Raw genomic sequence first — 54,703 nt, 5'->3', positions numbered from 1 at the left:
TGCTCGCCTGGAGCTATCGGCAGATGCGGGGGTACGAGGGATTAGGTTATGGCGATATCAAGCTCTTCGCAGCGTTAGGTGCCTGCTGTGGCTGGCAGGCATTACCCTGGATTGCGTTGGGTGCCACCGTTATGGCGCTGACGTCGATCGTGATGCTGCAACTGCGGGGTTTTATTCAGGGGGACAGCCCGCTGCCGTTTGGCCCATTCCTGGCCATTGCGGGCTGGGTAGCGATAGTACTGCAGACCCGATTCACTCTTGTTTGATTTGAGCCTGCAGATAGTTCTGGATGCCCATCTTCTGGATTAACTCAAGTTCCGTTTCAATCCAGTCGATGTGATGTTCCTCATCAGCCAGGATTTCAATCATCATGTCACGGCTGACATAGTCATGCACTTTGTCAGCATAGGAGATAGCTTCACGAAGGTCTTTCGCGCCCTCCAGCTCCAGATTCAGGTCTGAACTCAGCATCTCTTCAACATCTTCACCGATACGGAGCCGTCCCAGATCCTGAAGATTTGGGATCCCTTCAAGGAAAAGAATACGCTCAATATATTTATCGGCATGTTTCATCTCATCGATTGATTCATGGTATTCCACATCATTGAGGCGCGTCAGACCCCAGTTTTTGAACATGCGCGCATGCAGAAAGTACTGATTGATAGCAACCAGTTCATTTCCAAGCAGTTTGTTGAGATGACTGATAACTTTGATATCGCCCTTCATTGTTAACCCTCCGCGTCTGGTTTATTAGAGCGTAGATGCGGTTAAAAAGAAGTCAAAAAAACGCGACAGATATTGTGGGTATTCACGCACCGATCGTCGGTCAGGCTATCTCTTTGTAGAGTGGTGCATGCTGCATCTCTTCATCCATAATTTCACGCGCAGCACGAATACATTTGCCGCATTGCTTGCCGACCGGCACAAGCTGGCGCAGTTGCTGAATAGATTTGGGCTGATAGCGACGCACGACTTCACGAAGGGTTTTATCACTGATGGCATTACACAGGCAGACGTACATTGATTCATCACTCGGGTACATTTTCTGTACACAGTGTAAATGCGAATCGTTTTTATTTCAAACCCACCCTTTGCAGGGTTATGGCGTTTTCAGAGCAAAAAAAAAGAGCACCGAAGTGCTCTTTTTACTGTGTTGCAGTGGCCATTTACACAGCCACAGCAGATATCACAATTAAGCGATAACTTTAGCAACAACACCCGCGCCAACGGTACGGCCGCCTTCGCGGATTGCGAAGCGCAGACCTTCGTCCATTGCGATTGGGTGGATCAGGGTAACAACCATTTTGATGTTGTCGCCTGGCATTACCATTTCAACGCCTTCTGGCAGCTCTACTGAGCCGGTTACGTCAGTTGTACGGAAGTAGAACTGTGGACGATAGCCTTTGAAGAACGGAGTATGGCGACCACCTTCGTCTTTAGACAGAACGTAAACTTCTGACTCGAACTGGGTGTGCGGCTTGATTGAGCCTGGCTTAGCCAGAACCTGGCCACGCTGGATGTCTTCACGCTTGATACCACGCAGCAGAACACCACAGTTTTCGCCTGCCTGACCCTGGTCCAGCAGCTTACGGAACATCTCAACACCGGTACAGGTTGATTTCACAGTATCTTTGATACCAACGATTTCAACTTCGTCGCCGACTTTAACGATGCCGCGCTCAACACGACCGGTAACAACGGTACCACGGCCAGAGATTGAGAATACGTCTTCGATTGGCAGCAGGAACGGCATGTCGATCGCACGCTGTGGCTCTGGGATGTAGTTGTCCAGATGCTCAGCCAGTTCGATGATTTTCGCTTCCCACTCTGGGTTGCCTTCCAGCGCTTTCAGAGCAGAACCACGAACGATTGGAGTGTCGTCGCCTGGGAAGTCATATGCTGACAGCAGGTCACGAACTTCCATCTCTACCAGTTCCAGCAGCTCTTCATCATCAACCATGTCACACTTGTTCAGGAACACGATGATGTAAGGAACGCCAACCTGACGACCCAGCAGGATGTGCTCACGGGTCTGTGGCATTGGGCCATCAGTCGCAGCAACAACCAGGATCGCGCCGTCCATCTGCGCAGCACCGGTGATCATGTTTTTCACATAGTCGGCGTGGCCTGGGCAGTCAACGTGCGCATAGTGGCGAGTCGGGGTTTCATACTCAACGTGTGAAGTGTTGATGGTGATACCACGTGCTTTCTCTTCTGGTGCGTTATCGATCTGATCGAATGCACGAGCCTGGCCGCCGTAAGTTTTAGACAGTACGGTGGTGATAGCTGCAGTCAGGGTGGTTTTACCGTGGTCGACGTGACCGATGGTGCCCACGTTTACGTGCAGTTTGTTACGCTGAAATTGCTCTTTCGCCATGGCGATAATTCCTTACGTTGTGCCTTCACCATCTGGGTGAAGGCATCAGTTCAAATTTAAACCGTAGCTTATTTGCTACGAGCTTCAATAACGGCCTGCGCTACGTTGTTTGGCGCATCGTCATACTTCAGGAACTCCATGGAGTAAGAAGCACGACCTTTGGTCAGAGAACGCAGCTGAGTTGCGTATCCGAACATCTCAGACAACGGAACTTCAGCGTGAATCTGAACGCCAGTAGCGTTAGATTCCTGCCCTTTGAGCATACCACGACGACGGCTAAGGTCACCGATGACATCACCCGTGTTCTCTTCTGGCGTTTCAACTTCAACCTTCATGATAGGCTCAAGCAGAACAGGTGTCGCTTGTTTAAAGCCTTGTTTGAAGGCAAGAGACGCGGCCAGTTTAAACGCCAGTTCTGAGGAGTCGACATCGTGGTAAGAACCGAAATGCAGACGCACGCCCAGATCCACAACCGGGTAACCAGCCAGAGGGCCTGATTTCAGCTGCTCCTGGATACCTTTGTCAACCGCAGGGATGTATTCACCAGGAATCACACCACCTTTGATGTCGTTGACAAATTCGTAGCCTTTCGGGTTCGAACCTGGCTCCAGTGGGTACATGTCGATAACAACATGGCCATACTGACCACGACCACCAGACTGCTTGGCGTGTTTACCTTCAACATCGGTAACTTTGTTGCGAATCGCTTCACGGTAAGCAACCTGTGGTTTACCCACGTTTGCTTCAACGTTGAACTCACGCTTCATACGGTCAACGATGATGTCGAGGTGCAATTCACCCATACCGGCGATGATGGTCTGGTTAGATTCTTCATCAGTCCATACGCGGAATGATGGGTCTTCTTTTGCCAGACGGCCCAGAGCCAGACCCATTTTTTCCTGGTCAGCTTTGGTTTTTGGCTCAACGGCGATAGAGATTACCGGCTCCGGGAACTCCATGCGCTCAAGGATGATGACGTTATCTGGGTCACACAGGGTGTCACCAGTGGTCACATCTTTCAGGCCGATCGCAGCTGCGATATCACCCGCACGAACTTCTTTAATCTCTTCACGCTTGTTAGCGTGCATCTGAACGATACGGCCCAGACGCTCACGGTTTGACTTAACCGGGTTGAACACGGTGTCACCCGTGTTAACAACACCAGAGTAAACGCGGAAGAAGGTTAAGTTACCCACGAACGGGTCGGTAGCGATTTTGAACGCCAGTGCAGCAAACGGCTCGTTGTCATCAGAGTGACGAACAGCCGGCGTGTCTTTACCGTCGTCCAGCATACCGTTGATCGCGGTAACGTCAGTCGGTGCTGGCAGATATTCAACAACTGCATCCAGCATCGCCTGAACACCTTTGTTCTTAAATGCAGAACCACAGGTTACCAGGATAATTTCGTTGTTCAGAACACGCTTACGCAGAGATGTTTTGATCTCTTCTTCAGTCAGTTCTTCACCACCGAAGAATTTCTCCATCAGCTCATCAGAGCCTTCAGCAGCGGCTTCAACCAGCTTCGCATGCCATTCTTCAGCCAGTTCCTGCATATCAGCTGGAATATCTTCGTAGACGAAGGTTACACCCTGGTCTGCGTCGTTCCAGTTGATTGCTTTCATTTTCACCAGGTCAACAACACCGGTGAATTTCTCTTCTGCGCCGATAGCCAGCTGCAGAGGAACTGGAGTTGCGCCCAGACGAACTTCCATCTGTTTAACAACTTTCAGGAAGTTAGCACCCATGCGGTCCATTTTGTTAACGAACGCAATGCGTGGAACTTTATATTTGTTAGCCTGACGCCATACGGTCTCAGACTGTGGCTGAACGCCACCAACTGCACAGTAAACCATTACCGCGCCATCAAGCACACGCATAGAACGTTCAACTTCGATGGTGAAGTCAACGTGTCCTGGGGTGTCGATAATGTTTACGTGGTGTGGTTCAAACTGCTTGGCCATACCAGACCAGTAACAGGTGGTCGCAGCGGAGGTGATGGTAATACCACGTTCCTGTTCCTGCTCCATCCAGTCCATGGTTGCTGCGCCGTCATGTACTTCACCGATTTTGTGGTTTACACCGGTGTAGAACAGAACGCGTTCGGTAGTGGTAGTCTTACCGGCGTCGATGTGCGCACTGATACCGATATTACGGTAGCGGGCAATGGGTGTTTTACGAGCCATTTGATTCCTCTGATTCTCGGACGTTCAAGGTAAGTCGACCCCAGCGGGTTGGCTGATTGAGCGCCCGCTGGTTTAACAACTACGTGGTGATTACCAACGGTAGTGTGCGAACGCCTTGTTGGCTTCTGCCATGCGGTGAACGTCTTCACGTTTCTTAACTGCTGTACCTTTGTTCTCTGCAGCATCAGAAAGTTCGTTCGCCAGGCGAAGAGCCATTGATTTATCACCGCGTTTACGAGCAGCATCTACGATCCAGCGCATTGCCAGAGCATTACGACGAACCGGACGGACTTCTACTGGTACCTGATAAGTAGAACCACCAACGCGACGTGACTTAACTTCGACAGTCGGACGCACGTTTTCCAGAGCTACTTCAAAAGATTCCAGCGCGTTTTTACCTGAACGCTGAGCCAGGGTCTCAAGCGCGGTATAAACGATTGATTCTGCAGTAGATTTTTTACCATCTACCATCAGGATATTTACAAATTTGGCCAGCAGCTCTGATCCGAACTTAGGATCTGGCAGAATTTTACGCTGACCAATGACGCGACGACGTGGCATGGAAATACTCCGTTGTTAATTCAGGATTGTCCAAAACTCTATGAGTTTATTTTGACATTTAATTTAAAACGTTTGGCCTTACTTAACGGAGAACCATTAAGCCTTTGGCTTCTTCACGCCGTACTTGGAGCGAGCCTGCTTACGGTCTTTAACACCTGAGCAGTCAAGCGCGCCACGAACGGTGTGGTAACGCACACCTGGCAGGTCTTTTACACGACCGCCACGGATCAGGATCACGGAGTGTTCCTGCAGGTTATGACCTTCACCACCAATGTAGGAGGTAACTTCAAAACCGTTGGTCAAACGCACACGGCAGACTTTACGCAGTGCGGAGTTTGGTTTCTTAGGAGTGGTGGTGTACACACGAGTACAAACGCCACGTTTTTGCGGGCAAGCTTCCAGCGCCGGCACGTTGCTCTTTGCAACTTTGCGGACGCGTGGTTTGCGAACCAGCTGGTTAACTGTTGCCATTAAATAGCTCCTGGATTTGCTTTTGCTTCGTAAACACGTAATAAATCGCCTCGTAGAATTACGAGGAGGCAGAATTTTAGGGCTGAGTCAAAGGGGTGTCAAGAAATAACCAGGTTTTAGCCGATTACCAGACCATTTGTTGCTGATGCCTGATCGTTAGCGTGACAAACCCAGTATAGTCTACTGACTGCACACGGGTCGAAATTTGTCCAGCGAGACCGCGAGCCTGGACATCTTCGTCCAGCACCCAGAGCGTCGCTTCGCTCTCTGACAGTCGCATCAATGCGTGGCTGCCAGCTAAAGCGGCCAGCACGCCATCCTGCAACAGCAGCAGGTCATCACCCGCACCCGCCATTAAAAGCAGGCTCTCAAGGTCACAGTGTGCCGGTGAGTGCAGTAACGTATGCAGCATTAACGTCTCTTAAAAAGTAAGAATGCGATCGTAGCTGGCCAGCGTCTGTCGCAGTGCCGGCGCGTCCAGTAGCGTAACATCCAGCAACCGGTCAGCGTCAACCTCTAATCCACGCGCTATCAGCGATGTCCGGCAGAGATAGCAGTGTTCAATCTCATATAGTGCCAGCACGCCAAAGGTCGCGGCATAGTGACGGCTCTTAATCGTCTCAGGTTGCTGGTGCAGATTAAGCTGCAGCACGCCATCACCGATAAAAAACAGGCCGATATCCTCACTGAGCGCGCCCGTGGCCAGCGCGGCATCCAGCCCCTCACGTCCTGCGCTGCTGCCGTGCGGCGCCCGGGCAAAGACAAACGCGACCCGATTCATCAGAACTGCACCATGCGTTCACAGCTCAGCGCCGCTTCCGCCAGCGCGCCCAGCCCGCTCAGGGTAAAGCCCGGCTGCAGGTTACTGCCCGCCAGCTGGAGTCGTGCCGCTTCCTGCTGGTCGCTGACGCCACGACGCAGCGCGGCCGCCACACAAATATTCAGTGCCACACCCTGCTCCTGATGCAATGTCTGCCATGCGCGCACCAGATCAAACTCATCACTGGCGGGCGACGTCAGTTGGTTAGCGTTCAGCACCCCTTCGCGATAGAAGAAAACGCTGTCAAGCTGATGGCCTGCCGTCAGCAGTGCGCGGGCAAACAGCCAGGCACTGGTCGCCTGTTGCGTACCGTAAGCCGGGCCGGTGACCAGCAGGGTGTAACGCATTACCGCTCCTGCCCCTGGAAGTCGCCATTTTTAAACTGACGGATGTAGAGATAGACGGTGTGTTTGGAAATATTCAGCCGATCGGCCACCTGGTTGATGGCATCCTTGATGTCGAAGATCCCCTTCTCATACAGGTTCAGCACAATCTGACGATTCTTGGCGTTGTTCGATACATTACGGTCAGCACTCACCTCTTCAATGGTGAACTCCAGCGTCTGCATCACCAGATCGTCTACCGAACTGGCGAAGTTGACGTTGGAGTCAACCTGCTGCATCTCGGGCGGCATAAAGGTCGACATGATCTGTGAGAACGGCACATCAAGGTTCATGTTGATGCAGAGCAAGCCAATGACCCGCTGCTGACGGTTACGAATCGCAATCGTGACCGATTTCATCAGCACGCCGCTTTTGGCACGTGTGAAGTAGGCACGGGAGACATTACTGTCCGCACCATGCATATCATGCAGCATACGCAGGGCTAAATCGGTAATAGGCGAACCGACTTTACGTCCAGTGTGTTCACCATTAGCGATACGCACTGCCGAACACTTAAGATCTTCAAGCGAATGCAGGACAATTTCACAATGCGAACCGATCAACATCGCCAGGCCATCCACGACAGCCTCGTACGATTTCAGAATATCGTAATCACTTTGTTCGAACGGGCGCTGCTCCAGAAGATCGAAGTCGCTCAGTTCACCCGGATTGAATGGATTAGACATTGAAGAGTATCACCCTGAATGGCTGGAGCCTGTCACAGCGGCTTATGGGCAGACTCAATATTGGGATAATTAGGCAGGCATTAGTCTGGCAAATGTCGTCGGCTTATGCCAGAGGTTTGTCGTGAAGCCGAAATGAAACCGCCGCCCGGAGGCGGCGGTCAGCAGATTACTGCGCTTTTTCTGCAGCAGCAGGCGCTGGAGCCTGTGCTTTTTCATCTGCCTTTGGCGCTGGTTTGATATCAAGCAGCTCGACATCAAACACCAGGGTGGAGTTAGCCGGGATGCCCGGAACGCCATTTTTGCCGTAAGCCAGATTTGGTGGGATCACCAGCTTGATCTTGCCGCCTTTCTTCACGTGCTTCAGACCTTCAGTCCAGCCCGGGATGACACCATCCAGACGGAATGAAAGTGGCTCGCCACGGGTATAAGAGTTGTCGAATTCAGTACCGTCAATCAGCGTACCTTTGTAGTTTACCACTACAGTATCGCTGTCTTTAGGTGCGTCGCCGGTACCCTCTTTCTCAACTTTATACAGCAGGCCGCTTTCGGTTTTCTTCACGCCGCTCTCTTTAGCAAATTTGGTTGCGTAAGCTTCGCCCTTTTCAGAGTTCTCTTTCGCATCTTTTTCCATTTTCGCTGAGGCTGCGCCTTTCACGCGGCCTTCAAAGGATTGCAGCGTCTGCTCAATCTCTTCATCAGAGAGTTTGCTCTTGCCACCAAATGCATCCTGAACACCAGCGATCAGCTGCTGCTTATCCAGTTTGATGCCCAGTTTTTCCTGCTCCTTCAGGGAGTTGTCCATGTAGCGACCCAGCGAAGCACCCAGCGCGTAGGCAGACTGCTGGTCTTCATCTTTGAAGGCAGCATTTTTCGGTGCCTGAGGCGCAGACTGTGGCGCGGCGGCTGGTGCAGCCTGTGGCGCCGCAGCGGTATCTGCCGCCATTGCCAGCGGAGCATTCAGCGCAACAGCCATGGTGGTAGCTAACAATGTGACTTTAAACAGTGATTTCATCCATTCTCCAAAACCGAAGCGTCTAACCTCGGGAAACATTGCGGACTTCAGGGTCCACACTATAACTTTACGTGGCAGTGTCGAACACTCCCACAATGTAATTACCCGGTTAACCTCCGACCTTTATAACATCGGGAAGTTTCATCAGAGATGATGCCGCGATGCCTTTTTTCAAGCGCAACGCCTCCGGGCGTGAAAAAAACAGGTGATTCCTGGCATTCAGATCGTAGAATCACGCCCCGAGTCGCACCTTAACAGAGGAACAGGTCATGCAACAATCTGAGTGGGAACAGCGTCTGGAGACGCTGGAGAGCAAACTGGCCTTTCAGGAGATGACTATCGATCAGCTGAACAGCGCGGTCGTTCAGCACGAGCTGGAGATGAATAAGATGCGTGAGCAGATGCGCATTTTAACCGACAAGCTCAAAGCGAATGCGCCATCGATCGTCGCCTCACAATCTGAAGAGACGCCACCACCGCATTACTGATCGCGGGCTATCTGGCCCCGGCTTACCCGGGCAGAACCAGAATACGTGCCAAAAGAAAGGCCACCCGAGGGTGGCCTTGAAAGGTCTGTTGAGACTTAGTGGCTGCAGCCGCAGCCGCCAGTGCCACAACCGCCTTTACCCTGATCATGGTCGTGATCATGGCCGTGATCGTGGTCATGATGATGGCCATCTGCACCGTGAACGTGGCCATGAGCCAGTTCTTCCGGCGTGGCTTCGCGGATAGCAACCACTTCAACGTTGAAGTTCAGGTTCTGACCCGCCAGCATGTGGTTACCATCAACCACGACGTGATCATCTTCCACTTCGGTGATTTCTACCGGTACCGGGCCCTGATCGGTTTCTGCCAGGAAGCGCATGCCAACCTGCAGTTCGTCAACGCCCATGAAGACGTCTTTAGGAACGCGCTGCACCAGGTTATCGTCATATTGACCGTAGGCATCGTTTGCCGGGATATGCACGTCAAACTTGTCGCCGGCAATGTGGTTTTCCAGCGCATTTTCCAGACCAGAAATCAGGGAACCATGACCGTGCAGGTAGTCTAACGGTGCACTCACCGGTGACTCGTCAACTAACACGCCGTCTTCTGTACGTACCTGATAGGCCAGGCTTACCACCAGGTCTTTTGCTACTTTCATGATATCTCCTAACCGTTGAGAGCTGAGATCCCGTCTCATTGGTCTATTCTTTCGTGCAATAACACCAACCAGAAAGGTTCGGGGCTGAGTACAAGAGGGTTTTCACTTTCTCTTGCGACTACAGCGTTAATGGCGACAATTGTAACGGAATTCAATCCCGCTGTAAGTCCAGGCGTAAAAAAAGCTGCGCCATTCCGCTACTCAGGATGAAAAATACCGATAACCTGCTCATTAGTGCGAACCTGATCGCGCGCCTGCTTATCGGCCTCACGCATCTGGTGACCACACTTCACGCACTCCACCACATCGACATTATTTTCACGCCACATTGCCAGCGTGTCCTTCTCCTGGCAGTGCGGGCATGTCGCACCAGCAATAAAACGTTTACGCATTAGCTTCTGCCTGTTTAAAGAGGTTATTCATCATCGTCCCAGCCGTCGATCTGCCGCTTTTCGCGCTGCATTTCGCGCTGGAAGATATCTTCCAGTTCACGCCGCGCTTCACGGACGCGCGAAGCCTGCGCGCTTTCAGAGAGATTGGGCATCAGCTCGCGCAGCATCCGCATATCAAGATGGCGGAAATACTGCTGGGCGCGGTGCGCCTGATGCGGATGCATCCCCAGCGTCATCAGCGTTTTACGTCCCAGCTCCAGCGCACTGGAGAAGGTCTCACGCGAGAACTGCGTGACGCCCGCCTGAAGCAGTTCATGCGCTTCTACACGGCCCCGGGCGCGCGCCTGAATCTGCAACTGCGGAAAATGCTGCTGGCACAGATGTACAATCGTCATCACATCTTCGGGCTCGTTACAGGTGATCACAATCGCCTGAGCGCTGGCCGCACCGGCTGCCCGCAGCAACTCCAGTTCGGTGGCGTCGCCGTAATAGACCTTATAGCCATATTTCCGCATCAGACTGACTGCACTGATGTCGCGCTCAAGCACGGTGATGCGTTTGTTATTCGCCATCAGCAAACGCCCCACCACCTGCCCGAACCGACCAAAGCCCACCACAATCACCTGCGGCTGATCGTCTTCGACAAAGTGTTTCTCTGCCTCGTCATCCGGCTCATTGAAGCGGCGTGCCAGCAGACGATCGATTCCCTTCATCAGCAGCGGCGTAGTCATCATCGACAGGGTCACCGTCACCAGCAGCATTGGCAGTTGATCGCCAGAGAACAGCTTTGCCGAGGAGGCCGCTGAAAAGAGCACAAAGGCGAACTCGCCCCCCTGACTCAGCACGCCAGCAAACTGCTGCCGCTCAGAGCTGCGCAAGCCATAAATGCGCGCCAGCAGATAGAGCACCAGCGTTTTCACCGCCACCAGCGTCACGACACCCAGCAGGATGGTCACAATATGGGTATAGAGCACACCGAGGTTGAGCGCCATGCCAACCGAAATAAAGAACAGGCCCAGCAGTAAACCTTTAAACGGGTCGATGGCGACTTCCAGCTCATGCCGGTACTCGCTCTCTGCCAGCAGGATCCCGGCAATAAAGGTCCCCAGCGCCATCGACAGACCCAGCGCATCCATAAACAGCGCCGAGCCCAGCACCAGCAGCAGCGAAGCGGCGGTAAAGACTTCGCGCACGCCCGACGCAGCGATGTAACGGAAGATAGGCCGCAGCAGATAGCGTCCGCCTACCAGCATGCCGGCAAACGCCAGTACTTTCATGCCGACCTTCATCCAGTCGATATGACCGCTGTCGGTTCCGGCCAGCAGCGGGATCAGCGCCAGGGCTGGGATCACCGCGATATCCTGAAACAGCAACACCGAAAAGCCCAGTTGCCCCGCTTCGCTGCGGTTCATGCCTTTATCCATCATCAGCTGCAGGGCCATGGCGGTCGAGGACATCGCCAGACCAATGCCGCCAATGATCGCCGCCTGCCAGCTAAAGTTGGTCAGCCACAATAAGCCGCCCAGAATCGCCGCTGAGAAGATCACCTGCGCCGCGCCGACGCCAAAAATGGAGCGGCGCAGCGCCCACAGCTTTGCCGGGTTCAGCTCCAGCCCGATAATAAACATCAGGAACACCACGCCGAGCTCAGAGAAGTGCAGAATCTCGTCGACGTCGCTGATAAAGCCTAATCCCCACGGGCCGATAGCGATACCCGCCACCAGATAGCCCAGAACTGCACCAATACCGAGGCGCGCCGCCACCGGTACAATCAATACCGCCGCGACCAGATAAATCACCCCGGCGGTCAGCAGCGTTTGCCCTTCCATCTATACTCCTCCATTCGGCAGCGGTGCCGCCAGCCAGTCGCCATAGGCGCGGGCGTAATTTTTCATTAATTCAGGACTCTGACGACGCGCCCAGTAGACGATCATCGGCGGCATCCAGTGCATACGGCACATCTGCGCGGTCAGCTCAAAAGGACGCATAATGTCATTGAGCGAATAGCGGTTCAGACCCTGATGTCTGAAGGCACTTTCCGGTTCTCCGGTGGTGACGACACTGCGCCAGTACTTTCCTTCCAGCGCATTGCCATCCACGCCATTGGCGAAACCGCGCGACAGAACCCTGTCCAGCCACTCTTTCAGCAGCGCCGGACAGCTATAGGTATAGAGCGGATGCTGAAAAATGATGACATCATGTTCACGCAGCAGCTGTTGTTCATGGTGAATATCGATAAAAAAATCCGGATAGGTTGCGTACAGATCGTGCACGGTAACGTGTTCCAGTGCCTGAGCCGGCTGCAGCAGAATCCGATTGGCGATCGAATCCTGTGATTCCGGATGAGCATAAAGCAGCAAAACCCTGGGTGGCTGCGACATCCTTTCCCTCCAAAGCGTCGTCATTGGTGCGGTTTTCCGCTACCATGCACGACGCAGCAAAATCTCATTATGTTGCCAGTAAATTAACATATTCTGACGATACGGCGCTTACATGATTGTCTTCTCAGCCTTACAAATTCGCCGCGGCATCCGCGTCCTGCTCGACAATGCCACCGCCACCATTAATCCCGGCCAGAAGGTCGGGCTGGTGGGTAAAAACGGCTGTGGAAAATCCACGCTGCTGTCGCTGTTAAAAGGTGAAATCACCAGCGATGCCGGTACCGTCACTTTCCCCACTCACTGGGCGCTGGCCTGGGTGAATCAGGAAACCCCTGCGCTGGATAAAGCCGCGCTGGAGTACGTGATTGATGGCGATCGCCAGTTTCGCCAGCTTGAGGCAGAACTGGCGGACGCCAATCTGCGTGACGATGGCAATGCCATCGCGCTGCTGCATGGCAAGCTGGACGCGGTGCAGGCGTGGAGCATCCATGCGCGCGCCTCAAGCCTGCTGCATGGTCTGGGCTTCAGTCAGGAACAGCTGCAACGCCCGGTCAGCGACTTCTCGGGTGGCTGGCGCATGCGCCTCAACCTGGCACAGGCGCTGATTTGCCGTTCCGATCTGCTGCTGCTGGATGAACCGACCAACCACCTCGATCTCGATGCGGTGATCTGGCTGGAGCGCTGGCTGAAGAGTTATGAAGGCACGCTGATTCTGATTTCGCACGATCGTGATTTCCTCGATCCCGTCATCGACAAAATTATTCATATCGAACAGGAGTCGATGTTCGAATATACCGGCAACTACAGCTCCTTTGAGCGGCAGCGCGTCGCCAAACTGGCTCAGCAGCAGTCGCTGTATGAGAGCCAGCAGGAGAAAGTGGCGCACCTGCACAGCTACATTGATCGCTTCCGTGCCCAGGCCACCAAGGCGAAGCAGGCGCAGAGCCGCATCAAGATGCTGGAGCGCATGGAGATGATTGCGCCCGCCCATGTCGATAACCCATTCAGCTTCACTTTCCGCAAGCCGGAGAACCTGCCTAATCCACTGATGAAGATGGAGAAGGTCACCGCGGGTTATGGCGATCGTATTATTCTCGACGCCATCAAGCTCAACCTGGTCCCCGGCTCGCGCATCGGCCTGCTGGGACGTAACGGTGCCGGTAAATCGACCCTGATTAAGCTGCTGGCGGGTGAGCTGGAGGCGATGGACGGCAAGATGGGTCTGGCGAAAGGGATCAAGCTCGGTTACTTCGCCCAGCATCAGCTGGAGTATCTGCGAGCCGATGAGTCACCGCTGCAGCATCTGTCGCGTATTGCGCCTGAGGTGCTGGAACAGCAGCTGCGCGACTATCTGGGCGGCTTCGATTTCCGCGGCGATAAAGTCACTGAAATCACTGAGCGCTTCTCCGGCGGAGAGAAAGCGCGACTGGTGCTGGCGCTGATTGTCTGGCAGCGCCCTAACCTGCTGCTGCTGGATGAACCCACCAACCACCTCGATCTCGATATGCGCCAGGCGCTGACCGAAGCGTTGATCGACTTCGAAGGTGCGCTGGTCGTGGTATCGCACGACCGACATCTGCTGCGCGCGACCACCGACGATCTCTATCTGGTGCATGATGGCAAAGTGGATGTGTTTGAAGGCGATCTCGAAGATTATCAGAAGTGGCTGAGCGATCTGCAGAAGCAGCAGGCGCAACAGGATGCCGCGCCGAAGCAGGATAACGGCAACAGTGCCCAGGCGCGTAAAGACCAGAAGCGTCGTGATGCTGAACTGCGCACCCAGACGCAGCCGCTGCGCAAAGAGATAGAGAAGCTGGAAAAGCAGATGAGCAAATGGCAGAGCCAGCTGGCCGAAGCCGAAGCTCAGCTCTCAGACAGCGCTATCTATGAACAGAGCCGTAAAGCGGACCTGACCACCGCGCTGCAGCGTCAGGCGGAGAGCAAATCTGCGCTGGAAGAGGTGGAGATGGCGTGGCTGGAAGCGCAGGAACAGCTCGAACAGATTATGGCCTCATAAAAAAATCTCCCCGCGAGCGGGGAGATTCTCTTTTAACGGGGTTTATCGCCCAGCACCGTTGCCCGCTGCATAATGCGCCGGGCAGGATAGTAATCAGCATTGGCATAATGCTGCGTGACCCGATTATCCCAGATAGCCAGATCGTCTGGCTGCCAGCGCCAGCGCACCTGAAACTCCGGTTTGGTGGCGTGCGCAAACAGAAAGCCCAGCACCGCATCACTCTCTTTCTCGCTTAAATCGACGATCCGCGTGGTAAAGCCCTCATTCACAAACAGCGCTTTTTTGCCGCTGACCGGATGGGTGCGGATGACCGGATGCTGCACCGGCGGATGTTTTGCTACCGCCTGCTGCCAGCGCTGATGCTCGTCCTCGGTTTTGCGGTACTTATACTCCTGGAATGACTTTTTGAAATCATGCTCGGCATGGAGACCTGCCAGCAGCTGCTTAAAGGGTTCAGAGAGCGCTTCGTAAGCCGCAATGCCGCTGGTCCAGAGCGTGTCACCCCCCGACTCCGGTAACACCTTCGAGGCCAGCAAGGCGATCGCTGGCGGCGTATCAATAAAGGTGACATCGGTATGCCAGTTGTCATTATCTGGCGGATTATCCTGATGGGTATCCAGCACGATAATCTCCTCGACGCCTTCCGCATGCGGATAGACCGGATGGATGTGCAGATCGCCAAAGCGGATTGCCAGCGCGCGGTGCTGTTCCGGCGTTATTTTCTGGTCACGCAGAAACAGCACCTGATGACGAAGCAGGCCATGATAAAGCTGCTCAAACTGAGCATCACTCAATGGGCGAGACACATCCAGGTTTGAGACCTGCGCGCCAATGTACGGGCCAAGCGGGGTAAAACTGAGACGTTCGTTCATGATTGTTCTCCACTCCAGGGCGTCAGACGGCGCTGCAACGCGCGGAGCCCGAGTTCTAAGCTAAAAGCAATAAAGGCGATTACCGCGATACCCGCCAGCACCACATCGGTGGCGAGGAATTCTCCTGCTGACTGCACCATAAAACCCAGACCCCGCGTGGCGGCAATCAGCTCAGCGGCCACCAGCGTTGACCAGCCAACCCCCAGACCGATGCGCAGACCGGTGAGGATCTCCGGCAACGCGCCTGGCAGAATCACCCAGCGCAGCAGTTGCCAGCGGTTAGCCCCCAGCGAGCGCGCCGCACGCAGTCGGACCTGCTGCGTGTTACGCACACCGGCCAGGGTGGAAAGCGTCACCGGCGCGAAAATCGCCAGATAGATCAGCAGGATTTTCGAGGTCTCACCAATGCCGAACCAGATCACCATCAATGGCAGATAGGCGAGTGGCGGAATCGGGCGATAGAGTTCAATCAGAGGATCGAGCAACCCGCGAGCGACCGGGCTGAGGCCCATCAGGATCCCTACAGGAATACCGATGGCGGCAGCGGCAGTCAGCGCAATCAGCATTCGTGTCAGGCTGGCGGCCAGATGCTGCCACAGCGTGGCATCCATAAAGCCCTGCGCGCTGGCAATCAGCAGCAGCTTGCTTAACACCTGCTGCGGCGACGGCAGGAACAGCGGGGCAATCAGGCCCAGCGCGGTCACGCCCCACCAGAGCAGCAACAGCAGAGAGAGACTCAGCATGCTCAGCGTGAAGGCGGTTGAAAACGGCCAGCGCAAACGACGGCGCACCGGCAGAGACTTGTCATTGATGAGTGCACTCATGCAAACGCCTCCCGCTGATCAAAGACCCGGCTCAGCACATACTCGCGCTGGGCGATAAACTGCGGATCGGATTTGATGCTGCGGCACGACTCTCCCGCGGCAAAGCGCTGACCAAAGCCAGGACGCAGCCGCTCTACGATGCGGCCCGGTCCTGGCGACAGCAGAATCAGTTCGCTGGCCAGGAAAATCGCCTCTTCTATGTCGTGCGTAATCAACAGAATCTGTTTACCGCTGTCGCGCCACAGCGTCAGCAGCAGGGTTTGCATCTGCTCTCGGGTAAAGGCATCCAGTGCGCCGAAAGGCTCATCCAGCAACAGCAGTTGTGGATCGGTAGCCAGCGCGCACGCAATGCCCACCCGCTGACGCTGACCGCCGGACAACTGCCAGATGGCGCGCTTTTCCGCGCCCTCCAGCCCCACCTGCCTGATTAACCGGCGGGCAATCGCGTCGCGATCCGGGCGTGACATCCCCGCCAGCTGCAGGCCAAAGGCGACGTTATCCAGCACATTGCGCCACGGCAGTAATCCTTCATGCTGAAACACCACGCCGCGCTCCGCACCAGGCCCGGTCACCGGCTGGTTATCCAGCGTGATGCTGCCCGACTCCACCGGCAGGAAACCGGCAACCAGATTGAGCAGTGTGGTTTTGCCGCAGCCGGAGGGGCCGAGCACCACCAGCAGTTCATGGCTATCCAGCTGCAGATTGATATCCTGCAACACCGGCTGTCCGGCATAACGGGCATTAAGGTGAGCGATGCGCAGCATAGTGCCTCCTTAAGGTTTAACTAATGGCTCGACGAAACGGGAGGTCACATAGCTGCTGTAGTCGTTATCCGCCTGCGGCACCCGGCCCTGTGCTTTCAGAAACTGCGCGGTATCGACGATCGCTTTATTGACCGGTTTGCCCAGTTGCTCAACCTGCTGCTGCGCCGTGAGGTAGGTATTGCCCTTCACCAGACCGGGCACCTGTGCTTCCGGCACACCGCTGAGGCGAGAGAGTTTGCTGAGGTTATCGGACTGCTTCAGCCAGCTGTCGGGGCTGTTCAGGTAGGCCTGCTGCGCGTCAAGCGCGCTGCGGGCAAAAGCAGTCACGATCTCCGGATGCTGCTGAGCAAAATCTTTGCGTACCACCCAGACATCCAGCGTCGGCGATCCCCAGCTTCCCACTTCCGCAGAGTCGGTTAACACCTTGCCCTCTTTTTCCAGCTCATTAACCGCCGGTGCCCAGACGTAAGCGCCATCAATGTCGCCACGCTGCCAGGCAGCAATAATCGCTGGCGGCTGCAGATTGACCAGCTGTACCTGTGACGGTTTGATGCCCCAGTGTTTCAGCGCAGCCAGCAGGCTGTAGTGGGTGGTAGAGATGAACGGCACCGCGATGCGTTTGCCAATTAAATCTTTGGGCGTAGTGATGTTCTTCTTCACCACCAGCGCTTCAGAGTTGCCCAGCTGAGAGGCGAGTAAAAAGGCTTCAATCGGCAGCTTCTGCGCCGCTGCGACCGCTAACGGGCTGGAACCGATATTGCCAATCTGGACGTCACCGGACGCCATCGCACGTAATACCCCGGCGCCGCTGTCAAACTTGCGCCAGTCAACGCTGGCCCCGCTCTCTTTCGCAAAGCTGTTGTCAGCCTGCGCCACTTTCGCCGGCTCAGCCGAGGTCTGGTAAGCCACGGTGACATTGACCGCATCAGCCCGAAACGCCAGCAGCGCCAGCGCTGCGGCTAAAAAAGTTAAACGTGTTGCTGCCATGATCACTACCCCACCGTTTTTATAGTGGAGGCAGTGTCTCTGCGCGCTATAGTTTCATAAAGGAATTAAAAATTATCCCTAATAGAAATAAGTTCTTAGATCACTATCTGCAAAACAAAGTTAAAAATCGCAAATGCTGAAAATAGCTAAAGTAAGCAAAAATGTCAGGCGCTCACATTGTCCCTGTGCTATTCATATGCGTTCCCAATTATTGCCTGTTAAGGTTTCAGAATCCGATGTCGATCGAGAAAGTCGCTCAGCTGGCTGGCGTCTCCAAAGCCACGGTATCGCGGGTTCTCAACGCGCATCCCGGCGTGAAGCCCGATACGCGTGAGAAAGTTCTGGCGGCAATCTCTGCCTGCGACTATCAGCCCAACTTACTGGCGCGTCAGCTGCGTACGTCGCAAAGCAACATGCTGCTGGTGCTGATCTCGGATATCACCAATCCCTTCTGTTCACGCGTGGTTCAGGGCATCGAGGCCGAAGCGGAACTGCACGGCTATCACATCCTGCTCTGTAACTCCGCTTCGCAGCTCCAGCGTGAAGCCGCTTATCTCTCCCTGCTGACCGGAAAAGTGGTGGATGGCGTGATTACTATGGATGCGGCCTCCGGTTTACAGGATTTGCAGGCGCTCATTGCCGGGGCGCCCTGGGTGCAGTGCTGCGAATTTGATCCGGATATTCCCGCCTCCTCGGTCAGCATTGATCACCTTGAAGCCGCGCGCGACACCGTCCATTACCTTGCCGGTAAAGGGCGTAAACGCATCGGGCTGATCAATGGCGACATGCGTTACCTTTACTCACATCATCGTGAAAAGGGCTACCGGCAGGCGATTGAGGAGCTGGGGTATGCGTGGTCCGGCGTCTCCTACACTTACGAAATCTCCTGTGAGGCGGGCAGTCAGGGGCTAAGGGAGTTGATGGCGCTGCCGGAACCGCCGGATGCGGTGTTTGCGGTTTCAGATGTGCTGGCGGTAGGCGTGGTGCATGCGGCGCTGGAAGCGGGTCTGCGCGTGCCGGAAGATCTGGCGGTGGTCGGGTTTGATGGCGTGTCGTTTACCCGCAGCCTGAATCCGCCGCTGACGACCATCGAGCAGCCGATGAACCAGCTGGGCGCGCGTAGCGTGCAATTGCTGCTGCAGAAGATCCGCAATCCTAATGCGCCAGTCATCCGCGAGGTGCTGCCCTGGACGCGCGTTGAACGCGCATCCAGCTAATTTAGTGCCAGATTAACAGCACACAGGCGGCGGTCAGCAGCCCCATGGCGAGGTTAAAGATTTTCCAGGCGCGACGGCTGCGCAGAATGCGGCCGATCATCGCACCAAATCCCATCCAGATAACACCCGATACCAGATTAACCAGAAACATGCCGATGCTTATCGCCATCACTGAATGGCGATATGCGTCACCGGCCAGGCTGAAACTGGCGACCGCGCCCAGCGCCATCAGCCAGGCCTTGGGATTGATCAACTGCAACAATCCGCCCTGCCAGAAGGGCATCGGCGCATCCGGCGCCTGATCGGTTTCCAGCTTCTCATAACTGGACGTCGCTATCTTCCATGCCAGCCAGAGCAGATAGAGGCTACCGGCGATTTTCAGCACCAGGTGCAGCGAAGGATAGAGCAGGATCAGCCCGCCGACGCCAAAGGCCACCATCAGCAGCATCACCTGCATTCCGATCATGATGCCAATCATCAGCGGAATGGTGCGCATAAAGCCAAAATTAGCGCCCGAGGCGGTGAGTAACATATTATTAGGCCCGGGCGTAATGGCCGCGACCCAAAGAAATCCCAACATTGATAAGAAAAGACTCAGTTCCATGGCAATCGGGTACTCCTTACCCTGCAAGAAAAAACTTATCGAAGCTAACAGTGTGATATGGAACAGACAAGCTTTTACCACATGAAATTTACCGGACCGGAAAACGAGCACTTCACGCCTCCTGAGAGTCTGCGTAATGCGCACCTGCAGACCCTGCTGCCGCGCCTGCTACGTCGTCGTATCACGGGCGCTCCCCACTGGCAGCGTCTCGACCTGCCGGACGGCGACTTCGTCGATCTCGCCTGGAGTGAAGATCCGCAGTTCGCGCAGCATAAACCGCGCGTGGTGCTGTTTCATGGGCTGGAGGGCAGTTTTCACAGCCCCTATATTCATGGACTGATGGCGATCTGCCATGCGCGCGGCTGGCTGGCGGTGGTGATGCATTTTCGCGGCTGCAGCGGCGAACCGAATCGGCTCAACCGCATCTATCACTCCGGCGAAACCGAAGATGCCCGCTTTTTTCTGCACTGGCTGCGCACCCGCTGGGGCCGCGTACCCACCGCGGCGGTGGGTTTCTCGCTGGGCGGTAACATGCTGGGCTGCCTGCTGGGCCAGCAGGGCGCAGCCGCTGAGGTAGACGCGGGTGTCATTGTCTCCGCTCCGCTGCTGCTGGAGCCCTGTAGCGTAAAACTGGAACGCGGCTTCTCACGCGTCTATCAATACTATTTGCTGGCGCAGCTCAAGAAAAATGCCCGCCGTAAACTGCACGCCTGGCCGGATACGCTGCCGGTCAATCTGGCGCAGCTGAAAGCGCTACGGCGACTGCGCGACTTTGATGATGCCATTACCGCCCGCGCCCACGGTTTTCTGGATGCGGCCGATTACTATCATCGTGCCAGCGCCATGCCCTGGCTGAAGCACGCAGAGAAACCGCTGCTGATCATTCACGCCAAAGATGATCCTTTTATGAGTGATGAGGTGATCCCGCACAGCAGCCAATTATCTGCCACTATTACTTATCAACTGACACCACACGGCGGCCATGTAGGTTTTGTTGGTGGGACATTACGCCAGCCTGAAATGTGGCTGGAACAGCGTATCCCCCAGTGGATCGCCCCTTTTCTGGATAACTGATCTCGTGATTATTCCCTGGCAACAGGTCTCACCTGAGACCCTTGAAAATCTGATTGAAACCTTTGTGCTGCGCGAAGGCACGGACTATGGCGAGCAGGAACGCAGCCTGATCGACAAGGTGGCCGATGTGCGACGTCAGCTGGAAACGGGTGAAGTGGTACTGGTGTGGTCGGAACTGCACGAATCGGTCAATATCATGCCGCGCAAAGAATTTCGTGGCTGATGCACCCAACGGCATTTCGTGTTAACAATGCCTATTGCCCGACCTCACAGGGAGCTTTTCTATGTCTGCACGTCATCCCATTATCGCGGTGACTGGTTCCAGCGGCGCAGGGACCACCACCACCAGCGTGGCGTTTCGCAAAATCTTTCAGCAGCTCGATCTTCATGCGGCGGAGCTGGAAGGTGACAGCTTTCACCGCTTTACCCGCCCTGAAATGGATATGGCGATTCGTAAGGCGCGCGATTTAGGACGTCATGTCAGCTACTTCGGCCCGGAAGCCAATGACTTTGGCCTGCTGGAGCAGAGCTTTAAAGAGTATGGTCAGAGCGGACAGGGCCAGTCGCGTAAATATCTGCATACCTATGATGAAGCAGTGCCGTGGAATCAGGTGCCCGGCACCTTTACGCCGTGGCAACCGCTGCCGCAGAACACCGATATTCTCTTCTACGAAGGGCTGCACGGCGGCGTGGTAACGGCGCAGCACAACGTAGCAGAACAGGTTGATCTGCTGGTTGGCGTGGTGCCGATTGTGAACCTGGAGTGGATTCAGAAGCTGGTGCGCGACACCGGCGAGCGCGGCCATTCACGTGAAGCGGTCATGGATTCGGTGGTGCGCTCGATGGAAGATTACATCAACTTCATCACACCACAGTTCTCACGCACTCACCTCAACTTTCAGCGCGTCCCGACGGTCGATACCTCAAACCCGTTCGCTGCCCGCGCTATTCCGTCACTGGATGAGAGCTTTGTGGTGATCCACTTCCAGGCGCTGGAAGATATCGACCTCCCCTACCTGCTGGCGATGCTGCAGGGCTCGTTTATCTCGCACATCAATACGCTGGTGGTGCCTGGCGGCAAAATGGGTCTGGCGATGGAGTTGATCATGGGTCCGCTGGTGAAGCGGCTGATGGAAGGTAAGCGAATAGAGTAAGAGGCCAGCAAAAACCGCTCTGAGAGCAGATGTCTTTCATAAAGATGGTAAAACTGGCTTTCCTGCGGCTAAAGACTTACCGCTGAGCAGGCTTCAGGGAGCATAAACCTTTCGCAAAGACGCAAAACCGCCATCCCTGGCAGGCTCAGCGCGGGCCATCCCTGGCCCGCGATGCTTTGCTACAGGTATATGCTCCCTTCGCTTCACGTCCGGCAACCGCATCCGGTTTCAGGAAGGTCGCTACAGACAACGCCTGGGCAGAAAGAATCTGGCAGCAATAGATAAGTTCAACACGCTGGGAACCGGGTCAGAAGAGGAAAGCGTCCCGCGCCAGGGACGGCGCGGGCCGAGCGGCCAGGGATTGGCTTAAGCGACTTTCCGATCTGACCCGGTTCCCAGCGCAGGCACAGTCTGACAGCAGAGCACGACAGATTTTGCCCGCGACCTTAAAAGATCCCTGCGGGTACTAAAGTTCGATCACTTCATAGCTATGCGTAATGTTGACGCCTTTACCCAGCATGATGGCCACAGAGCAATATTTTTCAGCAGAAAGATCCACAGCGCGTGAGACCGCTTTATCCTGGAGGGCTTTGCCACTCACGATAAAATGCAGGTTGATGTGCGTAAAGATTCGCGGCGCCTCTTCACGACGTTCTGAGGTCAGTTTTACTTCACAATCAGCCACATCGTTTCGGCCTTTTTGCAGAATTGATACCACGTCAATCGCGCTGCATCCGCCCGCCGCCATCAGCACCATCTCCATTGGGCTGGGCGCTTTATCACCCGAATTTCCATCCATCAGTATCTGATGGCCGGATGAGGATTCTCCGAGGAATGTCAGCCCTTCTACCCATTTCACTCTTGCCTGCATGATTTTTGCTCCGGAATACGCTGTTTTGTCGCCAGAGTACGCTTTCGCCTGGTAAACAGCAATCCAGAGAAATCCGCCCGTAGCTGAAGCGAGACAACAGAAGACAGTCGGCAAAAGCTGTGCTACAAACAGTGCTGAAAATATTTTTCGTCACCCGATGACGAAGCCGGGAAGGATGATGCGCACTGCGCCTGATGCGGCCCGAATAATTTCCTGAAATGGAAACGCTTGAAGCTTTCACCGCCTGACAGGGAAAACTGCCCCCTGTATTTTGGGCACGATTACAACAGAGGATAATAGCGAATGGTTCTCGGCAAACCGCAAACAGACCCTACACTCGAATGGTTCCTGTCCCATTGCCATATTCACAAGTATCCATCCAAAAGTACGCTGATTCACCAAGGTGAAAAAGCAGAAACGCTTTACTACATCGTGAAAGGTTCCGTTGCGGTTCTGATTAAAGATGAAGAAGGCAAAGAGATGATTCTTTCCTACCTGAATCAGGGCGATTTTATTGGTGAACTTGGCCTGTTCGAAGAAGGCCAGGAGCGCAGCGCCTGGGTACGTGCGAAAAGCGCGTGCGAAGTGGCGGAAATTTCTTACAAGAAATTCCGTCAGTTGATCCAGGTTAACCCTGACATCCTGATGCGACTCTCATCGCAGATGGCGCGTCGCCTGCAGGTGACGTCTGAAAAAGTGGGTAACCTCGCTTTCCTCGACGTAACCGGACGCATTGCACAGACCCTGCTCAACCTGGCGAAGCAGCCAGATGCCATGACGCATCCCGACGGCATGCAAATTAAAATCACTCGTCAGGAAATTGGCCAGATTGTTGGTTGTTCACGTGAAACCGTGGGCCGTATTTTGAAGATGCTGGAAGATCAGAACCTGATCTCCGCACACGGCAAAACCATCGTCGTTTACGGCACCCGCTAATTCCTGTCACCCACGGCGTGATGGCAACATCACGCCGTTATTGTTTGTGTTGGGCCGATGTGGCGTCGAATTATTTACCATCCTGAAGTTAACTACGCCTTGCGGCAAACGCTGGTGCTCTGTCTGCCGGTGGCGCTGGGCTGGCTGGCTGGCGACCTGCAAAAAGGTCTGCTGTTCTCATTAGTGCCCGCCTGCTGCAACATCGCCGGTCTGGATACCCCGCATAAACGCTTCTTCAAACGCCTGATTGTTGGCGGCAGCCTGTTTGCCCTCGGCAGCTTTCTGATGCAGTGGCTCACCCTGCATGCTATTCCGCTGCCGCTGATTCTGTTTGCCATGCCCTTATTGCTCGGCGTTACCGGGGAGATCAGCCCGCTGCATGGCCGTCTGCTGCCCGGCACCCTGATTGCCGCCATCTTTACCCTGAGCCTGATTGGCCGCATGCCAATCTATGTTCCCCCGCTGCTCTATATCGGCGGCACGCTATGGTACGGGCTCTTTAACTGGTTCTGGTTCTGGCTGTGGAAAGAGCAGCCAATGCGCGAAAGCCTGAGCCTGATCTACCGCGAGCTGGCTAACTACTGCGACGCAAAATATACCCTGCTGACGCAGTTGACCGATCCGGAAAAGGCGCTGCCGCCGCTGCTGGCTCGTCAGCAGAAAGTGGTCGATCTGATTAACACCTGTTATCAGCAGATGCATATGCTGTCGGCAAGCCGCGATCACAGCCATAAACGGCTGACGCGCGCCTTTCAGGTGGCGCTGGATCTGCAGGAACATATCTCGGTCAGCCTGCATCGGCCGGAAGAGGTGCAGAAGCTGGTCGAACAGAGCCACGCCGAAGCGGTGATCCGCTGGAATGCCAAAACCATCTCGGCCCGGTTGCGGGTGCTGGCGGATAACATTCTCTATCACCAGCTACCCGATCGCTTTGCGATGGATAAACAGCTCGGCGCGCTGGAGAAAATCGCCCATCAGCATCCCGACAATCCGGTGGGTAACTTCTGCCTTTACCACTTCAACCGTATTGCGCGGGTTCTGCGCACCCAGAAACCCCTTTATCAGCGCGATCTGATGGCTGACCGCCAGCGCCGTCTGCCGCTGTTACCGGCGCTGCGCAGTTATCTCTCTTTACGTTCATCGGCCCTGCGCACTGCCGGCCGCTTTGCGGTGATGCTGATGCTGGGCAGCGCGCTGGCGCTGTTCTTCAACATCCCCAAACCCTACTGGATCCTGATGACCATCATGTTCGTCAGCCAGAACGGCTACAGCGCTACCCGTGTCCGCATTCAGCACCGGGCGCTGGGCACTTTTGCCGGTCTGGTGATCGCGGCCGCCACGCTGCGCATGGCGGTGCCGGAGTCGCTGGTGCTGCTGATCATGCTGGCGATTACCTTTATCAGCTATCGCTTTACCCGCCAGTTTTATGGCTGGTCGATGATTGGCTTTACGGTCACGGCGGTTTACTCGCTGCAGTTGCTGTCGCTGAATGGCGCGCAGTTTCTGCTGCCGCGACTCATGGATACGCTGATGGGTTGTCTGATCGCCTTTGGCGGGATGCTCTGGCTGTGGCCGCAGTGGCAGAGCGGCTTACTGCGGCAGAACGCCCATGACGCACTGGAAACTTATCAGGATGCGCTGCGGCTGTTGCTGGGTGACGAACAGTCACCAGAGAAACTGGCTTATCAGCGCGTGAAGGTCAATCAGGCACACAATGCGCTGTTTAACTCACTGAATCAGGCGATGCAGGAACCCGCGTTCAACTCCCGCTATCTGAGTGATATGCGGCTTTGGGTCACGCACAGTCAGTTTATCGTCGAGCATATCAACGCCATGACGATTCTGGCGCGTGAGCACACCATGCTCACTGCCTCGCTGGCTGAGCGTTACCTGCAATCCTGTGAAATCGCGCTGCAGCGGTGTCAGCAGCGGCTGGAATATGATGGTGAAAGCTCACAGGTTAACCTGCTGGATGAGCTGGAGAACATCAGTGAGGGACCGATCACGGTGGTGGAGCAGCATGTGCGGCGCATTCTCGATCATCTGAGCGTGATGTACACCATTTCATCGCTGGCGTGGAACCAGCGGCCGCAACATGGCCGCTGGCTGATCAGACGCTTACGTAAAAACTAAGCTAGCCGTTGAGCACGTTGCCGACGGCCGTGGCGAAGCGGCTCATGCCCTCTTCGATGTCGGCAGGCTCAATGATCAGTGACGGGGCAAAACGCATCACGTCAGTGCCGGCAACCAGCACCATCACGCCTTCTGCGGCCGCGGCATTCAGGATGTCGCGTGCTTTACCGGCATGCTGCGGTTTAAGCGCCGCGCCAATCAGCAGACCCTTGCCACGAATATCGCTGAAGAGATCATACTTCGCATCGATGGCCTGCAGCGCCGTGACAAAGTGCTGACGACGTGTCTCAACGCCTGCCAGCACCTCCGGCGTATTGATAATATCTAGCGCGGTTTCGGCGATGGCGCAGGCGAGTGGATTGCCGCCATAGGTGGTGCCATGCACGCCCGGCGCCATGGTCGAGGCGATCTCGTTAGTGGTCAGCATGGCGCTGACCGGGAAACCGCCGCCCAGCGCTTTGGCTGAGGTCAGAATATCGGGCTGGATGCCATAATGCTCATAGGCGAACAGCTTGCCGCTGCGCCCCATGCCGCTCTGCACTTCATCCAGCACCAGCAGCGCCTGATGCTGATCGCAAAGCTCACGCAGTCCCTGCATAAACTCCTGCGTTGCGGGCACGACGCCACCCTCCCCCTGAATCGGTTCAACCACAATGGCGCAGGTGTGATCGTCAATCACCGCTTTTACTGCGTTCAGATCATTGAACGGCACATGAACGATATCCGCCGGTTTAGGCCCGAACCCATCAGAATATTTTGGCTGTCCGCCGACCGTGACGGTAAACAGCGTCCGGCCATGAAAGGCGTTATGAAAGGCGATAATCTTACTTTTGAATGGGCTGTGACGTTTGCAGGCGTAGTAGCGCGCCAGCTTAAAGGCGGCCTCGTTGGCTTCGGCCCCGGAGTTAGCGAAGAAGACCCGCTCGGCAAAGGTCGCCTGAATTAACTTACTGGCAAGACGCAGCGCCGGTTCGTTGGTGAAGACGTTGCTGGTGTGCCACAGCGTCTCGCCCTGACTTTTCAGCGTCTCCACCAGCGCAGGATGGCAGTGTCCAAGTGCGGTGACGGCGATACCACCTGAGAAATCGATATACTCTTTGCCCTGCTGATCCCATACACGACTGCCCTTGCCTTTTACCGGCACGAACTGCGCAGGTGCATAAACAGGCAAAATAACGTTATCGAACGTCTCCCGCGTGACCGCAATTTTTTCCGCTGCCATTGATGACCCCATTTAGATGATTGATGTGCAACTTTGAAATAATAATCACAAAATATGCATAAAAAATCACTCAAAGGCAACTTATTGCTCAAGGAAATTGCGCAGCAGCTGATGTCCCTGCTCGCTGAGAATGCTTTCGGGATGGAACTGCACGCCTTCCAGCGCCAGGGTTTTATGGCGGAATCCCATAATTTCGTCAGGCTCGCCGTCACGCATCGTCCAGGCAGTCACCTCGAAGGCATCTGGCAGGGAGCCGCGCTGTACAATCAGCGAATGGTAGCGGGTCACGGTTAGTGGATTATTCAGAGTGCGGAACACGCCCTGGCCAGTGTGCTGAATCGCAGAGGTTTTGCCGTGCATCACCTGACGCGCACGCACGACCTGCGCGCCATACGCCTGCGCAATTGCCTGATGGCCCAGGCAGACGCCCAGCACCGGCAGCTGACCGGCGAAATGCCGGATCGCCGCCAGCGAAATGCCTGACTCCGACGGCGTACAGGGACCAGGGGAGATCACCAGATGAGTCAGCGGTAACGCCGCCATCTGCTCCAGCGTGATGGCATCATTGCGCACCACCCGAACCTGCGCGCCCAGCTCGCAGAAATATTGATAAAGATTCCAGGTAAAGGAGTCGTAATTGTCGATAAGCAGCAGCATGGCCAGTCCAGAATAATTACCCGCGCCGCTATTCTACGCGGTTAAGCCGCCTCGCTCACCACTTTCGCAAATACCTGCTCCAGCAGAGTCAGGTCTCCGGCCACACCGGCCTGATTCGCCGCTTTCCAGCTTTCAGCGTCAGTCTCTTCCCAGGAGAGCAGATAACCGGCATGCAGCGCCAGCTGTTCAAAGAAAATCCGCTGCGCCCGACCGTTGCCGTGGCGGAAAGGATGCAACATATTGATTTCGCAGTAGTAGTGGGCAACACGCTCAATAAACGCGTCACGTGGCAGGTCAGCAAGGCCCTTCTCCTCTTCCAGCGCGGCCATCAGGGCGTTACCTTCCTTTTCGATATATTCGAAATGACAGAACGGCGTCTCATCGCGCCAGATATCGATAGTGCGCAGTTCACCAGCCCAGCTGTAGACGTCCTGAAACAGCGTACGGTGGATCTGGCGCAGGTAAGGCAGCCCAGGATTACGGGGGCCCAGCTCCAGCGTGGCGGCACGCGCCGCACTAAAACTCAGCTCCGCCTTACGCAGCTGCGCGGCATCGTGAATATCGGGCAGGTTTTTCAGCACATTGTCATGCTGCCACAGGTAGGGATCCTGGCTGACGGCGGTATTAGAGTCCATATTGCCTCCTCAGTGACGCCAGACGTGCGGCCGCATCATCGCTGTTTACGCTGGTTTCATTTGGCGAGAAGCCTTCCAGCCGACAGCTGGCCTGATAGCTGGCGCTACGCCGCTGTCGCCACAGGGTGACCTTCTGTTTTTCGGTGAGTTTGTTCGCCATGCCGCCTCCTGCTCAGGTTTTTGCCCTAAGTATAAGAGCAAATTCTGGCTTTGCCGGATGCGGCAGGCGGTCGCCATCCGCAGATGGCGACGAACGGACTTAAGGCAGGACTTTGGCGGAGAGGATAACTACCGGTTTGGATGGAACATTCTGGTAAGGACCCACATCTTTGGTCGGTACCTGAGAAATTTTTTCAACCACATCCTGACCTTTCACAATCTTACCAAATACGGCATAGCCAAAATCGCGCTGTCCGTGATCGAGGAATGCATTATCCGCGACGTTGAGGAAGAACTGGCTGGTCGCACTGTCTTTATCGGCGGTACGCGCCATGGAAATCGTGCCGCGCAGGTTACGCAGGCCGTTATCCGCTTCATTCTTGATTGGCGCGTTGGTCTGCTTCTGCTGCATGTCCGTAGTGAAGCCCCCACCCTGCACCATAAAACCCGGGATCACGCGGTGAAAAATGGTGTTGTTGTAAAAACCGTTGTTGACGTAATCAACGAAGTTTTTCACAGAAACCGGCGCTTTCTGGTTATTCAGTTCGAGTTCGATATTGCCGGCGGAGGTGGTGAGCAGAACGTGGGTGTCACCTTTTGCAGCCAGCGCCTGGGCGGAAACGGAAGAGAGCGCTAACAGGGTGATGGCCGCTGTTAAAGTACGTTTAAACATGAAAGATTCCTTACCTGGGAGAGCGGGCACAAAAACGTGATTGATTGTAAAGAGACTCTATTCCAGGAGCCAGCGTTTTACCTATATTTACGCTGTGGCAGCAAATGGGGGGAGCAAACGTTAAACCCCGGCAATTACGTGATTAAAATCACACAACACATGAAATATGGATCTCTGGTTTCACTGGTTGTTTATTAAGATCACGGTTCCGTTTACACTTTCTGACACTTTTTGGCACCCGGTTCTCAACAGGTTCAGAACATGACAAACCGTAATCGTATTGGCCTCACCTGGATAAGCTTCTTCTCCTACGCGCTTACCGGCGCGCTGGTGATTGTTACCGGCATGGTAATGGGCGATATCGCAAAAGATTTCCAGATCCCCATATCCAGCATGAGTAATACCTTCACCTTCCTCAACAGCGGCATCCTGGCGGCGGTTTTCCTGAACGCCTGGCTGATGGTGATTGTGCCACTGAAGCGTCAGCTGATTTTCGGCTTCGTCCTGATGGTACTGGCGATAATCGGGTTGATGACCAGCCGCGATCTGACCGTCTTCTCGCTCTGTATGTTTGTGCTGGGCGTGGTCAGCGGCATTACTATGTCGATCGGCACCTTCCTGATCACCCATATGTATGAAGGCCGCCAGCGCGGTTCGCGCCTGCTGTTTACCGACTCCTTCTTCAGCATGGCGGGCACGCTGTTTCCGGTGCTGGCGGGGATTCTGCTTGCGCGTCAGCTGCCGTGGTACTGGGTCTACGTCTGCATCGGCTTTATCTACGTCGCGATCTTCATCATGACGCTGTTTGTCGAGTTCCCGGTGCTGCGTAAGCCCGAAAACAGCCCGACAGTTGAGAAAGAAAAATGGGGTGTGGGCGTGCTGCTGCTGGCAGTGGCGGCGCTCTGCTACATTCTGGGCCAGCTTGGCTTTATCTCCTGGGTGCCGGAATATGCCACCAAAGTCATGGGCATGAATATTAATGATGCCGGACAACTGGTGGGCAGCTTCTGGACCGCGTATATGGTGGGTATGTGGGCCTTCAGCTTCCTGCTGCGCTTCTTCGATCTGCAACGCATTCTGATGGTGCTGGCGGGACTGGCTACCGTGCTGATGTACTGGTTCGTCAGCAGCAGCGATGCCAGCATGCTGAAGTGGATCATTATGGTGTTGGGCTTCAGCTCCAGCGCAATTTACACCACCATCATCACGCTCGGCTCGCTGCAGACCAAAGTAGCGTCACCGAAACTGGTGAACTTTATTCTGACCTGCGGCACCGTTGGCACCATGCTGACCTTCGTGGTGACCGCGCCGATTGTTGAGAAGAGCGGCGTGCACACGGCGCTGGTCACCGCCAACGGCCTCTACGCGGTGGTGTTTGTAATGTGTGTCCTGCTGGGGCTGGTCACTAAACATCGCTCGCACGGTCACGTTACGCATTAATCATTCAGGGCGGCGATTGATCGCCGCCCTGCTGTTTAACGCCGGAAGTCTATCCGCTCCCGCTCCCGCCAGTAAATCTCGCTTTCTGCGGGCTTTGTCTCTGCCACCACAGTGCCGCGACGCAGCGAGTAGCGCACCGGAACCTGTCTTCTTACTGCATCAAAACCACTCTCTGCCGGCAGAATAATCAGGCTGGCATCGTTGCCGGTCTGAATGCCATAGCCTGACAGCTGCAGCGTCTTCGCGCTGTTATGCGTAATCAGATCCAGACCCGCATCAATCTGCTCATAGCCCATCAACTGACAGACGTGTAAGCCCATATGCAGCACCTGCAGCATGCTGGCGGTGCCCAGCGGATACCAGGGATCAAACACATCGTCGTGGCCAAAACAGACGTTAATCTCTGCCTCCAGCATCTCTTTCACTCGCGTAATGCCGCGCCGCTTAGGATAGGTATCAAAGCGGCCCTGCAGGTGAATATTGACCAGCGGATTCGCAACAAAATTAATGCCTGACAGCTTAAGCAGTCGAAACAGTCGTGAGGTATATGCGCCATTGTAAGAGTGCATCGCGGTGGTATGACTGGCCGTCACGCGCGCGCCGTTGCCATCGCGATGCGCCAGCGCCGCCACGGTCTCCACAAAGCGCGACTGTTCATCATCGATCTCATCGCAGTGAACATCGATCAACCGATCGTAGCGGTTAGCCAGCGCAAAGGTTTTATGCAGCGACTCAACGCCATATTCACGGGTGAATTCGTAATGCGGGATCGCGCCGACCACATCCGCGCCCAGCCGCAATGCCTCCTCCAGCAGCGCTTCACCGTTGGGATAAGAGAGAATACCCTCCTGGGGAAAAGCAACAATCTGGATAGTGATCCACGGCGCCATCTCCGCCTTCAACTCCAGCATCGCTTTAAGCGCCGTCAGTGACGGGTCAGAAACGTCAACATGGGTACGGACAAACTGAATGCCGTTGGCAATCTGCCACTTCAGCGTCTGCATCGCCCGCCGCTTAACATCTTCATGACTGAGCATGGCTTTGCGTTCAGCCCAGCGCTCAATGCCTTCAAACAGCGTACCGGACTGGTTCCACGCGGGTTCGCCAGCGGTCTGGGTCGTATCCAGATGAATATGCGGCTCAATAAAAGGCGCGCAGGCTAAGCCACCCTCGCCGTCCAGCGATTCATCCGCCGGTGAAGCGTGCTGCGGCTGGGCTGAGAGCCGGGCAATTTTGCCATCGGCGATGGCGATCTGCCATAACCCATCCCGCCAGGGTAAACGCACGTTATTGATCCACTTAGGTGACATCATTGCCGACTCCTTTTCCGGTTTTGTGTTTTAAAACTAACACGATTCAGGTGACCCGCCGCAAGCCCGAATAATCAGCGGGTTAGCCGCACCAGAAAAAATTATTTTAAATCAACCATATACCTCTTAATGGGTATATGGCGTCGTGGTTGATGTATATCAATAAGTGCCAGAAACGGCGCGCTATTGTAGCCGCAGATATCGCAAATTTGAGGCAAAAATGAGCAAGCACAATGTCGTCGTTATCGGTAACGGCATGGTCGGCCACCGCTTCATAGAAGAATTACTAGAGAAAGCGGAACCTGACCAGTTTTCGCTGACCGTCTTTTGTGAAGAACCCCGTGTCGCCTATGATCGTGTCCACCTGTCCGCCTACTTTTCCCATCACACCGCTGAAGAATTGTCGCTGGTTCGTGAAGGCTATTACGACAAACATCAGGTCAATCTGCTGCTGGGTGAACGCGCCATCACCATTAACCGTGATGAGAAGCTCATCCACTCCAGTACCGGTCGCGCGGTGCATTACGATACGCTGATTTTTGCCACCGGCTCTTATCCGTGGATCCCGCCAATTAACGGTGCCGAAGGCAGCGACTGCTTTGTCTATCGCACCATCGAAGATCTCAACGCCATCGAAGCCTGTTCGCGCCGCAGCAAACGCGGCGCGGTGATTGGCGGCGGCCTGCTGGGGCTGGAAGCGGCGGGCGCACTGAAAAATCTGGGCATTGAAACCCACGTCATTGAATTTGCGCCGGTGCTGATGGCGGAGCAGTTAGATCAGCAAGGCGGTGAGCAGCTACGTCGCAAGATTGAGCAGATGGGCGTGCGGGTCCACACCGGTAAAAACACCCAACAGATTGTGCATCACGAGCACGGCGGCAAAACGCTGCAGTTTGCTGATGGCAGCGCGCTGGAGGTCGATTTCATCGTCTTCTCCACCGGCATTCGCCCGCAGGACAAACTGGCGAAACAGTGTGGATTAGCCCTGGGGCCGCGCTGCGGCATCGCCATTGATGACCAGTGCCGGACCAGCGATCCCACTATCTACGCCATCGGTGAGTGCGCTGCCTGGCAGAATCGCGTCTATGGCCTGGTGGCGCCGGGATACAAAATGGCTCAGGTCGCCAGCGACCATCTGCTGGACCGCGACAATGCGTTTACCGGCGCGGACATGAGCGCCAAACTGAAGCTGCTGGGTGTTGATGTTGGCGGCATTGGCGATGCGCGCGGCACCACGCCAGGCGCTCGCAGCGTGGTCTGGCTGGATGAGAGCAAATCGATCTACAAGCGCCTGATTATCAGCGAAGATCAGAAAACCCTGCTGGGTGCCGTACTGGTGGGCGACACCAGCGACTATGGCAACCTGCTGCAGCTGGTGCTGAATGGTATTCCGCTGCCTGCTAATCCGGAAGCGCTGATTCTGCCAGCCGGCAGCGGGGATAAACCGGCCATCGGCGTCGATTCTCTGCCTGATACTGCACAAATCTGCTCCTGCTTTGACGTCAGTAAAGGCGACATCATTAAGGCGGTTCAGGGTGGCTGTCATACCGTGGCAGCACTGAAAAGCAGCACCCGTGCCGGCACCGGTTGCGGCGGCTGTATCCCACTGATCACCCAGGTTCTCAACAGTGAACTCAGCCGTCAGGGCATTGAGGTCAATAACCATCTTTGCGCCCACTTCGCCTGGTCACGTCAGGAGCTTTATCACCTGATTCAGGTAGAGGAGATTAAAACCTTTGACGAACTGCTGGCCCGCTATGGTCAGGGTTACGGCTGTGAAGTGTGCAAGCCGGTGGTTGGCTCACTGCTCGCCTCCTGCTGGAATGAGTATGTGCTCAAACCCCAGCACGCGCCGTTACAGGACAGCAACGACCTCTACCTTGGCAACATCCAGAAAGATGGCACCTACTCGGTGATCCCACGCTCGCCTGGCGGTGAAATCACGCCCCAGGGACTGAAAGTGATTGGCGAGATAGCCGAGCGCTATCAGCTCTACACCAAAATTACCGGCTCTCAGCGCATCGGTCTGTTTGGCGCGCAGAAAGACGATCTGCCCGCTATCTGGTCACAGCTGATCGACGCCGGATTTGAAACCGGCCAGGCCTACGCCAAGGCGCTGCGGATGGCGAAAACCTGCGTTGGCAGCGCCTGGTGCCGTTATGGCGTGGGTGACAGCCTCGGCTTCGGCGTGATGCTGGAGAACCGCTATAAAGGCATCCGTACGCCGCACAAGATGAAGTTTGGCGTCTCTGGCTGCACCCGTGAATGTGCAGAAGCACAGGGCAAAGATGTCGGCATTATCGCGACGGAAAAAGGGTGGAACCTTTACGTCTGCGGCAACGGCGGCATGAAGCCGCGCCATGGCGATCTGCTGGCGGCCGATCTCGATCAGCAGACGCTGGTTACCTATCTCGACCGTTTCATGATGTTCTATATCCGCACTGCCGACAAACTGCAGCGCACCTCGCTGTGGCTGGAGAGTCTGGAAGGCGGCATCGACTATCTGCGTAAGGTGATTGTGGATGACAAACTTGGCCTCAACGGCCAGATGGAGCAGCAGCTGGCGGCGCTGCGCGCCAGCGTCAACTGTGAATGGAAAGCGACGCTGGAAGATAAGGATCACCTGACGCGCTTTGCCCACTTTATCAACTCGCCGCAGCGCGATCCTGGCGTGCAGCGGGTCGCGGAGCGCGACCAGCACCGCCCGGCACGCGCCGATGAACGTATTGCCGTGACCCTGATTGAGGAGACCGAATCATGAGCCAGTGGAATCCGGTGTGTCCGCTGACGCAGATCCTGCCCGCTACGGGCGTCTGCGCGCTGGTCAAAGGCCAGCAGGTTGCAATCTTCCGTCCCCGCAACGATGAGCAGCTCTATGCCATCAGCAATATCGATCCGTTTGCCGATGCCAGCGTGCTGTCACGCGGCATTATTGCTGAACATCAGGATGCGCTCTGGGTTGCCAGCCCGCTGAAAAAGCAGCATTTCCGTCTTAGCGATGGCTACTGCATGGAGGATGAAACGCGCTCCGTGGCGGCCTGGCCGGTGCGGGTCAATGCCGGACAGGTTGAAGTCTGCCTGTAACTCCCGTCAACAGCCCGCCTCCGCGGGCTTTTTTAAGGACGTCTGATGGACTACTTCCCCTTATTCTGCCGCCTGCAGGGCCGACGCTGCCTGCTGGTCGGCGCAGGTGACGTGGCTGAGCGGAAAGCCCGCCTGCTACTGGAGGCCGGCGCCGAACTACTGGTCGGTGCCCTTGATTTCTCCCCCGCCTTCCGGCAATGGGCGCAGCAGGAAACCATCACGCTGCTGCCAGGGGCGTTTGATCCGCACTGGCTGGCCGGCTGCTGGCTGGTGGTCGCCGCAACCAGCGACGATGCGGTCAATCAGCAGGTGGCTGAAGCCGCCGAAAAACAGCAGATCTTCTGCAATCTGGTGGATGCGCCGCAGCAGGCCAGCGCCATTATGCCGTCGATCATCGATCGTTCCCCGCTGATGGTCGCCGTCTCTTCCGGTGGACGCGCGCCGGTACTGGCGCGCCTGTTGCGGGAGAAGCTGGAGGCGATGCTGCCGCAACACCTTGGCCAGCTGGCTCAGCTGGCAGGCACTCTGCGCGCGCGGGTGAAACAGCAATTCAGCTCTGTCAGTGCCCGCCGCCACTTCTGGGAACGCTTCTTTAACAGCGAGCGGCTGGCCCAGACGCTGGCCAACGGCGACAGTGAACGCGCGGAGCAGATTACCGACCAGCTCTTTAACGCTGACCTTCGCCAACAGGGTGAAGTGGCGCTGGTCGGTGCCGGTCCGGGTGATGCCGGATTACTGACTCTGAAAGGCTTACAGCTGATCCAGCAGGCAGATGTCATCGTCTATGACCGGCTGGTTTCCGATGAGATCCTGAATCTGGTGCGCCGCGATGCCGAGCGCATTTTTGTCGGGAAACGCGCCGGACATCACTGCGTGCCGCAGGATGAGATCAACCAGCTGCTCTGCGAACAGGCGCAGCGGGGAAAACGCGTAGTGCGGCTGAAAGGCGGCGATCCCTTTATCTTTGGTCGCGGCGGTGAAGAGCTGGAAGCGCTGGCGCAGCGGCAGATTCCGTTCAGCGTGGTGCCGGGGATCACCGCCGCATCGGGCTGTGCGGCTTACAGCGGTATTCCCCTGACCCACCGCGATCATGCGCAGAGCGTCAGACTGGTTACCGGACATCTGCAGAAAGAGGCCTCGCTCGCCTGGGAGACGCTGGCGGCGGAACAGCAGACGCTGGTCTTTTATATGGGGCTCACGCAGGCCGGAGAGATTCAGCAGCAGTTGATAAAGCACGGTATGCGCAGCGATATGCCGGTGGCACTGGTGGAAAACGGCACCACTACGCGTCAACGCGTGGTCACCGGGACACTGAGCGAGCTGGAAGCGTTAGCCGGTCAGGTGACCAGTCCCGGCCTGATGATCATCGGCAGCGTGGTAAGTCTGCGTGACAGCCTGCGCTGGTTCTGAGTCCGGCAAATAAAAACGGCGGGCACAATGCCCGCCGTCCTGGTTGTCTGCTCAGCCATTACGGCATCGCGACAAAGCCTACCGCCTGATACACCTTCTTCAGCGTTTCCTGCGCCTGTGCGCGTGCTTTGGCCGCGCCATCACGCATCACCTGCTCCAGCAGTGCTTCATCGTTGCGGAAGCTGTGATAACGCTCCTGCAGCTCAGAGAGCATACCCGACACAGCATCGGCTACTGCGCCTTTCAGGTGGCCATACATCTTGCCTTCGAACTCCTGCTCCAGCTCGGCGATGGTTTTACCGGTCACGCCCGACAGTATATCCAGCAGGTTAGAGACGCCCGCTTTCTCTTTGATGTCGTAGCGCACCACTGGCGGCTCTTCAGAATCGGTGACGGCGCGTTTAATCTTCTTCACGACCGCTTTCGGATCTTCCAGCAGGCCGATCACGTTATTGCGGTTATCGTCAGACTTGGACATCTTCTTCGTCGGTTCCAGCAGCGACATCACGCGCGCGCCAGACTTCGGAATCAACGGCTCTGGTACTTTGAAGATATCGCCATAAATCGCATTGAAGCGATGCGCGATATCGCGGCTCAGCTCCAGATGCTGCTTCTGATCTTCACCCACCGGCACCTGATGGGTCTGATAGAGCAGAATGTCAGCCGCCATCAGCACCGGATAGTCGAACAGACCGGCGTTAATGTTCTCTTCGTAACGCGCTGATTTATCCTTGAACTGCGTCATGCGGCTCAGTTCACCGAAGTAGGCGTAGCAGTTCAGGATCCAGCTCAGCTGCGTGTGCTCTGGCACATGCGACTGAACGAAGATGGTGCTTTTTTGCGGGTCGATACCACAGGCCAGATAGAGCGCCAGCGTGTCCAGCGTCGCTTTACGCAGTGCAACAGGATCCTGACGCACGGTGATCGCGTGCAGATCAACGATGCAATAAATGCAGTGGAAATCATCCTGCATCTGCACCCACTGACGCAGCGCTCCCATATAGTTGCCAATGGTCAGTTCGCCGGACGGCTGTGCGCCGCTGAAAACGATGGGTTTCATACTTATGTCCTGATATTTACAGCCCCAGAGCGGGCAAAAGTTCGTCGAAAGAGTCGAGGGTTAAATCGGGCTGGCTGGTGGCAATCGGCTCGCCATAGTTATAGCCAAAGGTCATGCCGATATTGGGTACGCCCGCCGCCTGCGCCGCCTGGATATCATTGCGTGAGTCGCCGACAAACAGCAACTGATTCGGCAACACACCAAAGGTGCCCAGCACCATAAAAATTGCCGCAGGATGCGGTTTTTTAACCGGCACATCGTCGCCACCGATAATCAGCGAAAACGCATCAGCAATGCCAAGCGACTCCAGCAGCGGTGCCACAAACGGCGTCGGCTTGTTGGTGACTATCGCCATCGGCAGCCCGGCAGCCTTTAATGCGGCCAGCGTCTTCTTTACCTGTGGAAACAGCGTACTGCCCGCATCCACGGTATCGGCATAATGCCGGTCAAACAGTGCCCGCGCATCACGCTGCTCTTCCGGCTGCGGCTCACGGCCCAGCGCGAAGGTCAGCGCGCGGGCCATCATGATATCCGCGCCGTTGCCAATCCAGGTTGAGACACGCTCAAGGCCCGCCTGCGGCAGACGGAGGTCATTCAGCGTGCGGTCAATCGCATCGGCCAGGCCGGGTGCGCTATCCACCAGTGTCCCATCAAGATCAAACGCCAGCGCACGAATATCAGTGAAATGAGCCATTGGCCTTCTCCAGTTCGTTGCGCATATCGTCGATCACTTTTTTATAGTCAGGGTGACCGAAGATCGCGGAACCGGCGACAAACATGTCGGCACCGGCGGCAGCGATCTGGCCAATGTTGTCGATCTTCACGCCGCCATCCACTTCAAGGCGAATGCTGTAACCGCTCTGATCGATACGCCTGCGCGCTTCACGCAGTTTATCCAGTGTGCCAGGAATAAATGACTGACCGCCAAAGCCAGGGTTCACTGACATCAGCAGAATGATATCCAGCTTATCCATGACGTAATCGAGGTAGCTCAGCGGGGTCGCCGGGTTAAACACCAGACCCGCTTTGCAGCCATGCTCTTTGATGATTTGCAGGGTGCGGTCAACGTGTTCGCTGGCTTCGGGATGAAAGGTGATGTAGGTGGCACCCGCTTTGGCGAAATCAGGGATTAGCGCATCTACCGGCTTCACCATCAGATGCACATCGATGGGGGCAGTGATGCCATAGTCGCGCAGTGCTTTCAGCACCATCGGACCCATGGTCAGATTAGGCACGTAGTGGTTGTCCATCACGTCGAAGTGAACCACGTCACCTCCGGCCGCCAGCGCTTTGGCTGTGTCTTCGCCCAGGCGAGCAAAGTCCGCCGAAAGGATTGAAGGGGCCAGCAAATATTGTTTCATCCGATTCTCCCACTGTTGTGCGCCAGCACGCAGGCTGGCGTAATGCGTTGGTCGCGGACGAAACAGACTAGCTATAAAGTGCCAGCAGTTCGTCGACCTTGGTGCGACCCGTTATGCTTCGGCTGATAGAACGCCGGGCTTTGACCACATGTAACTCTGCATCCTGATACCATAAACGCGTCAGTGCAGTGTCGTGGTTAGAAATCAGTACCGGAATCCGGTCCTCCGACGAAGCCAGCTTTGCCGCTAACGTCGCCAGGTTCTCCTGCTCACGCAGGCTGAAGCTGTTGGTGTGATAAGCCGTGAAATTGGCCGTTGCCGACAGCGGCGCATAAGGCGGATCGCAATAGACTACCGAGCCTTTACCGGCATTGGTCAGGGTAACATCGTACGATTCACAGACAAACGTCGCTTTTTGCGCACGCTCGGCAAACCATAACAGTTCTGCTTCCGGAAAGTAGGGTTTGCGATAGCGGCCAAACGGCACGTTGAACTCGCCACGCAGGTTATAGCGACAGAGGCCGTTGTAACAGTGACGGTTCAGATAGAGGAACAACAGCGCGCGCAGGTAGGCGTCGGTGCTGGTGTTAAATTCGGTGCGACGCTGGTAATAACAGATCTCGTTGTTACTTTCCGGCGTAAACAGCAGCTGCGCGTCACGGATGAAATCCGCCGTGCGCGTTTTAACAATGTTATAGAGATTAATCAGGTCACTGTTGATATCAGCCAGATGGTAGCGATCAAATTCAGTGTTCAGAAACACCGAACCCGCGCCAACAAAGGGTTCTACCAGACAGTCGCCTTGCGGCAGATGGCGATGGATCTCTTCTACTAAGGGAAATTTTCCCCCTGCCCATTTCAGGAAAGCGCGATTTTTTTTCATGCTGTCGTGGTTATTACATCTTATTGTGAGGCTGTGGCTGGACCGACAGCAGATCTGCGCTTAAAACGGGGCCAGAAACTGGCCCCACATCCGCTATTGGCTGGCTTCTTTCTTCACCTGGCTTACTGGTTTAACCCACGGGTTCTTCGCACGCACTTCGGCAGGCAGTGAGGCTACCGCGCGTTTGGCATCAGCCGGTGTGGCATAGGAACCACTCACCAGCACGTACCACGACTGACCGTTACGGGTGGTTTTGTAGACGTGATACCCACTCAGATTCTGCTGCTTAGCCCAGGCATTCAGGCTTTCCGCCTTCGATGCACCGCTCAGCTGCAGGGTATAGCTGCCGCCTGGTAATGATTTGCTGGCTGAACTGCTGCCTGCCGCCGCAGTGGCCGGAGCAGAAGGGGCGGGCGTACGTGCTGGCGTGGTATGTGTTTTGCTGTCACGGGTTGCAGGCTTCGAGGCAGTTTTATGCGATGAATCGTGCGCCGGACGTGCAGAAGCATTTGATTTGTTTGGCGTCTGACGGCCTGCTGGGGCCGTAACCGGATTCGCAGCCGTTCCGGCATTGCCGCTGACCGTGGCAGGCGCCGTTGGCAGTGAACTGCCACCCTGCGTGCCCATCGCGGCACTGTCGACCTGCTGCTGCTGATTACTCAGCGCGCTGTTCAGATCGCCCGGCAGCGTGACACGCTGCTGATTTGCTGGCGTCTCAACAGGGGCGGCCTGCGTAGGCGTTGAAGCCACAGGCGGCATTGAGACGTCGCGCTGCGGGTCAGACGCAGCATTACCGCTGGTCGCCGCGTTATTTTCGCTGGTAGCTGGCGTGGTCTGCCCGCCGGTTGGCGTCGTCTGTCCACCTGACATGGAAGAGGAGCCGGCCAGGTCGATATTCTTCTCACTGCCGGAACCGCCGCCAGCGGCAGGCGTGTTGCCCGCAGTCGCAGGTTTTTTCTCATCCGGGCCATTCAGCGCCGAACCAATACCCAGTACCAGTAACAGCAGAACCAGGATCCCGACACCCATCATGATGCGCTGGCGCGAAACCGGTATTTTGGCTGCGGGAGACGACTTACGAGGGCGCGAGGGACGGCGATCGCTGGCGTCAGGTTTTAACTCATCTTCCGGTTTAAACTCATCCATTTTGCCTCCTCCGTAAAGCGGCATTCCGCACTGCGCACCCTGCGCGCCGCGTCACCACTCAACTGCTTAATCTCAGGATTGCTGACAATCATTAATTGCAGCCAGCACCATATCATGTACCACGCCACCACGCACTTCAGAGCGGCCAATCGACAGCGGGAGTACCAGCCGCAATTCGCCCGCCAGAACTTTCTTATCGCGCATCATGTGCGGCAGATACATCTCCGCACTCATCGCCTCCGGCCCATGTACCGGCAAACCGGCACGCAGGAACAGAGCAATAATGCGGTCCGTCTCCTGTGCCTGGAACTGCCCCAGGCGTTCAGCCGTGCGTGCCGCCATCACCATGCCCGCTGCAATCGCTTCACCGTGCAGCCAGTTGCCATAGCCCATGTGTGCTTCAATCGCATGACCAAAAGTATGGCCCAGATTCAGCAACGCCCGCTGACCGTTTTCACGTTCATCGGCGGCCACGACTTCGGCTTTCAGTTCACAGCAGCGACGAATGCAGTACGCCAGCGCCTGTTCATCCAGCGCCAGCAGGGCATCAAGATTCTGCTCCAGCCACTGGAAAAACGCACCGTCGAGGATGATGCCGTACTTAATCACTTCCGCCAGACCCGACGCCAGTTCGCGCGCGGGCAACGTCTGCAGACAGGCAGTATCAATCACCACCGACGCGGGTTGATAAAACGCGCCGATCATGTTTTTGCCCAGCGGATGGTTAACGGCCGTTTTGCCGCCAACCGAAGAGTCGACCTGCGACAGTAAGGTGGTCGGTACCTGAATAAAGCGTACGCCACGCTGATAACTGGCCGCAGCAAAACCGGTAAGATCGCCAATGACGCCGCCGCCTAAGGCGATAAGCGTCGTATCACGACCGTGCGGCTTTTGCAGGAGCGCGGTAAAAACCTGATCCATCACGGCCAGCGTCTTATATTGCTCGCCGTCGGGTAAGATCACCTGATCCACTTTTACACCTGCCGCCGTCAGCAGCGCCGTCAGCTGGTCAAGATAAAGCGGAGCCAGCGTCTGGTTTGTCACCACCATGGCGTTTTCGCCCGCGGTTAGCGGCCAAAAAGAAGCCGGATCGTTAAACAGTCCGGCAGCGATAGTGATGGGGTAACTGCGTTCCCCCAGTGAGACGGTGATCTTCTCCATGATGCCCGATACCTGTTAAGGAGCCTTCGAACGTTGGATCAACTTTTTTCCAACATGTGGATAATCTGATTCGCCACCACTTTCGCACTCTGATCATCTGTGCGAATGGTTACATCGGCGATCTCTTCGTAGAGCGGGTTACGTTCGCCAGCCAGCGCTTCGAGCACTTCACGCGGCGGTGAATCCACCTGCAGCAACGGACGTTTTTTGTCACGTTGGGTGCGCGCCAGTTGCTTCTCGATGGTGGTTTCAAGATAAACCACAACACCGCGGGCGGAGAGACGATTACGCGTTTCCCGGGATTTGACGGAACCACCGCCTGTCGCCAGGACGATGCCTTGCTTCTCGGTCAGTTCGTTAATGATTTTTTCTTCGCGATCGCGAAAGCCAGCTTCGCCTTCGACATCAAAAACCCAGCCCACATCCGCTCCGGTGCGTCGCTCAATTTCCTGATCGGAATCGAAGAACTCCATGTTGAGTTGCTGAGCCAACTGACGGCCAATAGTGCTTTTGCCGGCACCCATCGGCCCAACCAGAAAGATATTGCGTTTCTCTGCCATTTTGTCGGTATTACTAAGAATTCGTTAATGATACCCCGCGTTCAGCATTTGCTGGCGGGACAGGAACTGAGACCTCATGAGCGTTAGCAAGAGTCAGATGAAAAATTATCTCAACACTCAAGGCTGTTTGGCAACCGATTATATTGCCTTCAGCACATCCATTTCTGAATTGGCCTGTGTTCGCGAAACTGTAACGCGCCAGCGCTGCGTCTTTACAACGCTGCGTACAGAGGAGTTTTCTGATCTGTTTGCCGGGATTTACCCAGCATAGACGGTTACACCGTATTGAAAATCGCTAAACCTTGTAAGCTAATTCCTCTCCTGCGTCAACGCAGATGGCCTTAAGGGACGCATTTTCCGTTTTATCCAGCCGTAAGCGCTGCTTCCCTGACCAATCGCGGCGTAATGAAGATCACCAGCTCTCTTTTTTTGCGCTGATCAGATTGCTGGCGAAACAACCCGCCAATCAGCGGCACATTTCCCAGCAGCGGCACCTGATTTTGTCCGCGGGTGCGCTGCTGCTGAAAGATACCGCCTAACGCCAGTGTTTGCCCGTCACTGACCGTGACCTGAGTCTCAATTTCCTGTTTATCGATGGATAATATGTCGCTATCGCCGGTTCTGATGCTGCGACCCGGCATATTCTGACTGATATGGATCTTCAGCTGGATGCGGCCATTGCCGGAAATCGTCGGGGTCACCTCCATACCCAGTACCGCTTCTTTAAACTCAATACTGGTGGCACCGCTGTTTCCTGCCGACACTTCATAAGGAATTTCTGTGCCCTGCTTAATCGAGGCGGTCTGCTGATGTGAGGTAAAGAGGCGCGGACTGGCGATGATTTCAATCTGGTTCTCCTGCTCCAGCGCACTTAACTCCAGATCCAGAAGCTGCCCTCCGATGCGCGCCAGCGCCATACCCACGCTGATGCCAGGTGAACTCACCGCCAGCGGAACATCCAGCCGGGGATGATGCAGGATATCTGTTACGGCGGCGTCCCCCGCCTGCAATCCCCACTTCACGCCCAGCTCCTGCAGATGCTCCTCGCTGATAGTAACGATGTGGGCTGACAGCTCAATCTGTTCCAGTGGCAGATCCAGCGCCCGTATCCAGCGCTCCGTCTCTTTTAAAGCCGCCGCACTATCGCGCAGTAACAATGCGTTGGTGCGTTTGTCGACCGTCACGCTACCGCGCGGTGTCATCAGCGACTGACGCTCACTCAGCAGGCTGGCATACACCTCGCTGGCGCTGGCATAACGCAATATCACAGCGCGCTGTTGCAAAGGAACCTGCTGCAACTGCGACTGCTGCTCAGCCTCACGTGCCTGCTGCTGAGCCTGCTGCCAGCTTTCCGGATAGACCAGCAGGACATTATCCTGTTCAACCAGCGTCAGCTTTGCCATGCGCGCCACCAGGTCCAGCGCCTGATGCCAGGGCAGGTTATCCAGCCGCAGCGATAACGAACCTTCAACCTCTGGCGCAATCATCAGATTGATCTGCTGATAGTCAGCCAGCGCCTGCAAAATACGCTCTACCGGGGCGTTATCAAAAGTCAGACTGAGAGGCTCCTCATCAGCGGCGTAAACCGGCAGCAGGCAGCTTAGTAGCAGCAGAGTGGTTATCCTTATCATGCGAACGTCCTTTTAAATAAAATGCGGCCTGTTGTGCGTTGCAGCTATTCGGCACCGCTAAGGTGAGGCTGCGGCGGGTCATATCCGCCAGTTGCCAGGGTGCGAATGGAAATGGCTTGCCGGTGCGGGCCGTAATACTCTCTCCCTGCGGGGTCAGCAGCCAGGCATGGAAATGCGCCTCCCGGCCAATAATCCCCTGCAGACGCCAGCCCGTGAGCGGTTCCACTGTCGCCTCACAGACGGAACCGGCTACAGGCCGGAACGGATCGCGCGCCAGCACGCCGCCACAGCACAACAGTAAAATCAGCAGACTATGGCGCATCGTCAGGTTCCAGCCAGAGTTGAGCCACCAGGTACTGCGGCTGCGCCAGCAGCTGGAAATGCACCGGAAACGGTGCGGAGGCCTGGGCAAGCTCGGCAAAAAGCGACTGGAACGCCGGCCACTGCAGATGCAGCGTCAGCATGCGTGAGGGGGCGTCCGGCTGCCACTCTTCCAGCTGGCTACGGCGTGCCGCCAGGATCTCTTCCACTGCACGGCCCGATGCAGATGCTGATCTCGCGATCTGTATCGACTGCAGCTGCGCCTGCAACTGTGCATTATCGGGGTTCTGACGCCACTGGTGCTGGCGCAGCTGCAGAGTGCGGATCAACTGCAACAGCGTATGCTGTTCAGCAATGAGCGCCTGCTGCTGTGGCCGTAACCACAGGATCCAGGAGAGCAGCAGCAGACCGGATAAGAGTGCGGCGAGCAAGCCATAGCGCGCAATAGCGGCCATCTGCCACCAGCGATCCCACCATTCACTCACTGTTCACCTCCTGCATCTCTGCCCGCAGTGAAAACCGATAATGGCCATCAGCCTGACGCTTAACCCCGCCCTGCTTCACCAGACCAAACAGGGCCACGGTGCTTAACTGCTGGCGGAACTGTCGGACTGCCGCCATATCCTGTGCCCGCCCCTCCAGTGTCAGACGGTTGTCGCGCTTCTCCAGCCGGGTCAGCCAGGCGGTGTCGGGCAGCAACGCGGGTAAATCGAGCCAGAACTGCTGCCAGGCGGCCAGTTGTGCAGCCTGCTGGCGATGCTTCGCCTGCTGTTTTTGCACGACCGCGAGCTGCTCCAGTAACTGCTTTTGTTGCGCTAACTGCTGCCCCAGGCTTTCCAGCGCCTGCTGCTGCGTCCTGCTCGCCTGTGCCACCTGCTGACGCGTCTGCTGGATCCGCCAGGTTTGCTGCATCACCACCAGTAACAGGGCGCCAGTCGCCAGTGACAGCACGACCAGGCTCTGTCGCCGCTGCTGTTGCCGACGGCGCTGCCGCCAGGGCAGCAGATTAACCGCGACCATCACTCATCTCCGTCGCGCAGCGCCAGCCCGGCCGCCAGCGCAAAAGCGCCCGGATTCTCCGGCAAAGGTGGCTGCTTATAACGAAACAGATCAAAAGGGGAAAACGCGCTAACGTCTGCAGGCAACGGCGCCTGCTCTGCAGTACACCAGGCGACAGAACGCGCCCCGGGAAAGGCCTGCCGTTGCAGTGCCTCCAGCGTGGCGGCTTCGCCTGTGTCAGCAGCGGTGTGCGCATCGCTCCAGAGCCAGCGGTTATCCTGCTGCAGAACCAGTACCGCATCGTCCTGCAGCGCTGCCTGCCGGGCTAACCGCTTCAGCGCCTCGGTGGTCAGTTCGAACACCTGCGGCTTTAAACCCGCCTGCAACAGGGGTGCCGCCCACTGGTCGATAATCTCCAGCCGCGCTGCCGTGACGCAGAGCTGCCCGCTCTGCTCATCCGGCCGGTAATCCAGCGCCAGCGCAGCGGGCTCCAGCGGAAAGAGACCGCGCGCGGCCGCCTGCACGTAGTGCCCCAGCGCGGGCTCCTTCAGCGACTGCGCAGGCAGGGGAAGCTGGCGCTGCAGCACCAGCTGGGCAGGCAATCCGACCCGCAGCGAATAACGGCGTGGCAACCGCTGACGCCAGGCCGTTAAGGCCGCCAGTAATTCAGGCGAAGATTGCAGCACGCCGTTTCTTAACGTATCTTGCGGCAGCCGCTGCTGCCACCAGTGGCGTAGCTGCCAGCCATCACGACGAGGCTGGAGGGCCAGGGCGCAAATCTGCCTATTCTGAATATCCAGCCCAATTTGCCAGGTATGAAAAGCCATACGCGCGATCTCCTTATCGTCCGGGAAAATGGACATATCAAAGCGTCTGGCTTGCCTTTATACTACCGCGCGGTTGTTTATAAACTGCTCAAACGACAACAGATGGGAAATTCCAGGTGAAGTTCGTAAAGTATTTATTGATCCTTGCAGTGTGTTGCATCCTGTTGGGAGCTGGCTCGATTTATGGTTTATACAAATACATAGAGCCACAGCTGCCCGACGTAAACACGCTGAAAGATGTGCGTCTGCAAACCCCTATGCAGGTTTACAGCGCCGATGGCGATCTGATCGCCCAGTATGGCGAAATGCGCCGTATTCCTTTGACTCTGCAGCAAGTGCCACCTGTGATGGTGAAAGCGTTTATTGCGACCGAAGATAGCCGTTTTTATGAGCACCATGGTGTTGATCCGGTGGGTATTTTCCGTGCGGCCAGCGTTGCTCTGGTCTCCGGTCACGCCTCGCAGGGTGCCAGTACTATCACTCAGCAGCTGGCCCGTAACTTCTTCCTGAGCCCGGAACGCACCCTGATGCGTAAAATAAAGGAAGCGTTCCTGGCGATCCGCATTGAGCAGTTGCTGAACAAAGATGAAATACTTGAGCTCTACCTGAATAAGATCTACCTCGGCTACCGTGCTTATGGCGTTGGCGCAGCCTCACAGGTCTATTTTGGTAAGCCGGTTGACCAGCTGTCGCTGAGTGAGATGGCGATGATTGCCGGTCTGCCGAAAGCCCCTTCCACCTTTAACCCGCTTTACTCGCCGAGTCGTGCCCTGTCGCGCCGCAACGTGGTGCTGGCGCGTATGCTGGATCAGCATTACATCACGCAGCAGCAGTATGATGAGGCGCGTAATACGCCGCTGGTCGCGAAGTATCACGGTCCGGAAATCGCTTTCTCTGCCCCCTATCTCAGCGAGATGGTGCGTCAGGAGATGGTGAAACGCTACGGTGAGAATGCCTACACCGACGGTTACAAGGTCTACACCACCGTGACCCGTCGCCTGCAGGAAGCCGCGCAGACCTCAGTTCGCAATAACGTCATGGCCTACGATATGCGTCATGGCTATCGCGGCCCGACCAGCGTGCTGTGGAAAGTGGGTGAACCGGCCTGGGATCAGACGAAAATTGAGAAAGCGCTGAAGACGCTGCCGGTCTATGGTCCGCTCAATCCGGCAGTCGTAACCGAAGCGCGCAGCGATGAAGCGACCGTGATGCTGAAAGATGGCAGCAATGTGTCGCTGGCATTAGCGGGTGTGCGCTGGGCGCGTCCTTATAAGTCTGACACCGTGCAGGGCCCGACGCCGAAAAGCGTGACGCAGGTATTGCAGGCCGGCCAGCAGATCTGGGTGCGCAAAGTGGGTGATGAGTGGTGGCTGGGCCAGGTGCCGGATGTGAACTCGGCGCTGGTCTCGCTGGATCCGAATGATGGTGCGGTGCGCGCGCTGGTAGGCGGCTTTGCCTTTAACCAGAGCATGTTTAACCGTGCGACCCAGGCGCTGCGTCAGGTCGGCTCTAATATCAAGCCTTTCCTCTATACCGCCGCAATGGATCGCGGGCTGACGCTCGCCTCAATCCTTAACGATGTGCCGATTTCACGCTGGGATGCGGGTGCGGGTGCTGACTGGCGTCCCAAGAACTCACCGCCAACTTACGATGGTCCGATTCGTCTGCGTCAGGGTTTAGGCCAGTCGAAAAACGTGGTGATGGTGCGTGCGATGCGTGCGATGGGCGTGGATTACGCCGCTGAGTATCTGCAGCGCTTTGGTTTCCCGGCTCAGAACATTGTTCACACCGAATCGCTGGCATTAGGTGCGGCCTCGTTTACCCCGTTACAGGTGGTGCGCGGCTACTCCGTGATGGCGAATGGCGGCTTCCTGGTCGATCCTTACTTCATCACCCGGATTGAGAACGAACAGGGCGGCCTCGTATTTGAAGAGAAACCGAAGATCGCCTGCCCGCAGTGCAATCTGCCGGTGATCTACGGCGAGACCAAAAAAGCACTGGCCCTGAATGAAGAGAGCGTCGAGAACGTTGCAGCCTCAAATAACAACCAGAATCAGGCCGTTCCTCAGCCTGAACTGGAGCAGGTTCCCGCTCAGGCACAACAGGGTGAGCAGCAATATGCACCCCACGTGATCAACACCCCGCTCACCTTCCTGATCAAGAGCGCGCTGAACAGTAACATCTTTGGCGAACCGGGCTGGATGGGAACAGGCTGGCGTGCCGGGCGTGACCTCAAGCGTAATGATATCGGCGGTAAAACCGGTACCACTAACAGCTCGAAAGATGCCTGGTTCTCGGGTTACGGCCCTGGCGTGGTCACCTCAGTCTGGATCGGCTTTGATGATGCGCGCCGCAATCTGGGCCGCAGCACGCTCTCCGGCGCCATTCCCGATCAGATTTCGGGCTATGAAGGCGGTGCTAAGAGCGCACAACCGGCATGGGATGAGTACATGAAGAGTGCGCTGGATGGCGTACCGGTGCAGCCGTTAACACCGCCGGATGGCGTGGTCACGGTGACGATCGATCGCAGCACCGGCAAGCTGGCAAATGGAGGGGGTAACACCCGTCAGGAGTACTTCATCAATGGCACCCAGCCAACCGAATATTCGGTTCATGATGTGGGTACCACCATTATGGATAACGGTGAGAGTCACGAGCTGTTCTGATGTGACCCACGAAACCGCACTGTAAAAAAGGCCGACGTCAGTCGGCCTTTTTTATTCAGTCACAGATGATATTCAGTAACTCAGCCGTCCCTGCTTCACCAGCCATTCGCGCGCCATAAACAGCGCACTGACATTACGTGCCTCGCGGAAATCGGGCTCATCCAGCAGCGACATCATATCGCTCAGCGGCCAGCGGTGGACAATCAGCGGCTCCGGCTCATCGCCTTCCAGCTTTTCAGCGTAGAGACCTTCCGCCACCACAATGTTCATTTTGCTGGAAAAGTAGGAGGGCGCCATGGTGAGTTTGCCCAGCGTTGTCAGTTGGTCAGCACCAAAACCGACCTCTTCTTTCAGTTCGCGAACTGCCGCTTCATTCACGGTTTCACCTGAATCGATCAGCCCCTTGGGGAAACCAAGCTCATAGGTTTCCAGTCCGACGGCATACTCCTGAATCAGGATCAGATGGTCATCAATAATCGGCACAATCATCACCGCTTCACGCTCTGAGGGCTTCATCCGCTCATAAACGCGATGCGCACCATTGCTGAAAGTCAGATCGACCGATTCAATGGTGAATAACCGTGAACGTGCCACGGCGGTGATATTGAGGATGTCAGGTTTTTTTGGAATTTTCATATCAGCCTCAAATTATTTTGCGCCGGCTATCTGGAGCGAATTAGCATACCTAACCACAGGCAATTGTGCGACAGTCAGACAATCACGTTATCGTTACACAGATTACATCGATTGAATAACAGCCTTTGGTTATCAGTTAAGACTAAATTTGCATTAGTCAATATGCTGCGATAAGTTTCAGATAATACCGATATTTAATCCAGTCTGAGCCGGTTACCATTCGGACAAGGCAGGGTTTAACAAATGCTAATCAGATATACGCTGGCACTATTTCATCGGGTGTCTGACTCCTCAGGGTTATATAATCTTCCGGAATGCCTCTTTTATAGTGAGCATAACCGAAAGCGAAAGTTTAAAGTGAAGGCAGCATTTTGGCTGAATTGAGCAGAGCATGAGCACAATCTTGATGATCCTGGCCATAGTGCTGACCTGTTCAATCCTGGCAGGCATTGGGTTCTGGTACGCTATGCGGCATCGTCCGCCGTTGGCGAAACCTCTGCCATTTATCAGTCCGCCCTGCCGTAAACTCTCTGCTCAGGAGCGTGAGGCGGTTGATAAGTATGTCGCCGCGCTGGAAAAGCAGCCCCGTACCACGGTGACGACCGATAAGCGCAGCGCGTCCGAACGTCTGACGCTGACGGCACAAAGCAACAATGTCTACCCCGTTACCCGTGCGATTACCCGCTACGGACTCTCTACGGACGATCCCCATAAATGGCGCTACTACCTTGATGAAGTTGAAGTTCATCTGCCGCCGCTGTGGGAACAGTACATCGCCGACGAAAACTACGTTGAGTTAATCCGCACCCAATCTATTCCGCTGGTGATCTCGCTGAACGGCCACTCGCTGGTGGATTACGCCGTGGATCAGCAATCGCTGCCGACGCTGATGCGTCCGGTGTCGACCAACGCCTCTATCCGCAAAGCGGAAACGGAAAACGTCGAACTGCTGCAGGTGCGCAAAGAGACACCTGAAGAGTATCGTCTGTCGCGACCAGATGGCACGCGTGAAGCGGTGCTCATCTCTCTTGCCTTCTTACTCTTCTTCTTCAGCCTGTTAGTCCCCGCAACGCTGATGATCTGGCTGGTGCTGACGGGTGCAGTCATGATTGCCGCCAGCCTGTGGCTGCTCTACCGCATTCCGGGTGAGCGCGGCCTGCGTGACATACACTGCCTGCGCGGCGCGCCAAAGCGCTGGGGCCTGTTCAGCGAATCGAACCAGGAGCAGAGCAATATCACACTGGGGATTATTGACCTCGCCTATCCACCACACTGGCAGCCTTATGTCGCGCACGATCTCGGACAGGTGACGGATGTGGAGATCTACCTTAACCGTCAGGTGGTGCGTCAGGGTCGCTTCCTGTCGCTGCAGGATGAAGTCAAAAACTTCCCTATTCAGCGCTGGCGGAAAAACGTGGTGCTGGCCTGCGGTTCACTGATGGTGCTGACCATGCTGGTCACCTGGATCCCGCTCGGCATGCCGATCAAACTCAGTCTGGCCTGGGCCAGGGGCACTGACAGCCTGGAGGTCAGCAGCGTCGATAAACTCAGCAGCGTGCCCCTGAATATTGGCGACAACCTCAAAGTGAGCGGTACCGGCATGTGTTCGGTGCCGGACAACTATCAGAGCAACCGAAGTTACGCCTTCATGCCGTTCGACTGCTCGGCGGTCTACTGGAATAACGCCACGCCGTTGCCGCAGCCACAATCGGACATTATTGATAAAGCCGCTGCTCTGCTGGAGACCACCACAAAGCAGCTGCATCCGGAAACCAATACCGATCCTAAACTGAATCCGCAGCTGGCCTCCGCGATTCAGAAGTCCGGCATGATCCTGCTGGATGACTTCTCCGATCTGGTGATGAAAACGCAGGATCTCTGTAATCAACCACAGGATTGTATGCGCCTGAAAAATGCGCTGGTGAACCTGGGCAATGCCAAAGACTGGGAAGCGCTGATGCGTCGCGCAGATTCCGGCCAGCTAAACGGCATGAATGTGCTGCTGCGGCCGGTCAGTGCTGAAGCCCTGGAAAACCTGGTCAATACCGCCACCTCGACCTTCTTTTTCCGCGAAACCCGTCGTGCAGCAGAAAATCTTAACAGCCCGCCGCCAGGGGGTTTTCTGATCGTCAGCGACGAGGGCCGCCAGCTGGTGAATCAGCCTCAGCCAACCGTGTCGCTGTTTGATCTCGATCCGCCCTCTCAGTGGCGTGAACTGCAACGTATCTCCGCCATGCTGCTGCATACGCCTTTCAGCGCCAGCGGCATCATCACCAGCATTTCAACGGATGCCAACGGCACGCGTCATATCGTGCTGCACAATGAACCGGATGCCATGGCGCAATGGCGCTATCTCGGCACCGTATTGCTGCTGCTGGTGCTGTTAACCTGCGGTGTGATCAATGGGTTACTGGCGCTGCGCCGTATGCACCTTAATCGCCAGCGCATGATCGATATCCAGCACTATTACGACAAGTGCTTCAATCATAACCTCGGCACTTTGCAGAGCGTGCGCCCGATATTCTGAGCCCTGCCCTTCTGTGCTACCCTGTCGCCCGGTTTTTTTACAGGGTGAAACATCCGCATGCTCAACTGGTCTGAGATTGATACCGTGCTGCTCGACATGGATGGCACGCTGCTGGATTTGGCATTTGATCGCCACTTCTGGCTGGAGCATGTGCCTGAACAACTCAGTCAGCAACGCGGCATCACCCGGGCGGAAGCCGAAGCGATCATCGCGGAAAAGTATCAGGCCGTCGCCCATACGCTAAACTGGTATTGTCTGGATTACTGGGCAGAAGCGCTGGCGCTGGACATCCGTGCCATGACCTGGGCGATGCGCAGCCGCATTGCGCTGCGTGACGATACGCTGCCTTTTTTGCAGGCTCTGCGCCGCGCGGGCAAGTCCACAATCCTGCTGACCAACGCGCATCCTTACAATCTGGACGTCAAACTGGCGCAGACAGGTTTAGCGCCGCACCTTGATTTATTACTTTCCACCCATACCTTTGGGTATCCGAAAGAAGACCAACGTTTATGGCAGGCGGTACAACAGCACACCGGCATTTCTGCGCCGCGCACGCTGTTTATCGATGATAGCGAAGTGATTCTGGATGCTGCGGCGTCATGGGGCATCGGCGAGTGCTTAGGCGTAAAGAACCCCGATTCGGGTCGTCCTGAGCAAATCTTTCAGCGTCATCGCGCTACCGGCGACTACCGGACGCTGATCTGAGTCAGGAGCAGCAATGAAGAAAGAGAAAAGCAGCGAAGAGGTACGCCTCGACAAGTGGCTGTGGGCCGCGCGCTTTTACAAAACCCGGGCGATTGCGCGGGAGATGATTGAAGGCGGCAAAGTGCATTACAACGGCCAGCGCAGCAAACCCGGCAAGGTGGTAGAGCTGAATGCGGAACTGACACTGCGTCAGGGCAACGATGAACGCACCGTAGTGGTGGCGGACATCAGCGCTCAGCGCCGTCCGGCCAGCGAGGCCCAGCAGCTCTATCGCGAAACCGATGCCAGCATTGAAAAACGCGAAAAAATGGCGCAGGCGCGCAAAATGAATGCGCTGACTATGCCCCATCCCGATCGGCGACCTGACAAAAAAGAGCGTCGCGATTTGATGAAGTTTAAATTATCGGGCGATGAATAACGCCGTCTTAGCTGACGCGCCATCGCCCCGTACCAGTGAGAGAAAAAATATGTCAGTCCAGGATCAACTGCACCGTTATCTGTTTGAAAATGCCGCCGTGCGCGGCGAGCTGGTGAACGTCTCTGACACCTGGCGTGAAACCGTAAAGAACCATGATTATCCGGCACCGGTTAAAACGCTGCTGGGTGAGATGCTGGTCGCCACCAGCCTGCTGACTGCCACGCTGAAGTTTGATGGCGAAATCACCGTGCAATTGCAGGGTGACGGTCCGCTGTCGCTGGCGGTGATCAACGGTAACAACAACCAGGAACTGCGCGGCGTAGCGCGTATCAAAGGCGACATCCCGGACGACAGTACCCTGAAAAGCATGGTGGGCAATGGCTATCTGGTGATCACCATTTCCCCTGAAAAGGGCGAACGTTATCAGGGAGTGGTGGGACTGGAAGGTGAAACTCTGGCGGAGTGCCTGGAAGATTACTTCATGCGCTCAGAGCAGTTGCCAACGCGGCTGTTTATCCGCACCAGCGACAAAGGCGCCGCGGGTATTCTGCTGCAGGTGATGCCTGCGCAGGATACGGAGAAAGAGGTTTTCGACCATCTGGCAACGCTGACCGAAACCATTAAAACGGAAGAGCTGATCGATCTGCCTGCGAATGAAGCGCTGTGGCGTCTCTACCATCAGGAAGAGGTCACCCTCTACGATCCGCAGCCGGTGATCTACAAATGCACCTGCTCGCGTGAGCGCTGTGGCGAAGTACTGACCACGCTGCCGCAGGAAGAGGTTGATGAGATCATCGCGGAAGATGGCAAAATCGACATGCACTGCGACTATTGCGGCTCAAACTACGTGTTTGACGCCGTCGATATCGCCGGTATTCGCAGCCACTCCCTTGAGAATAATAACCAGCTTCACTGATTTATCGGGCGGCTTCTGCCGCCCCTTCCCCGCCGCCAATGCCTATCCCCATAATTTTTCAGACAAATTATCTTTTTTTACTTTCATAACATCTTTTAAACGTTCGAAACATAGCCTTAACGCGCCCTGAGTCGCATTTTTAGATCACTGCCCTTTTTCCCTTAACGCAGAAGAGTAAACTGCGCGCGATCGTGCAAACGCCCGGAAGTCAGAGGCAGATGCCCTGAATTGCCCGGTGATCTTTGCAGGCTGTCGTGACGAAGCGCAGTCGACTGTCAGTGATTTGCCGCACCCGATACAACAGCCGGTGGCACGATCCCAACCTATCTCTGCTTTGCAGAACAGACACCGATTTAAGGAGCAGTAAAATGCGCGTTAACGGCCTGACCTCGCAAGACCTTGCCGCTTTGGGCATCGTGGATACCACGGAAGT

At 55.9% G+C, this 54,703-nt stretch carries 60 protein-coding genes (2 of these 60 cut by a window edge); 20 read left to right on the top strand and 40 right to left on the bottom strand.

The annotated features are described in order from the left end of the window. Nucleotides 1-266, top strand: partial view of an A24 family peptidase gene (locus tag HFD95_RS17510; RefSeq protein ID WP_167430556.1) — the end only. It extends 508 nt beyond the left edge of the window; only the last 266 of its 774 coding nucleotides appear in the window; its start codon lies beyond the left edge, outside the window; the stop codon is at nt 264-266. Here HFD95_RS17510 and bfr read toward each other — a convergent pair. The 11 genes from bfr to fkpA all read right to left on the bottom strand — a co-directional run bounded on the left by bfr (nt 253) and on the right by fkpA (nt 8,493). Next, nucleotides 253-726, bottom strand: coding sequence for a bacterioferritin (gene bfr / locus HFD95_RS17505; protein WP_010253012.1), 474 nt, complete (start codon nt 724-726; stop codon nt 253-255). The genes HFD95_RS17510 and bfr overlap by 14 nt on opposite strands. Before the next feature lie 100 nt (nt 727-826). Next, nucleotides 827-1,021, bottom strand: coding sequence for a bacterioferritin-associated ferredoxin (gene bfd, locus HFD95_RS17500; RefSeq protein WP_010671585.1), 195 nt, complete (start codon nt 1,019-1,021; stop codon nt 827-829). A 171-nt stretch (nt 1,022-1,192) separates the two neighbouring features. Further along, a complete protein-coding gene (gene tuf, locus HFD95_RS17495; protein ID WP_010253018.1) occupies nt 1,193-2,377 on the bottom strand; it encodes an elongation factor Tu in 1,185 nt (394 codons plus the stop codon). A 68-nt stretch (nt 2,378-2,445) separates the two neighbouring features. After that, nucleotides 2,446-4,560, bottom strand: coding sequence for an elongation factor G (gene fusA, locus HFD95_RS17490; RefSeq protein ID WP_010253020.1), 2,115 nt, complete (start codon nt 4,558-4,560; stop codon nt 2,446-2,448). A 90-nt stretch (nt 4,561-4,650) separates the two neighbouring features. After that, a complete protein-coding gene (gene rpsG, locus HFD95_RS17485) occupies nt 4,651-5,121 on the bottom strand; it encodes a 30S ribosomal protein S7 (protein ID WP_003852909.1) in 471 nt (156 codons plus the stop codon). Nucleotides 5,122-5,217: 96 nt separating this feature from the next. After that, complete coding sequence (gene rpsL / locus HFD95_RS17480; RefSeq protein WP_003852912.1) at nt 5,218-5,592, bottom strand: 30S ribosomal protein S12; 375 nt, start codon at nt 5,590-5,592, stop codon at nt 5,218-5,220. Between the two features lie 124 nt (nt 5,593-5,716). Next, the gene (gene tusB / locus HFD95_RS17475) at nt 5,717-6,004 is read right to left on the bottom strand and encodes a sulfurtransferase complex subunit TusB (RefSeq protein WP_010253026.1); all 288 of its coding nucleotides are present in this window, start codon (nt 6,002-6,004) and stop codon (nt 5,717-5,719) included. Between the two features lie 9 nt (nt 6,005-6,013). Next, a complete protein-coding gene (gene tusC / locus HFD95_RS17470; RefSeq protein ID WP_167430555.1) occupies nt 6,014-6,373 on the bottom strand; it encodes a sulfurtransferase complex subunit TusC in 360 nt (119 codons plus the stop codon). Next, complete coding sequence (gene tusD / locus HFD95_RS17465) at nt 6,373-6,759, bottom strand: sulfurtransferase complex subunit TusD (RefSeq protein WP_010253028.1); 387 nt, start codon at nt 6,757-6,759, stop codon at nt 6,373-6,375. The genes tusC and tusD overlap by 1 nt, the downstream gene beginning before the upstream one ends. Next, complete coding sequence (locus HFD95_RS17460) at nt 6,759-7,481, bottom strand: transcriptional regulator (RefSeq protein ID WP_010253029.1); 723 nt, start codon at nt 7,479-7,481, stop codon at nt 6,759-6,761. Before HFD95_RS17460 ends, tusD begins: the two co-directional genes overlap by 1 nt. A 166-nt stretch (nt 7,482-7,647) precedes the next feature. Beyond that, nucleotides 7,648-8,493 (bottom strand): FKBP-type peptidyl-prolyl cis-trans isomerase, encoded by an 846-nt coding sequence (gene fkpA / locus HFD95_RS17455; protein WP_010253030.1) that lies wholly within the window; start codon nt 8,491-8,493, stop codon nt 7,648-7,650. 269 nt (nt 8,494-8,762) lie between these two features. Between fkpA and HFD95_RS17450 the strand changes: the two genes are divergently transcribed. Continuing rightward, nucleotides 8,763-8,981 (top strand): SlyX family protein, encoded by a 219-nt coding sequence (locus tag HFD95_RS17450; RefSeq protein WP_010253031.1) that lies wholly within the window; start codon nt 8,763-8,765, stop codon nt 8,979-8,981. 95 nt (nt 8,982-9,076) lie between these two features. Here HFD95_RS17450 and slyD read toward each other — a convergent pair whose 3' ends face one another. The 4 genes from slyD to kefG all read right to left on the bottom strand — a co-directional run bounded on the left by slyD (nt 9,077) and on the right by kefG (nt 12,410). Then, nucleotides 9,077-9,637 (bottom strand): peptidylprolyl isomerase, encoded by a 561-nt coding sequence (gene slyD / locus HFD95_RS17445; protein WP_010253032.1) that lies wholly within the window; start codon nt 9,635-9,637, stop codon nt 9,077-9,079. Nucleotides 9,638-9,834: 197 nt separating this feature from the next. Then, nucleotides 9,835-10,029: a YheV family putative zinc ribbon protein gene (locus HFD95_RS17440; protein WP_010253033.1), complete on the bottom strand. Its 195-nt coding sequence runs from the start codon at nt 10,027-10,029 to the stop codon at nt 9,835-9,837. Between the two features lie 23 nt (nt 10,030-10,052). Further along, nucleotides 10,053-11,858, bottom strand: coding sequence for a glutathione-regulated potassium-efflux system protein KefB (gene kefB / locus HFD95_RS17435; RefSeq protein WP_010253035.1), 1,806 nt, complete (start codon nt 11,856-11,858; stop codon nt 10,053-10,055). Then, entirely contained in the window at nt 11,859-12,410 is a 552-nt protein-coding gene (kefG, locus tag HFD95_RS17430) for a glutathione-regulated potassium-efflux system ancillary protein KefG (protein ID WP_010253037.1), read from the bottom strand. It lies immediately after the preceding gene. A 112-nt stretch (nt 12,411-12,522) separates the two neighbouring features. Between kefG and HFD95_RS17425 the strand changes: the two genes are divergently transcribed. Continuing rightward, entirely contained in the window at nt 12,523-14,427 is a 1,905-nt protein-coding gene (locus HFD95_RS17425; RefSeq protein ID WP_010671582.1) for an ABC transporter ATP-binding protein, read from the top strand. A gap of 32 nt (nt 14,428-14,459) precedes the next feature. Here HFD95_RS17425 and tauD read toward each other — a convergent pair whose 3' ends face one another. From tauD to tauA, 4 genes are read right to left on the bottom strand one after another with little or no spacing between them, the layout of a single operon-like run. Then, entirely contained in the window at nt 14,460-15,299 is an 840-nt protein-coding gene (tauD, locus tag HFD95_RS17420) for a taurine dioxygenase (protein WP_033785674.1), read from the bottom strand. Then, entirely contained in the window at nt 15,296-16,123 is an 828-nt protein-coding gene (gene tauC, locus HFD95_RS17415; RefSeq protein ID WP_010253046.1) for a taurine ABC transporter permease TauC, read from the bottom strand. The genes tauD and tauC overlap by 4 nt, the downstream gene beginning before the upstream one ends. Beyond that, a complete protein-coding gene (gene tauB / locus HFD95_RS17410; protein WP_167430554.1) occupies nt 16,120-16,887 on the bottom strand; it encodes a taurine ABC transporter ATP-binding subunit in 768 nt (255 codons plus the stop codon). The genes tauC and tauB overlap by 4 nt, the downstream gene beginning before the upstream one ends. A gap of 9 nt (nt 16,888-16,896) precedes the next feature. Continuing rightward, nucleotides 16,897-17,874 (bottom strand): taurine ABC transporter substrate-binding protein, encoded by a 978-nt coding sequence (gene tauA / locus HFD95_RS17405; protein ID WP_010253052.1) that lies wholly within the window; start codon nt 17,872-17,874, stop codon nt 16,897-16,899. Nucleotides 17,875-18,110: 236 nt separating this feature from the next. Here tauA and HFD95_RS17400 point away from each other — a divergent pair, with 236 nt between their 5' ends. Continuing rightward, nucleotides 18,111-19,091: a LacI family DNA-binding transcriptional regulator gene (locus HFD95_RS17400; RefSeq protein ID WP_010253055.1), complete on the top strand. Its 981-nt coding sequence runs from the start codon at nt 18,111-18,113 to the stop codon at nt 19,089-19,091. A 1-nt stretch (nt 19,092) separates the two neighbouring features. Here HFD95_RS17400 and HFD95_RS17395 read toward each other — a convergent pair whose 3' ends face one another. Beyond that, nucleotides 19,093-19,695: a LysE family translocator gene (locus HFD95_RS17395; RefSeq protein ID WP_010253059.1), complete on the bottom strand. Its 603-nt coding sequence runs from the start codon at nt 19,693-19,695 to the stop codon at nt 19,093-19,095. Between the two features lie 57 nt (nt 19,696-19,752). Between HFD95_RS17395 and HFD95_RS17390 the strand changes: the two genes are divergently transcribed. From HFD95_RS17390 to HFD95_RS17380, 3 genes are all read left to right on the top strand, one after another. Next, nucleotides 19,753-20,769 carry a hydrolase gene (locus HFD95_RS17390; protein WP_167430553.1) on the top strand — a complete coding sequence of 339 codons (1,017 nt, stop codon included), beginning with the start codon at nt 19,753-19,755 and terminating at the stop codon, nt 20,767-20,769. A 4-nt stretch (nt 20,770-20,773) separates the two neighbouring features. Then, the gene (locus tag HFD95_RS17385) at nt 20,774-20,992 is read left to right on the top strand and encodes a YheU family protein (RefSeq protein ID WP_010253066.1); all 219 of its coding nucleotides are present in this window, start codon (nt 20,774-20,776) and stop codon (nt 20,990-20,992) included. Between the two features lie 61 nt (nt 20,993-21,053). After that, nucleotides 21,054-21,923 (top strand): phosphoribulokinase, encoded by an 870-nt coding sequence (locus HFD95_RS17380; RefSeq protein WP_010253068.1) that lies wholly within the window; start codon nt 21,054-21,056, stop codon nt 21,921-21,923. A gap of 466 nt (nt 21,924-22,389) precedes the next feature. On the opposite strand, the gene HFD95_RS17375 is transcribed toward HFD95_RS17380, so the two are convergent. Then, nucleotides 22,390-22,794, bottom strand: coding sequence for an OsmC family protein (locus HFD95_RS17375; protein ID WP_010253071.1), 405 nt, complete (start codon nt 22,792-22,794; stop codon nt 22,390-22,392). Between the two features lie 303 nt (nt 22,795-23,097). Here HFD95_RS17375 and crp point away from each other — a divergent pair, with 303 nt between their 5' ends. Continuing rightward, a complete protein-coding gene (gene crp, locus HFD95_RS17370) occupies nt 23,098-23,730 on the top strand; it encodes a cAMP-activated global transcriptional regulator CRP (protein ID WP_003852956.1) in 633 nt (210 codons plus the stop codon). A 57-nt stretch (nt 23,731-23,787) separates the two neighbouring features. Further along, nucleotides 23,788-25,863 carry a YccS/YhfK family putative transporter gene (locus tag HFD95_RS17365; protein WP_064691046.1) on the top strand — a complete coding sequence of 692 codons (2,076 nt, stop codon included), beginning with the start codon at nt 23,788-23,790 and terminating at the stop codon, nt 25,861-25,863. 1 nt (nt 25,864) lies between these two features. Here HFD95_RS17365 and HFD95_RS17360 read toward each other — a convergent pair whose 3' ends face one another. The 5 genes from HFD95_RS17360 to ppiA all read right to left on the bottom strand — a co-directional run bounded on the left by HFD95_RS17360 (nt 25,865) and on the right by ppiA (nt 29,209). After that, nucleotides 25,865-27,085, bottom strand: a complete 1,221-nt coding sequence (locus HFD95_RS17360; protein ID WP_022624054.1) for an aspartate aminotransferase family protein — start codon at nt 27,083-27,085, stop codon at nt 25,865-25,867. 81 nt (nt 27,086-27,166) lie between these two features. Next, complete coding sequence (locus HFD95_RS17355; RefSeq protein WP_033768095.1) at nt 27,167-27,742, bottom strand: aminodeoxychorismate/anthranilate synthase component II; 576 nt, start codon at nt 27,740-27,742, stop codon at nt 27,167-27,169. A gap of 41 nt (nt 27,743-27,783) precedes the next feature. Further along, complete coding sequence (locus tag HFD95_RS17350; RefSeq protein ID WP_022624052.1) at nt 27,784-28,377, bottom strand: putative adenosine monophosphate-protein transferase Fic; 594 nt, start codon at nt 28,375-28,377, stop codon at nt 27,784-27,786. After that, complete coding sequence (locus HFD95_RS17345) at nt 28,367-28,537, bottom strand: YhfG family protein (protein ID WP_010253095.1); 171 nt, start codon at nt 28,535-28,537, stop codon at nt 28,367-28,369. The genes HFD95_RS17350 and HFD95_RS17345 overlap by 11 nt, the downstream gene beginning before the upstream one ends. Nucleotides 28,538-28,636: 99 nt before the next feature. Next, entirely contained in the window at nt 28,637-29,209 is a 573-nt protein-coding gene (gene ppiA, locus HFD95_RS17340) for a peptidylprolyl isomerase A (RefSeq protein WP_003852970.1), read from the bottom strand. 261 nt (nt 29,210-29,470) lie between these two features. On the opposite strand from ppiA, the gene tsgA reads away from it, so the two are divergent. Next, nucleotides 29,471-30,649: an MFS transporter TsgA gene (gene tsgA / locus HFD95_RS17335; RefSeq protein ID WP_022624051.1), complete on the top strand. Its 1,179-nt coding sequence runs from the start codon at nt 29,471-29,473 to the stop codon at nt 30,647-30,649. A 35-nt stretch (nt 30,650-30,684) separates the two neighbouring features. Here the strand turns inward: tsgA and HFD95_RS17330 are convergent, their stop codons facing one another. Further along, nucleotides 30,685-31,962 carry a cytosine deaminase gene (locus tag HFD95_RS17330; RefSeq protein ID WP_029519456.1) on the bottom strand — a complete coding sequence of 426 codons (1,278 nt, stop codon included), beginning with the start codon at nt 31,960-31,962 and terminating at the stop codon, nt 30,685-30,687. Nucleotides 31,963-32,179: 217 nt separating this feature from the next. On the opposite strand from HFD95_RS17330, the gene nirB reads away from it, so the two are divergent. Genes nirB through cysG form a run of 3 tightly spaced genes read left to right on the top strand, consistent with a single transcriptional unit; the run spans nt 32,180 to nt 36,453 of the window. Beyond that, nucleotides 32,180-34,720 (top strand): nitrite reductase large subunit NirB, encoded by a 2,541-nt coding sequence (gene nirB / locus HFD95_RS17325; protein WP_167430552.1) that lies wholly within the window; start codon nt 32,180-32,182, stop codon nt 34,718-34,720. Continuing rightward, complete coding sequence (gene nirD, locus HFD95_RS17320; RefSeq protein ID WP_159227114.1) at nt 34,717-35,043, top strand: nitrite reductase small subunit NirD; 327 nt, start codon at nt 34,717-34,719, stop codon at nt 35,041-35,043. Before nirB ends, nirD begins: the two co-directional genes overlap by 4 nt. Before the next feature lie 45 nt (nt 35,044-35,088). Further along, on the top strand, nt 35,089-36,453 hold the full coding sequence (gene cysG, locus HFD95_RS17315; RefSeq protein ID WP_167430551.1) for a siroheme synthase CysG: 1,365 nt from the start codon (nt 35,089-35,091) through the stop codon (nt 36,451-36,453). A 58-nt stretch (nt 36,454-36,511) separates the two neighbouring features. Here cysG and trpS read toward each other — a convergent pair whose 3' ends face one another. The 7 genes from trpS to aroK all read right to left on the bottom strand — a co-directional run bounded on the left by trpS (nt 36,512) and on the right by aroK (nt 42,624). Then, nucleotides 36,512-37,513: a tryptophan--tRNA ligase gene (trpS, locus tag HFD95_RS17310; RefSeq protein ID WP_010253111.1), complete on the bottom strand. Its 1,002-nt coding sequence runs from the start codon at nt 37,511-37,513 to the stop codon at nt 36,512-36,514. Nucleotides 37,514-37,529: 16 nt separating this feature from the next. Next, complete coding sequence (locus tag HFD95_RS17305; RefSeq protein WP_167430550.1) at nt 37,530-38,207, bottom strand: phosphoglycolate phosphatase; 678 nt, start codon at nt 38,205-38,207, stop codon at nt 37,530-37,532. Then, entirely contained in the window at nt 38,191-38,874 is a 684-nt protein-coding gene (gene rpe / locus HFD95_RS17300; protein WP_010253116.1) for a ribulose-phosphate 3-epimerase, read from the bottom strand. The genes HFD95_RS17305 and rpe overlap by 17 nt, the downstream gene beginning before the upstream one ends. A gap of 67 nt (nt 38,875-38,941) precedes the next feature. After that, entirely contained in the window at nt 38,942-39,757 is an 816-nt protein-coding gene (gene dam / locus HFD95_RS17295) for an adenine-specific DNA-methyltransferase (protein ID WP_167430549.1), read from the bottom strand. A gap of 93 nt (nt 39,758-39,850) precedes the next feature. Then, complete coding sequence (locus tag HFD95_RS17290) at nt 39,851-40,903, bottom strand: SPOR domain-containing protein (protein ID WP_022624046.1); 1,053 nt, start codon at nt 40,901-40,903, stop codon at nt 39,851-39,853. A 72-nt stretch (nt 40,904-40,975) separates the two neighbouring features. Further along, complete coding sequence (gene aroB, locus HFD95_RS17285; RefSeq protein ID WP_167430548.1) at nt 40,976-42,064, bottom strand: 3-dehydroquinate synthase; 1,089 nt, start codon at nt 42,062-42,064, stop codon at nt 40,976-40,978. Between the two features lie 38 nt (nt 42,065-42,102). Then, nucleotides 42,103-42,624, bottom strand: coding sequence for a shikimate kinase AroK (gene aroK, locus HFD95_RS17280; RefSeq protein ID WP_003852989.1), 522 nt, complete (start codon nt 42,622-42,624; stop codon nt 42,103-42,105). A gap of 97 nt (nt 42,625-42,721) precedes the next feature. Between aroK and HFD95_RS17275 the strand changes: the two genes are divergently transcribed. Then, complete coding sequence (locus tag HFD95_RS17275; protein ID WP_223265993.1) at nt 42,722-42,895, top strand: hypothetical protein; 174 nt, start codon at nt 42,722-42,724, stop codon at nt 42,893-42,895. A gap of 91 nt (nt 42,896-42,986) precedes the next feature. On the opposite strand, the gene hofQ is transcribed toward HFD95_RS17275, so the two are convergent. Genes hofQ through pilM form a run of 5 tightly spaced genes read right to left on the bottom strand, consistent with a single transcriptional unit; the run spans nt 42,987 to nt 46,402 of the window. Beyond that, nucleotides 42,987-44,255, bottom strand: a complete 1,269-nt coding sequence (gene hofQ / locus HFD95_RS17270; RefSeq protein WP_111534725.1) for a DNA uptake porin HofQ — start codon at nt 44,253-44,255, stop codon at nt 42,987-42,989. Continuing rightward, nucleotides 44,197-44,577, bottom strand: a complete 381-nt coding sequence (locus tag HFD95_RS17265) for a DNA utilization family protein (protein ID WP_061901983.1) — start codon at nt 44,575-44,577, stop codon at nt 44,197-44,199. The genes hofQ and HFD95_RS17265 overlap by 59 nt, the downstream gene beginning before the upstream one ends. Next, the gene (locus tag HFD95_RS17260; protein ID WP_167430547.1) at nt 44,567-45,061 is read right to left on the bottom strand and encodes a hypothetical protein; all 495 of its coding nucleotides are present in this window, start codon (nt 45,059-45,061) and stop codon (nt 44,567-44,569) included. The genes HFD95_RS17265 and HFD95_RS17260 overlap by 11 nt, the downstream gene beginning before the upstream one ends. Then, on the bottom strand, nt 45,054-45,596 hold the full coding sequence (locus HFD95_RS17255; protein WP_167430546.1) for a PilN domain-containing protein: 543 nt from the start codon (nt 45,594-45,596) through the stop codon (nt 45,054-45,056). The genes HFD95_RS17260 and HFD95_RS17255 overlap by 8 nt, the downstream gene beginning before the upstream one ends. Next, complete coding sequence (pilM, locus tag HFD95_RS17250; protein WP_167430545.1) at nt 45,596-46,402, bottom strand: type IV pilus biogenesis protein PilM; 807 nt, start codon at nt 46,400-46,402, stop codon at nt 45,596-45,598. The genes HFD95_RS17255 and pilM overlap by 1 nt, the downstream gene beginning before the upstream one ends. A 116-nt stretch (nt 46,403-46,518) precedes the next feature. Here pilM and mrcA point away from each other — a divergent pair, with 116 nt between their 5' ends. After that, complete coding sequence (gene mrcA / locus HFD95_RS17245; protein WP_022624040.1) at nt 46,519-49,068, top strand: peptidoglycan glycosyltransferase/peptidoglycan DD-transpeptidase MrcA; 2,550 nt, start codon at nt 46,519-46,521, stop codon at nt 49,066-49,068. A 72-nt stretch (nt 49,069-49,140) separates the two neighbouring features. On the opposite strand, the gene nudE is transcribed toward mrcA, so the two are convergent. Beyond that, nucleotides 49,141-49,704 (bottom strand): ADP compounds hydrolase NudE, encoded by a 564-nt coding sequence (gene nudE / locus HFD95_RS17240; RefSeq protein ID WP_010253151.1) that lies wholly within the window; start codon nt 49,702-49,704, stop codon nt 49,141-49,143. A gap of 391 nt (nt 49,705-50,095) precedes the next feature. Between nudE and HFD95_RS17235 the strand changes: the two genes are divergently transcribed. From HFD95_RS17235 to pckA, 5 genes are all read left to right on the top strand, one after another. After that, nucleotides 50,096-52,231, top strand: coding sequence for an intracellular growth attenuator family protein (locus HFD95_RS17235; RefSeq protein ID WP_010253154.1), 2,136 nt, complete (start codon nt 50,096-50,098; stop codon nt 52,229-52,231). Between the two features lie 57 nt (nt 52,232-52,288). Further along, the gene (gene yrfG, locus HFD95_RS17230; RefSeq protein ID WP_010253156.1) at nt 52,289-52,936 is read left to right on the top strand and encodes a GMP/IMP nucleotidase; all 648 of its coding nucleotides are present in this window, start codon (nt 52,289-52,291) and stop codon (nt 52,934-52,936) included. A gap of 13 nt (nt 52,937-52,949) precedes the next feature. After that, complete coding sequence (gene hslR, locus HFD95_RS17225; RefSeq protein WP_010253159.1) at nt 52,950-53,354, top strand: ribosome-associated heat shock protein Hsp15; 405 nt, start codon at nt 52,950-52,952, stop codon at nt 53,352-53,354. 49 nt (nt 53,355-53,403) lie between these two features. Continuing rightward, nucleotides 53,404-54,270, top strand: coding sequence for an Hsp33 family molecular chaperone HslO (gene hslO / locus HFD95_RS17220; RefSeq protein ID WP_167430544.1), 867 nt, complete (start codon nt 53,404-53,406; stop codon nt 54,268-54,270). Between the two features lie 368 nt (nt 54,271-54,638). Then, on the top strand, nt 54,639-54,703 hold the 5' portion of the coding sequence (pckA, locus tag HFD95_RS17215; protein WP_010253165.1) for a phosphoenolpyruvate carboxykinase (ATP). The gene runs 1,555 nt beyond the window's last position; only the first 65 of its 1,620 coding nucleotides appear in the window; the start codon lies at nt 54,639-54,641; its stop codon lies beyond the right edge, outside the window.

This window comes from Pantoea sp. EKM10T, assembly GCF_011800685.1.
GTDB lineage: Bacteria > Pseudomonadota > Gammaproteobacteria > Enterobacterales > Enterobacteriaceae > Pantoea > Pantoea agglomerans.
Note: the sequence above shows the minus strand (reverse complement) of the source record. Positions and strands in the feature narration are given on the sequence as shown.

What these genes read in the sequence shown, in the direction of transcription:
- bfr (WP_010253012.1), bottom strand. Translation starts at nt 726, where the DNA reads ATGAAGGGCGATATCAAAGTTATCAGTCATCTCAACAAACTGCTTGGA.
- bfd (WP_010671585.1), bottom strand. Translation starts at nt 1,021, where the DNA reads ATGTACGTCTGCCTGTGTAATGCCATCAGTGATAAAACCCTTCGTGAA.
- tuf (WP_010253018.1), bottom strand. Translation starts at nt 2,377, where the DNA reads ATGGCGAAAGAGCAATTTCAGCGTAACAAACTGCACGTAAACGTGGGC.
- fusA (WP_010253020.1), bottom strand. Translation starts at nt 4,560, where the DNA reads ATGGCTCGTAAAACACCCATTGCCCGCTACCGTAATATCGGTATCAGT.
- rpsG (WP_003852909.1), bottom strand. Translation starts at nt 5,121, where the DNA reads ATGCCACGTCGTCGCGTCATTGGTCAGCGTAAAATTCTGCCAGATCCT.
- rpsL (WP_003852912.1), bottom strand. Translation starts at nt 5,592, where the DNA reads ATGGCAACAGTTAACCAGCTGGTTCGCAAACCACGCGTCCGCAAAGTT.
- tusB (WP_010253026.1), bottom strand. Translation starts at nt 6,004, where the DNA reads ATGCTGCATACGTTACTGCACTCACCGGCACACTGTGACCTTGAGAGC.
- tusC (WP_167430555.1), bottom strand. Translation starts at nt 6,373, where the DNA reads ATGAATCGGGTCGCGTTTGTCTTTGCCCGGGCGCCGCACGGCAGCAGC.
- tusD (WP_010253028.1), bottom strand. Translation starts at nt 6,759, where the DNA reads ATGCGTTACACCCTGCTGGTCACCGGCCCGGCTTACGGTACGCAACAG.
- HFD95_RS17460 (WP_010253029.1), bottom strand. Translation starts at nt 7,481, where the DNA reads ATGTCTAATCCATTCAATCCGGGTGAACTGAGCGACTTCGATCTTCTG.
- fkpA (WP_010253030.1), bottom strand. Translation starts at nt 8,493, where the DNA reads ATGAAATCACTGTTTAAAGTCACATTGTTAGCTACCACCATGGCTGTT.
- HFD95_RS17450 (WP_010253031.1), top strand. Translation starts at nt 8,763, where the DNA reads ATGCAACAATCTGAGTGGGAACAGCGTCTGGAGACGCTGGAGAGCAAA.
- slyD (WP_010253032.1), bottom strand. Translation starts at nt 9,637, where the DNA reads ATGAAAGTAGCAAAAGACCTGGTGGTAAGCCTGGCCTATCAGGTACGT.
- HFD95_RS17440 (WP_010253033.1), bottom strand. Translation starts at nt 10,029, where the DNA reads ATGCGTAAACGTTTTATTGCTGGTGCGACATGCCCGCACTGCCAGGAG.
- kefB (WP_010253035.1), bottom strand. Translation starts at nt 11,858, where the DNA reads ATGGAAGGGCAAACGCTGCTGACCGCCGGGGTGATTTATCTGGTCGCG.
- kefG (WP_010253037.1), bottom strand. Translation starts at nt 12,410, where the DNA reads ATGTCGCAGCCACCCAGGGTTTTGCTGCTTTATGCTCATCCGGAATCA.
- HFD95_RS17425 (WP_010671582.1), top strand. Translation starts at nt 12,523, where the DNA reads ATGATTGTCTTCTCAGCCTTACAAATTCGCCGCGGCATCCGCGTCCTG.
- tauD (WP_033785674.1), bottom strand. Translation starts at nt 15,299, where the DNA reads ATGAACGAACGTCTCAGTTTTACCCCGCTTGGCCCGTACATTGGCGCG.
- tauC (WP_010253046.1), bottom strand. Translation starts at nt 16,123, where the DNA reads ATGAGTGCACTCATCAATGACAAGTCTCTGCCGGTGCGCCGTCGTTTG.
- tauB (WP_167430554.1), bottom strand. Translation starts at nt 16,887, where the DNA reads ATGCTGCGCATCGCTCACCTTAATGCCCGTTATGCCGGACAGCCGGTG.
- tauA (WP_010253052.1), bottom strand. Translation starts at nt 17,874, where the DNA reads ATGGCAGCAACACGTTTAACTTTTTTAGCCGCAGCGCTGGCGCTGCTG.
- HFD95_RS17400 (WP_010253055.1), top strand. Translation starts at nt 18,111, where the DNA reads ATGTCGATCGAGAAAGTCGCTCAGCTGGCTGGCGTCTCCAAAGCCACG.
- HFD95_RS17395 (WP_010253059.1), bottom strand. Translation starts at nt 19,695, where the DNA reads ATGGAACTGAGTCTTTTCTTATCAATGTTGGGATTTCTTTGGGTCGCG.
- HFD95_RS17390 (WP_167430553.1), top strand. Translation starts at nt 19,753, where the DNA reads ATGGAACAGACAAGCTTTTACCACATGAAATTTACCGGACCGGAAAAC.
- HFD95_RS17380 (WP_010253068.1), top strand. Translation starts at nt 21,054, where the DNA reads ATGTCTGCACGTCATCCCATTATCGCGGTGACTGGTTCCAGCGGCGCA.
- HFD95_RS17375 (WP_010253071.1), bottom strand. Translation starts at nt 22,794, where the DNA reads ATGCAGGCAAGAGTGAAATGGGTAGAAGGGCTGACATTCCTCGGAGAA.
- crp (WP_003852956.1), top strand. Translation starts at nt 23,098, where the DNA reads ATGGTTCTCGGCAAACCGCAAACAGACCCTACACTCGAATGGTTCCTG.
- HFD95_RS17365 (WP_064691046.1), top strand. Translation starts at nt 23,788, where the DNA reads ATGTGGCGTCGAATTATTTACCATCCTGAAGTTAACTACGCCTTGCGG.
- HFD95_RS17360 (WP_022624054.1), bottom strand. Translation starts at nt 27,085, where the DNA reads ATGGCAGCGGAAAAAATTGCGGTCACGCGGGAGACGTTCGATAACGTT.
- HFD95_RS17355 (WP_033768095.1), bottom strand. Translation starts at nt 27,742, where the DNA reads ATGCTGCTGCTTATCGACAATTACGACTCCTTTACCTGGAATCTTTAT.
- HFD95_RS17350 (WP_022624052.1), bottom strand. Translation starts at nt 28,377, where the DNA reads ATGGACTCTAATACCGCCGTCAGCCAGGATCCCTACCTGTGGCAGCAT.
- HFD95_RS17345 (WP_010253095.1), bottom strand. Translation starts at nt 28,537, where the DNA reads ATGGCGAACAAACTCACCGAAAAACAGAAGGTCACCCTGTGGCGACAG.
- ppiA (WP_003852970.1), bottom strand. Translation starts at nt 29,209, where the DNA reads ATGTTTAAACGTACTTTAACAGCGGCCATCACCCTGTTAGCGCTCTCT.
- tsgA (WP_022624051.1), top strand. Translation starts at nt 29,471, where the DNA reads ATGACAAACCGTAATCGTATTGGCCTCACCTGGATAAGCTTCTTCTCC.
- HFD95_RS17330 (WP_029519456.1), bottom strand. Translation starts at nt 31,962, where the DNA reads ATGATGTCACCTAAGTGGATCAATAACGTGCGTTTACCCTGGCGGGAT.
- nirB (WP_167430552.1), top strand. Translation starts at nt 32,180, where the DNA reads ATGAGCAAGCACAATGTCGTCGTTATCGGTAACGGCATGGTCGGCCAC.
- nirD (WP_159227114.1), top strand. Translation starts at nt 34,717, where the DNA reads ATGAGCCAGTGGAATCCGGTGTGTCCGCTGACGCAGATCCTGCCCGCT.
- cysG (WP_167430551.1), top strand. Translation starts at nt 35,089, where the DNA reads ATGGACTACTTCCCCTTATTCTGCCGCCTGCAGGGCCGACGCTGCCTG.
- trpS (WP_010253111.1), bottom strand. Translation starts at nt 37,513, where the DNA reads ATGAAACCCATCGTTTTCAGCGGCGCACAGCCGTCCGGCGAACTGACC.
- HFD95_RS17305 (WP_167430550.1), bottom strand. Translation starts at nt 38,207, where the DNA reads ATGGCTCATTTCACTGATATTCGTGCGCTGGCGTTTGATCTTGATGGG.
- rpe (WP_010253116.1), bottom strand. Translation starts at nt 38,874, where the DNA reads ATGAAACAATATTTGCTGGCCCCTTCAATCCTTTCGGCGGACTTTGCT.
- dam (WP_167430549.1), bottom strand. Translation starts at nt 39,757, where the DNA reads ATGAAAAAAAATCGCGCTTTCCTGAAATGGGCAGGGGGAAAATTTCCC.
- HFD95_RS17290 (WP_022624046.1), bottom strand. Translation starts at nt 40,903, where the DNA reads ATGGATGAGTTTAAACCGGAAGATGAGTTAAAACCTGACGCCAGCGAT.
- aroB (WP_167430548.1), bottom strand. Translation starts at nt 42,064, where the DNA reads ATGGAGAAGATCACCGTCTCACTGGGGGAACGCAGTTACCCCATCACT.
- aroK (WP_003852989.1), bottom strand. Translation starts at nt 42,624, where the DNA reads ATGGCAGAGAAACGCAATATCTTTCTGGTTGGGCCGATGGGTGCCGGC.
- HFD95_RS17275 (WP_223265993.1), top strand. Translation starts at nt 42,722, where the DNA reads ATGAAAAATTATCTCAACACTCAAGGCTGTTTGGCAACCGATTATATT.
- hofQ (WP_111534725.1), bottom strand. Translation starts at nt 44,255, where the DNA reads ATGATAAGGATAACCACTCTGCTGCTACTAAGCTGCCTGCTGCCGGTT.
- HFD95_RS17265 (WP_061901983.1), bottom strand. Translation starts at nt 44,577, where the DNA reads ATGCGCCATAGTCTGCTGATTTTACTGTTGTGCTGTGGCGGCGTGCTG.
- HFD95_RS17255 (WP_167430546.1), bottom strand. Translation starts at nt 45,596, where the DNA reads ATGGTCGCGGTTAATCTGCTGCCCTGGCGGCAGCGCCGTCGGCAACAG.
- pilM (WP_167430545.1), bottom strand. Translation starts at nt 46,402, where the DNA reads ATGGCTTTTCATACCTGGCAAATTGGGCTGGATATTCAGAATAGGCAG.
- nudE (WP_010253151.1), bottom strand. Translation starts at nt 49,704, where the DNA reads ATGAAAATTCCAAAAAAACCTGACATCCTCAATATCACCGCCGTGGCA.
- HFD95_RS17235 (WP_010253154.1), top strand. Translation starts at nt 50,096, where the DNA reads ATGAGCACAATCTTGATGATCCTGGCCATAGTGCTGACCTGTTCAATC.
- yrfG (WP_010253156.1), top strand. Translation starts at nt 52,289, where the DNA reads ATGCTCAACTGGTCTGAGATTGATACCGTGCTGCTCGACATGGATGGC.
- hslR (WP_010253159.1), top strand. Translation starts at nt 52,950, where the DNA reads ATGAAGAAAGAGAAAAGCAGCGAAGAGGTACGCCTCGACAAGTGGCTG.
- hslO (WP_167430544.1), top strand. Translation starts at nt 53,404, where the DNA reads ATGTCAGTCCAGGATCAACTGCACCGTTATCTGTTTGAAAATGCCGCC.